The sequence below is a fragment of the Pseudonocardia parietis genome, from assembly GCF_017876315.1.
Lineage (GTDB): Bacteria > Actinomycetota > Actinomycetes > Mycobacteriales > Pseudonocardiaceae > Pseudonocardia > Pseudonocardia parietis.
The window spans coordinates 1019341-1075565 of sequence record NZ_JAGINU010000001.1; the positions used below are offsets into that span (position 1 = coordinate 1019341).

Below are 56225 nucleotides of genomic sequence, written 5' to 3' on the forward strand. Positions count from 1 at the left end.
CCGGGCGCTCGTCGAGGGCGGCGCGAAGCTCGTCGCGGCGGGTGTACTGGGCGACCAGGTCGGCGATCAGCGGTTCCCACCCGGGCGGCGGCAGGCCGGCCGGCTGCTCGAGCTGCGTGGCGGGGATCTGGAGTTCGACGGTGCCGCCGTGGGCCTGCCGGAACAGCGGGTGCGCGGGCGCGGTGGGTGGACGTCGACGGGTGGTGCCGGCCAGAACGAGACGGCCGTCGGGATCGGTGATCGCGAAGCGCCACTCGGCATGCTGCTGACGCGCCGCACAGGCCCTGGCGGTCGGGGCCAGGACCGGGCCGATGCCGGGGATCTCGCCGGGGTGGTCGTCGTGGCCGAGCAGGGTCGAGAGGCGTAGGCGGATCTCGATGCCCGTCCGGGCGGGCTCCGGCGTGCGGCCGTCGCCGCCGTCGCCGCCGTCGTCGCCGTCGTCGCCGTCGTCGCCGCCGCCGCCACCGTCGCCGTTGCTGCCGCTGTCCGGGCTGTCCGCGTCGCTCGAGTCCCTGGCGTCATGGCGGCTGAGGCCGTCACCGGTTGCGGGCACGGTCCCGGTGCCGGCCTCGGGATCGGGTGCGGTGGCGCGGGCCAGCATGACGGCGACGATGTCGTCGTGGCTCAGCGTGTGCAGGCTGCCGTCGAGCAGCGCGGTGGACAGATCGGCACGGATGGCGGGCAGCGGCTCCGGATGTCCGGCCGCGCGCAGGTCACGGGCGAGGCCGTCGAGGCGCTCACAGGCGGCCTGCGCCGCGGTCGGGTCCAGTCCGATGATCGACAGGGTGGCGGTGCCGTCCTCGTCGAGATAGCAGATCACCCGCCGCTGACCCAGGGCCTTCTGGTAGTGGCGCCGGGCCGCGTCCGGGTCGATCGCGATCACCATCCGCCGCAACCGCGCCCGTAGCTGCCCGGTGGTCAGGCCCGGTGCTTCGGCAGCAACGCAGCACAGATCCGGGCGTTCTGAGCATCGGTGAGCGGCTCGAGCAGGTCGGCGAACACCACTGCCTTGCCGCGGTCGATCTCACCCGCGGCGAGCGCGGCGTGCACGGTCGGCAACCGGTGCACGACCATCTCCGCCAGCGCGTGCTCGCGCCAGGCGGCCAGCTCGGTCAGTGTCAGCGCGGCGGCGATCTCGAACCCGCAGTCCGGGTCGGGAGCCTCCAGCCGGGCCACCCGCTCCGGTGGAGTGTCCCGGCGGCAGCGGCCCACCTGGGCCAGCACGGTGAGTTCCCCCGCATCGGTGTGGGAGCGTTGACGGCGCCAGGCCTGCAGCACGGTGACGGTGTCGCCGTTCGCGACCCGGGCGGGGTCGATCCCGGTCAGCAACGCACCCAGTGCCGGGCCGGGCGGGGTGTCCGCCAGCCCGTCGGGTAGCACCGTCGGCTGCATTTTTCGAACATACCGTCGACCACCGACAGTTTCGGCCGGGCGAAGGTCCGGGCCCGGCCGGTATTCCTGCCCCGGCCGGTGCGGATCCGCACGCGGCGGGCCGGGCCCCGAGCGCGTAGACGTGGACCCATGGGTAACGACATCAACCGTCAGGTCCGGCTCGCCGCGCGTCCTACCGGGACACCCGGACCGGAGGTCTGGGAGCACACCTCCGAAGCGGTGCCCGAGCCCGGCGAGGGCCGGCTGGTCGTGCGGGTCAGCCACGTCTCGCTGGACCCGGCGATGCGCGGCTGGATGAACGAGGGCAAGAGCTACGCCCCGCCGGTGGAGATCGGCGCCGTGATGCGCGCGCTCGGCCTCGGCGAGGTCGTCGCGTCGAACACCCCGGACTTCGCGGTCGGTGACACCGTCACCGGCGTGCTCGGCGTCCAGGAGTACGTCGAGACCGGACCGCAGGGTCTGCAGAAGGTGCAGCCCACCGCCGAGGTGCCGCCCGAGCGCTACCTCGCGCTGCTCGGCATGACCGGCATGACCGCCTACTTCGGACTGTTCGACGTCGGCGCGCTGGCCGAGGGCGAGACGGTCGTGGTCTCCGGCGCGGCGGGCGCGGTCGGCTCCGTCGTGGGGCAGCTCGCGAAGATCAGGGGCGCCCGTGTGATCGGCATCGCGGGCGGCCCGGAGAAGTGCTCCTGGATCGTCGACGAGCTCGGCTTCGACGCCGCGATCGACTACCGCACCGAGAAGGTCTCCCAGCGGCTCAAGGAGCTCGCCCCGGACGGCGTGGACGTCTACTTCGACAACGTCGGCGGCGAGATCCTCGACGCCGTCCTCGCCCGGCTCGCGATGCACGCCCGCGTGGTGATCTGCGGCGCGATCAGCCAGTACAACGCCGAGGCCGGCATGGCGGGCCCGAAGAACTACATGAACCTGCTGGTCTACCGGGCCCGGATGGAGGGTTTCCTGGTCGGCGACTACGTCTCCCGCTGGGGCGAGGCCGGTGCGGAGCTCGCCGGCTGGCTGGCCGAGGGCCGCATCCACAGCCGGGAGGACGTCGTCGACGGCACCGTGGACGACTTCCCCGACGTGCTGCTGCGGCTGTTCCGCGGGGAGAACACCGGCAAGCTGGTGCTGCGCCTGCAGCAGGCCTGACGGCGGGGTGTCCGGCCGGCCGGGGCACGATGACACCGTGCGCCTCGCCCTCGCCCGGACCGCCGTCGTCGTCTCCGGTGCGGCGATCCTGGTGGTCGAGACCCTCGCGACCCGGCTCGTCGCCCCCTACGTCGGACTCACCCTGGAGTCCACCACCGCCGTGATCGGGGTGGCGCTGGCCGGGATCGCGGCCGGCGCGGCGCTCGGCGGGAAGTGGGCGGACCAGCGTGACCCGGTGGCCGTCGCCGCGCTGATGCTCGTGATCGGCGGCCTCGGCACGCTCGCCGTACGCCCGGTCGTCCGGCTCCTCGGGCCGCTGCTCGGCGCCGGGCCGTCGGCCGCGGTGCTGCTCGTCGCGGCGTCCACACTGGTCTCGGTGACGGCGCTGGCCGCGGTCACCCCGGCGGTCACGAAGGCCCGGCTCACCGGGCTGGACCGGTCCGGCGAGGTCGTCGGCGGGTTGTCCGCGGCCGGGACGCTCGGCTCGCTGGCCGGCACCTTCCTCACCGGCTTCGTGCTGGTCGCGCTGCTCCCGGTCAGCGCGATCCTGCTGGTCACCGCGGCCGCGTGCCTGGTACTCGGGCTGGTTCTCGCGCCGCGGCGGCGGCGCAGCGACGTGCTGCGCGGCGGGACGGCGGCCGTGCTGCTGGCCGTCGCACTGGTCGCGATCCCGGGCCGGTGCGACGCCGACACGACCTACTACTGCGCCGCCGTGCAGCCCGACCCGGACGACCCGGCCGGGCGCTACCTGGTGCTCGACGACCTGCGGCACTCCTACGTCCGGTCCGGCGACCCCGCGCACCTGGAGTTCGCCTACACGAAGCGGTTCGCCGCCGCGATCGACACCGCCTACCCGCCGGGGGAGCCGCTCGACACCGTGCACGTCGGCGGCGGGGCGCTCACCATGCCGCGCTGGCTGGCCGCGACCCGGCCGGGGAGCACCTCCACGGTGCTGGAGCTCGACCGGGGCGTGGTCGAACTGGCCGTGCGCGAGCTGGGCGCCGGCGCGATCCCCGGGACGACCGTGCAGACCGGCGACGCCCGGGTGAACCTGGCCGGGCTGCCGGACGACTCCGCCGACGTCGTGCTCGGCGACGCCTTCGGGGCCCGCTCGGTGCCCTGGCACCTGTCCACCGCCGAGTTCCTCGACCAGGTGCAGCGGGTGCTGCGCCCGGGCGGCCTCTACGTGCTCAACGTGATCGACCGGGACCCGATGGACCTGGTGCGTGCGGCGACAGCCACCGTGGACTCCCGGTTCGCCGCGACGATGCTCGTGGCCCGGCCCGAGGAGTTCGCGCCGGGCGGCGGCGGGAACGTCGTGGTCGTCGCGTCCGACCGGTCGATCGACCCGGGTGGGCTGCGCGCCGCGCTGGGCCGTGCCGGCGAGGCAGGGACGGTGCTCGACCCGGCCCGGACGGCCGCGTTCACCGGGGATGCCGCCGTGCTCACCGACGACCGTGCCCCGGTCGACCAGCTGATCACCACCGGGCTGCAGGGCTGACGCCGCCCGGCTCCGGTGGAGGGTGCACCCGCTAGGGTCGCGGCGGCGGGATCACTGATCGAGGGGGAGACGGCGTGGCGACCTGGGAGGACCTGCAGTCCTACGTGGTGGTGCGGTACGAGATCGTCCGGCAGAGCGCGAACGAGCTCCGGTTCCGGTTGCCGACCACCGGTGACCGGACCCAGCTCGTCGTCGTGAAGCGGGTGACCGAGGACGCCGCGCAGCCCGGCGTCGAGGTGACCGACGCGGCCGCGGCCGTCGCGGACCCGGAGCAGGAGTGGGTGCAGATCGAGTCCCCGGTCGCCCGGCTCGGTGACGTGGACCTGACGAAGGCGCTCGAGCTGGCCGGGCCCTCGGTGGTGGGCGGACTCGCGGCCGAGGAGGGTGTCCTCGTCTATCGGCACTCGATCCCGCTGCGTCCGACCTCGCTCGACGGTTTCGAGTTCCCGTTCCGCCAGGTCGTGCACCTGGCTGACGAGCTGGAACACGAGCTGACCGGCCGCGACGAGCACTAGTGTCGCGCTGAGCGGTAGGTGAGCCTGCGCAGCAGCGTCTCCGCAGGCCCGCGGACGCCCGCCCGGTCCATCCGGTGGGCGACGACGACGGTCAGCAGCCACGTACCGATCCCGACGAGCAGCGCCGACCAGCTCGACAGGTGGGCGCCGACCGCGAGCCCGGACGCGGCGAGCACCAGGGCCCAGACCAGGGACTGGGCCACGTACCCGCTCATCGAACGCCGCCCCAGCGCCACCAGGGCCCGGACGGGGAGCGGCGGGGTCGTGCCGCGCGCCGTGATCCGGTGCGCGACCAGGGCGAACACCGCCGCGTAGCCGATGCCGGCGAAGAAGCCGGAGTAGATGTGCAGCTCGGAGAGGCCGGTCGGGGCGGGGGCCGCGAACGCTCCGAGGTGCACCATGGCCTGCACGGCGCCGACACCCCAGCCGACGGTGAGCCCGACGATCGCGGTGCGCCGCAACAGACGCAGGTGCCGCGCGGGCTCCTCGAGCACGCGGTGCCGTGACGCCAGCAGGCCGAGCAGGAACGCGGCGGGCAGCGTGAGGGTGAGGAACCCCGCGAGCAGCCCGGGTGCCCACATGAGGAGCCGGAACGGGATCGAGAGCAGGTAGCTGTCCTGCTCGATCGGCAGCCGCTGCACCGCCGTCGCGGCAGGGCCGGCGGCCGAGGTGACACCGGCGAGCGCCGTCATGAGGCCGGCGTACCCGGCGCCGGCGGCGAGCAGCACGCCGATCCAGATCTTCAGGACGCGGTCGCTGCGGTTCAGGAACAGCGGCACGAGCACCAGCCCCATCAGGCCGTACGTGCCGAGGATGTCGCCCTGCCACAGCAGCGCGGCGTGCAGCAGCCCGAACCCGAGCAGCCACAGGTGCCGGGTGCGCAGCAGCCGGCGCGCGTCACCCGCGGAGGTGCCGCCCGCGATCTGCCGGGTGTACAGCTGACCGATGCCGTAGGCGAACAGCAGCGCGAACAGCGGGTAGGCGCGGGCGTCGACCGTGATGATCGTGAACGCCTGCGCGACCCGGTCGGCGACGCTGCCGCCGGCCGGGTGCAGCAGCGTGACGCCGACGTCCGAGGTGTAGAGGAACCACGGCACGTGCGCCAGCGCGATGAGCAGCAGCATCATCCCGCGGGCGAGGTCCGGGGCGAGCGCGCGGCGGGACACCGGTGTCGGGCTGGGCGACGCGGCCTCGCCGGGGCTGGTCGGATCGGTCGTGGTGGACACGGGGCGGGACTCCTCTCGGGCGGACGCCGCCATCACAGACCATGCCCTCGGGGCACACTCAAGCCTGAGAGCCGGGGAGAGTCCCGCGCCGCGGACGCCGACCTACGCTCCGTCCCATGACGTGGGTTCCGGGAACGGCACGACCGGCGTGGCACCCCCGGGCGACCGACGCCCTGCTGGTCGTGCTCCCGGCCGTGGTCGGACTGCTCGGCGTCCGCATCCGCCTGCAGATCTCGGAGGCGGTACCGCCCTGGCTGGCGTACCTGGACATCGTCGCCGGTGTGGTCGGCTGCCTCGCGTTGTGGTGGCGGCGCCGGTACCCCCTGCCCGTCGCGTCGGGCCTGGTCGTGCTGTCCACGTTCGCCGAGTCGGCCGCTCCGGCGGCACTCGTGGCGCTGTTCACCGTGGCCGTCCACTGCTCGACCCGGGCGACGACGGCGACGGCCGTGGCGAACCTGCTCGCCCTCGGGGTCTACTACACGCTGCGCCCGGACCCCGCCGTACCGCTGTGGCTGCTGGTCCCGTTCGTCCTCTCCGGACCCGGCATCGCGGTGGCGTGGGGCCTGCTGGTCCGCAGCCGGCGCCAGCTCATCGCCTCCCTGCGGGAACGGGCGTCGATGGCCGAGGTCGAGGCCGGGCTGCGCGCCGAGCGCGCCCAGCACGAGGCGCGCGAGACCCTCGCCCGGGAGATGCACGACGCCCTCGGCCATCGGCTGTCGCTGCTCAGCGTCCACGCGGGTGCGCTGGCCTACCACCGGGGCGCGACGGCCGAGGAGGCCGCGCGGGCCGCCGAGGTGATCCGGGAGAACGCGCACCGCGCCCTGCAGGACCTCCGCGAGGTCATCGGCGTGCTCCGCGCCCCGGTGGGCGAGCTCCCGCTGCCCGGCGTCACGGACATCGGCGAGCTGATCGACGAGACGAGACGGGCCGGAACACCGGTCGAGCTGGACGACGGCCACGGCGTGACGACCGGTGGACGCCCGGTCACCGAGACCGTCGGACGCACCCTCTACCGGTTCCTCCAGGAGAGTTTCACCAACGCCCGCAAGCACGCACCCGGTGCACCGATCGCCGTGCGCATCGCAGACGAGTCCGGGGACCACCTGGTCGCCGAGGTCGAGAACCTGCCGCCGGCCGTCCCCGCGCAGGCCGCCGCCCGCCCGCCCGGATCCGGGGAGGGGCTGCGCGGGCTGGCCGAGCGGGCGACGCTGGTCGGCGGCCGGCTCGAGTACGGCCCGACCGCGCCCGACGGGTGGCGGGTCAGCATGCGGTTACCGTGGCCGGCGTGAGCCCCCAGCCCGAGCCGACCGTGGACGTGCTGGTCGTCGACGACGACCCGGTCGTCCGCTTCGGTCTCGCCATGATGCTGCGCGGTGCCACCGACCTGCGGGTGGTCGCCGAGGCGGGCGACGGCGCGGAAGCGGTGGAACTGGCCGATCGCCACGCACCGGACGTGGTGCTGATGGACATCCGCATGCCCGGCACGGACGGTCTCACTGCGACCGAGACCCTGCGCCGCCGCCCGCGGTCACCCCAGGTCGTCGTGCTCACCACCTTCGACGCCGACGCCCACGTGCTCCGCGCGCTGCGGGCCGGAGCGGCCGGGTTCCTGCTGAAGGACACCCCGCCCGACGAGCTGGTCCTCGCCATCCGGCACGCGGCGCAGGGCCGCCCGGTGCTCTCACCCGAGGTGACCCGCCGGCTCATCGACCGCGTCGCCGGATCCGAACAGGACACGATCCGGGACGCGGCGCGCCGCCGCCTCGGGCTGCTCGCCGACCGGGAACGCACCATCGCCGTCGAGCTCGGCGCCGGCCGGTCCAACGCCGAGATCGCCTCCCGGCAGCACCTGAGCGTCGCCACGGTCAAGACCCACGTCTCGGCCATCCTCACCAAGCTCGACCTCAACAACCGGGTGCAGGTGGCGCTGCTGGTGCACGACGCGGGCCTCGACCCACCCGGCTGAGCCGGAAGACGACGTTCAGCCGTCACAGCGCGCACCGTCGACCGGCGTCTCCAGGCTGATCAGGTAGTCGGCGACCGCGGTGTCGATGCAGCTGTTGCCGAGCAGCACCGAGCCGTGCGTGTCGGCGTTCACGGTCAGCAGGTGGCCGCCGAGGTCCTCGGTCAGGTTGATCCCGTCCTGGTACGGCGTGGCCGGGTCGCCGGTCGCCGCCACGACCAGGGTGGCGGGCAGGCCCTCGATGTCCTGGGCGAAGGGGATGTCCAGTGTCGGCTCGACCGGCCAGTGCTCGCACCGGTCACGGGTCTCGACGACCGGGCGGCCCGGGTCCATGAACGGGGCGAGCCGGAGGAACTCGCGCTTGGCCGCGGTCTCCTCGGCCGGCGTACGGCGCTGGGCGTCGAGACAGTTGATGGCCAGGTTGGCCTCCAGGAACTCGCCGTAGCTGCCGTCGGGCCGGCGTTCGACGAAGGCGTCCAGCAGGGCGAGCAGCATGTCGCCCCGCCCGGTCGCGAGCTGTTGCAGGCCCTGCACGATCACCGGGTGGGCCGCGTCGCTGTAGAGGCCGTTCATCACGGCGTCGACGGCGTCCTCGTAGGTCAACGTCCGCCCGCCCAGCGCCGGAGCCGTGGCCGGGGTGTCCTGCAGGGGGCGTACCAGCTGGTGGAACCGCTCGGTCGCCCGCGCCGGGTCCGTGCCCAGCGGGCAGTCCGGGACGGTGGCGCAGGACGCGGCCAGCTTGTCGAAGCCCTGCTGGAACGACGCGGCCTGGGCCAGGTAGCGCTCGACGGTGCCCTTGGCCGGGTCCAGCGGGCCGTCCAGGACCATGGTCCGCACGTTCTGCGGGAACATCTCGGCGTAGACCGCACCGAGGCGGGTGCCGTAGCTGCCGCCGAAGTAGTTCAGTCCCTCGTCGCCGAGCACGTGCCGCACGACGTCCATGTCGCGGGCCGCGTCGCGGGACCCGGAGTGCGCGAGCACGTCCATCCCGCCCGAGCCCTCGGCACACCGCTCGACCAGCTCGCGGTTCTGCGCCTCGGTCCGGTCCGGGCCGAACCGCAACGGCCAGGTGACCGCGTCGTCCTCGCGTTCGGCGTCGGTGAAGCAGTTCAGCGCCGGGGTCGACGCGCCGGTGCCGCGCTGGTCGACCGCGACGAAGTCGAACCGCTCCCCGATCGGGTCGACGGCCAGCCGGTCCGCGTAGGCCCGCACGGCCGTGCTCGTCGACGGGTTGCCGGGCCCGCCCGCGTTGAACACCAGCGATCCCGTCGGCTCGTCGCGGGCCGCGATACGCAGCATGGCCAGCGCAGCGGTCCGCCCGTCGGGCTGCTCGTAGTTCAGCGGTACCTCGACCCGGGCGCACTCGTACGCGGGGTCGGCGAACGCCGCCCGGTCGGGCTCGCCGGTGGCGAAGTCCGTGCACGGACCCCAGGTGGGCTCCTGGTCGTAGAAGCGGGCGAGCTCCGCGGGCGGCGGCGCCGGGGCGTCCGCCCGCGCCTGCGGTGCGGGCCCGGCACAGCCGCTGACGAGGATCAGGCCCGCCACGGCCGTGGCGAGGAGTGCCGGGCACGCACGAGCGCCGTCGGGTCGCCGACGTCGTGGAACGGGCGTGCCGGGTGGCGAGGGTGGGCGCATGCCGTGGAAGCTAGGTCGGCCACCCGGCGGCCCGCCTCGGCCGACGGTCTGCGTTCCCCCGACCGAAGTCGGAGCGCGCCCGCCGTCGGGGGGAGCCGGCCGCGCGCGGGCCGGTCATCGCGCGTGCGCGACACCCTGGTCGTGCGCGGGGTAGCCGGTCACCCCGGGCCGTGAGGTGAGGGTGGCCAGTTCGGTCACCGTCGGGTGGCCTGCGGCGAGCAGCGCGACGTCGGTCCCGGGCTCCGCCTCGGAGTGCTCCTCGGAGACCAGTGTCCGCAGTCCGCCCGGGCGCACCCCGTCCGGCCCGCGTTCGGGGGCGCGGTGCACCACCCGCACCCGGACCGCGCCGGTCGCGCACAGCGCGGCCTCCCGCAGCGGTGGGAGCTCCGCCGCGGCGACGTCCGGCACGTTCACCGTCCACGGCGTCCCGGCGGGCCGGGCGGCGAGCCGGTCCAGCAGCTCCGGCAGCAGCCCGGTCACCGTCTCCCAGTGCGGCGCGGTCGGGCTCGAGAGCCCGCAGGCCAGCGACAGCGCGATCCCGGACCAGCCGTGCAGGGCCCCGGTCAGCACCGCGCCGACCGTGCCCGAGTGCAGCACCTGGCCGCCGGTGTTCGCGCCGACGTTGATCCCGGACAGCACGACGTCGGGGCGGCGGGTGAACCAGCCCTGTCCTGCCGCGTGCACGATGTAGGCGGGGTCGCCGGCGACCGACCAGGCCTCGATCCCGTCCAGCTCGGCGATGTCGTCGTGGGCGTGCACGGCGGTGTGGCCGTCGTCGACCACCGCGCGGACCGACCCGCCCGCACCGCTCGCGTCGCCGGCCGGAGCGGCGACCACGACGTCGTAGCCGGCGTCGCGGGCACCTCTGGCCAGGGCGTACAGGCCCGGGGAGTCGATACCGTCGTCGTTGGTGATCAGCGCGAGGGGCACTCGGACCACCCTAGGCTGCCGGGGTGCCGACCGACGGCCCGACCGGCGTAGGCGACGATGAGCCGGGTTACGGAATCGATACACAGGGAGAGAACGCGTGACGTCCTGGGAGTACAGCAGCATCACACCGGACGACCTCGCCATCGACACCCTCGGGCCGGCCCGGATCACCTCCCCGCTGGCCCCGCTGCTGGACGCCCGCCGCACCACCGAGCACTACGTCGACGCCGGCGACCGCGTCCTGCTCGACGACACCTCGGCCAGGATCAAGTCCCGCGGAGTCGACGTCGAGGAGCTCCCCGGGTTCGAGCCGTGCGGCCCGCGCCGGCAGATCTACTTCGACCCGTCGAAGACCCGCGCCGGGATCGTCACCTGCGGCGGACTGTGCCCCGGCCTCAACGACGTCATCGCCGGCCTGGTCCGCACCCTGACCTACCACTACGGGGTCCGCCGGGTGGTCGGGTTCCGCAACGGCTACCGCGGCTTCGTCTCCGCCTACGGCCACGACGTCGTCGAGCTCACCCCGGAGTCGGTCCGTGACATCTCGGTCGACGGCGGCACCTTCCTCGGGACCTCGCGCGGCCCGCAGGACCCCGAGGAGATCGTGGACTGCCTTGAGCAGATGCACCTCAACGTGCTGTTCGTGATCGGTGGTGACGGCACGCTGCGCGGCGCGATGGACATCGCCAGGGTGGTGTCCGAGCGGGGACTGCGGATCGCCGTCGTCGGGATCCCGAAGACGATCGACAACGACATCCCGTTCATCGACCAGTCCTTCGGCTTCCAGACGGCGTTCTCCCAGGCCAGCGAGGCCATCCGGTCGGTGACGGTGGAGGCGAAGTCCACCCCGGGCGGGGTCGGGCTGGTCAAGCTCATGGGCCGGCACTCCGGCTTCATCGCCTGCTACGCCTCACTGGTCCGGTCCGACGCCGACGCCGTCCTCATCCCGGAGGTCCCGTTCGAGCTCGACGGGGAGACCGGCCTGCTGAACCACCTGCGACGACGGGTGTCGCAGCGCGGCCACGCGGTCGTCGTCGTCGCGGAGGGGGTGGGTCAGGAGATGCTGCCGCCGGTCGGCCGGACCGACGCGTCGGGCAACGCGAAGCTCGCCGACATCGGGCCGTGGCTGCGGGAGCGGATCGCCGGCTCGTTCACCGACGCCGGGATGGAGACGACGGTGCGCTACGTCGATCCCAGCTACCTCATCCGCAGCGTCCCGGCGAACCCGTACGACAGCGTCTACACCGTCCGGCTGTCCCAGGCCGCCGTGCACGCGGCGATGTCCGGGCGCACCGCGATGGTGGTCGGACGGGTGCGGCGCCGGTTCGTGCACATGCCGATGAACCTCGCGGTGAGCCGGCGCAACCAGGTCGACCCGCACGGCGACCTGTGGATGGCGGTGCTGGAGTCGACCGGGCAGCCGTGGCGGTTCGGGGAGGACTCCGGCGCGCCGACCCGGGCGCCGCACACCTGATCTCAGTTGAGGTGTGCCCGGTGCATGCGGGCCTCCAGGCGGACCTGTTCGAGCACGTCGGCACCGGAGCGCGACCCGCGGCCCGGACCGTCCGTCCAGGACTCCAGGAGCCGGGCCGCCTCGTCCCAGCGCGCCTGCGCCGCCAGCACCTCGCCGAGCTCACGGATCAGCTCCGGGCCCTGGTGCCGCAACCCGAGCCGCATCCGCAGGACCCACTCCAGGGCCGTGTGGTCCTTCGCCCGCCCGTAGCTCGCGCGCAGGTTCTCGAGCATCCGGGCGAGGATCTTCCGGGTCGTGGTCCGCGGCAGCATCCCGGCCCCGAACGGGACGTCCGGGCCGGCACCGGTGGCCGTCCGGAACAGCGCCTCGCACCCCGCGAGATCCAGCCGCCGCCCCCGGTCGAACACGTCGAGATGCCGTTGCGTGCCGGGGACGCGCACCAGGAAGTGCCCGGGCATCCCGACGCCCTCCAGCGGCACCCCGGCCCGGCGGCCGACCTCGATCGTCACCACCGCCAGGGTGATCGGGATGCCGGTACGGCGCTCCAGCACGTCCGGCAGCAGGGAGTTGCGCGGATCGCGGTACCGGCGTGTGTTGCCGGTGAACCCGGCCTCGGTGAACAGCCGGTGCAGCAGCGACTCCAGCCCTGTCACGCCCTCGGCCAGCTCGTCGAGGGTGGCGCGGGCCCGCCGGGCGGCCTCGGCCGCGGCCTGCGGGTCGCGGTGGGCGCCCGCGGCGATCGCGAGCGCGCCCTCGTCGAGCTCGGGTTCCGGGCCGGTGACCAGGCGGAGAAAGCGTGTCACCGGGTCGACGGCACGGCCGGGGCGGTTCACGTCGTCGGGCGTCACGGGGCGCTCATCGTGACCCGCACGACGGTGTCGTGCACCCGCCCGGGGTCGTCCTCGGCCGTCCAGACCTGAAGCACGTCGGTCAGCTCGGACGCCAGCCACATGCCCCGCCCGCGGGGCCCGCACAGCGGCGGCGCGGTGAGGCCGGGGAACGCGAGATGACAGGGCGCCGGGTCGGTCATCTCCGCGACGAGCCCGGCCGGCGTCCGCCACATCCGCAGGACCGGAGAACCGGAACCGTGCTCGATGCCGTTGCTGACCAGCTCGTTCACCGCGAGGACCAGGTCGGCGACCCGGCCCCGGGTGAGGCCGCTCTGCTCGGCGTGTCGCTGCACGAGCCGGCGCATCCCGGCCAGCTCGGACAGCTCGACCGGCACGGTGACCAGCGGCGCACCGAGGTCCGACGGTGGCGGCTGCGGATGCTCCCGCAGCAGCTCGTGGTCACCGCGGCGGTGCGTGCTCGCGACCGGGGCACCGTCGAGGAGGAACTCGTCGTGCAGCGCACCGACGGCCTCCCGGGCATCGTCGCCGTCCGCGAAGCAGCACAGCATCTCGACCGGCAGCTCGCGCATGGCGTGGCCGAGTGCCAGGTCCAGCCGGGTCCAGTAGGCCGCGTCGGTGCCGGGCAGATCCAGCGGCTGGCCGACGGTGCAGACCCCGGTGGCGCCGTCGGCGATCGCGCCCCGGACCGCGCGGCTCCAGCGGCCGGCGACGGTGAACGGCGGGGCGGAGTGCACCCGCTCCGGCGGGCAGAACCGGACGTCGGCGTCGGGCCCCAGGGAACGTTCCAGCTCGGAGCGGCACCGCGGCTCGACGACGAGCAGGGCCCGCCTGCCGTGTTCGAGTGCCCCGGCGACCGGTCCGGCGAGCACCTCGGCCTGGTGCTCGGGGTCGCGGTACGGGACCGCCCGGTGGACCAGCTCGCCGTCGGGTGCCGTGACGGGCGTCGTCGAGATGCTCATCGGTGGTCGCGGGCGGTCGGGGTCATCGGTCGTCGGCCTCTCACGTCGAGCTCGGCCCGTCCCTGCGCAGGTGGCTTCTCGCACGCCGACGATAGTCAAGCAAGCGTGATCGCGCGGGACGGGGCGTGTGGGTTACCCGACGTTCCCCGGCCCGCACTCGACGGGTGCGGTAAGGAATGGGTCCGGCGTCGGCGCACCGGTCGCCGTCGTCGTCGAGCGACGAACCGATGAACGGAAGTGGTAGGGGATGCGCGTCTTCAACGGGGTCGACGAGCTGCGAGCGGCCAAGGGCACCGAGGTCGGGACCTCGGAGTGGTTCACGGTGGAGCAGGAGCGGATCAACGGGTTCGCCGACGCCACCGAGGACCACCAGTGGATCCATGTGGACGCGGAGAGGGCGAAGACCGGACCGTTCGGCACCACCATCGCGCACGGCTTTCTTACGCTGTCCCTGCTGCCCACGCTGGTACAGGGCGTGTACCGGGTCGACGGCGTGAAGATGGGTGTCAACTACGGCATGAACAAGGTCCGGTTCACCAGCCCGGTCCCGGTCGGCAGCCGGGTCCGCGCGAAGGTCGATCTCACCGACGTCACCGACGTCAGCGGGGGCGTGCAGCTGACCCTGGGCGTGACGGTCGAGATCGAGGGCTCCGACAGGCCGGCGCTGGTCGCCGAGTGGCTCACCCGCCAGTACGTGTGAAGGGACGAACGATGCGTGATGCGGTGATCTGTGAGCCGTTGCGGACCCCGGTGGGTGGGTTCGGGGGAAGCCTGCGTGACGTGCCGGCGCACACGCTGGCTGCGACGGTGATCCGGGCGGTGATCGACCGCACCGGCCTGGACCCCGCCGTGGTGGAGGATGTGGTGCTGGGTCACTGCTATCCGACGATGGATGCCCCGGCGATCGGGCGGGTCGCGGCGCTGGACGCGGGGTTGCCGGTGAGTGTGAACGGCATCCAGCTCGACCGCCGCTGCGGTTCGGGTCTGCAGGCGGTGTTGTACGCGGCGATGCAGGTCCAGACCGGCGCCTCGGACGTGGTCCTCGCGGGTGGGGCGGAGTCGATGTCCTCGGCGTCGTTCTACTCGACGAGCATGCGCTGGGGGGTCAAGGGCGGCGGGGTGATGCTGAACGACTCGCTGGCCCGGGGCCGGGTCACCGCCGGGGGTAAGGATCATCCGGTGCCGGGTGGGATGTTGGAGACCGCGGAGAACCTGCGTCGCGAGTATGCGATTCCGCGTGCGGAGCAGGACGAGTTCGCGGTCCGTTCGCATCAGCGGGCCGCGGCGGCGCAGCAGGCGGGGAAGTTCGCCGACGAGCTGGTGCCGGTGACGGTGCCGGGCCGTAAGGGCGACACGGTCGTGGATGCGGATGAGCACATCCGCCCGGATTCGAACGTGGAGAAGCTGTCGACGCTGCGCCCGATCCTGGGCAAGGGCGACGATCAGGCCACGGTGACGGCGGGGAATGCGTCGGGGCAGAACGATGGTGCGTCGATCTGTGTGGTGACCAGCCCGGAGAAGGCTGCGGAGCTGGGGCTGCGGCCCTTGGCCCGGGTCGTGTCCTGGGGCTTGGGTGGGGTGCCGCCCAAGACCATGGGCATCGGCCCGGTCCCGGCGACGGCCAAGGCTCTGGGTGCGGCCGGCCTCAGCCTCGCCGACATCGACTTGATCGAGTTGAACGAGGCGTTCGCGGCGCAGGTACTGGCGTGTACCCGTGAGTGGAAGTTCTCTGACGCCGATTTCGAGCGGATGAACGTCAACGGCTCGGGGATCTCACTGGGGCACCCGGTCGGTGCGACGGGTGGCCGGATCCTGGCCACTCTGACGCGGGAGATGCAGCGTCGGGATGCCCGGTACGGGTTGGAGACGATGTGCATCGGTGGCGGGCAGGGCCTGGCCGCGATCTTCGAGAAGGCCTGACGGTCCCGGTGGGTGGTCGTCGCGACTGCGGCCGCGACGACCACCCTCCCGCGGTGGCTCAGTGGCCCTCGGTCTTGGCCCGCTCGTAGGACGCCTTGATCTCGCGCTCGGCGTCGGCGCGCCCGACCCAGGCGGCGCCCTCGACGCTCTTGCCGGGCTCCAGGGTCTTGTAGATCTCGAAGAAGTGCTGGATCTCCGCCCGGTCGAACTCGGCCAGGTGGTGGATGTCGCGCAGGTGCTCCTGGCGCGGGTCGTCGCTGGGGACGCAGAGGACCTTGTCGTCGCCGCCCTTCTCGTCCTTCATCCGGAACATGCCGATCGCGCGGGACCGGATGACGCAGCCGGGGAACGTGGGCTCCTGCACCAGGACCAGCGCGTCCAGCGGGTCCCCGTCCTCGCCCAGGGTGTCCTCGATGAACCCGTAGTCGGCGGGGTACTGGGTGGCGGTGAACAGGGTTCGGTCGAGCCGGATGCGCCCGGTCTCGTGATCGACCTCGTACTTGTTCCGGCCGCCCTTGGGGATCTCGATGGTGACGTCGAAGTCCACGGTTCGTTGCTCCTTGAAGAGGGTCACTGACCACCGGAGCTCCGGGCCGGCCGTGAGGGCCGCCCACTCCGGCGGTGTCGGTGCTGCCCCCTAGTGTGAGGGACCGGGGGTGTGCCGGTGCAGGCCGGTGACCTTCTCCGGGCGCGATGTGGCAGGTGTCGCACCGCCGCCCGGACAGGTCGGCCGGTCCGGGAGCGCCCGGGCCGGGCGCAGCGAGCAGGAGGCGGAGTGGGACGCAGGCATCGCCGCACGGAGCGCAACACGCGGCGGCTCGCGGTCGTCGCCGTCGCGGTCATGGCGCTGGCCTCGCTGTTCGGTGCCGTCGCGCTCGCCGGGCCGGACGCGCGGGACCGGCTCGGGATCGGGGCCACGGCCGCCCGGTTCCCCCCGGTGCCGATGCCGGCCCTGAAACCGCTCACCCCGACCGCGCCCGTCCCGACCGCCGCCGGGATCACCCAGGCGCTGGCGGGGCAGCTCGACTCCCCGGAGCTCGGCGAGGTCACCGGGGTCGTGATGGACTCCTCCGCCCCGCGGGGCGTCGCACCGCTGTGGGGACGCGACGGCGCCCGGGCGATGGTCCCCGGCTCCACCACGAAGCTGCTCACCGCGGCCTCCGCCCTGCTGTCGATGAACCCGACCGACCGGCTCGCCACCCGGGTCGTGCCGGGCCCGACCGAGGACTCGGTCGTGCTCGTCGGCGGCGGCGACCCGTCGCTGACGGCGCTGCCCGCCGGACAGGACGGCCTCTACCCCGAGCCGGCCCGCATCGACGACCTCGCCGCCGAGGTGAAGCAGGCGCACGGCAGGCCGGTGAACACCGTCTACGTCGACACCACCCTGTGGAGCGGCCCGGCACAGGCACCGGGCTGGGGACCGACCGACGTCGCCGACGGGTACGTCGCCCCGATGTCGCCGCTGATGCTCGACGGCGGCCGCACCGACCCGTCCGCGCAGGACGGGCCGCGTTCGGACGATCCCGCCCAGGCCGCAGGCCGGGCGCTGGCGGATGCGCTGGGCGCCTCCGAGGTGCGGGAGGGCACCGCCGCGGCGGACGCGCCGCTGCTGGGCAGCGTCTCCTCCCCGCCGATCGCCAGCCTCGTCGAGTACATGCTCACCGCGTCGGACAACGTGGCCGCCGAGGCCCTCGCCCGCCAGGTCGCCGTCACCCGGGACACCGAGGCGTCGTTCGACGGGGCCGGCCGCGCCGTCACCGAGTCCCTGGTCCAGGCCGGGTACGACGTCAGCGGCCTGCAGGTCGCCGACGGCAGCGGCCTGTCCCGGGACAACCGGGTCCCGGCCCGGCTGCTCGGCGCGGTGCTCGCCTCCGCCGCGGCCCAGTCCGACAGCCCGAGCGACGTCCAGTTCCTGCGCCCGATCCTGACCGGGCTGCCGGTGGCGGGCGGCGCCGGGACGCTCACCGACCGGTTCTCCGACGGCCCGTCGGTCGCCGGCCGGGGCGTGGTCCGGGCCAAGACCGGCACGCTGAGCGGGGCCTCCAGCCTGGCCGGTGTGGTGACCGACGTCGACGGCAGGCTGCTCGTGTTCGCGCTGCTGTCCAACGGCACCTCACCCGCCGACGCCCGCCCGGCGCTCGACCGGATCGCCGCCACCCTCAGCCGTTGCGGCTGCCGGGGCTGACCCCGCGCCGCGGGTAGCGTGGTCCCCATGCATCCCGACGCGACCGGCCCGGCCACGGTGACCGACCACGCACCCGCGGCCACGCGGCGGGACGGGGGCGGTCTGCCCGTCAACTGGTCCCTGGCCGCGACGACGGCGACCAGGCTCATGCCCGCGGGCCCCCGGACCTCCCCGGCCGCGGCCCGGGAGCTGGTGGAACGGCTGCGGGTCGACTCCGCGCGCGCCGAGGAACACGTCCGCGAGGTCACCGGCCTCGGCACCGGCCTGCCGCTGCTTCCCGCCGACGTGCTGGACCGGTCGGCCTGGGCGCGGGCGGCCGTCGAGGGCATGGACGTGCTGACCTCCGGTGCGGACCTGCCCGCGTCCCCGTGGCCGGTGCGGACCGCCACCGCGGCCGGATCCGGCGTCCAGCTCGGGGCGCTGCTCGCCTACATGGGTGCCCGGGTGCTCGGCCAGTACGACCCGTTCGGCGGTCCGGGCGGCGCCGGACGGCTGATGGTCGTCGCGCCGAACGTGCACGCCGCGACCGCCGCGCTCGACGTCGACGGGGAGCAGTTCGGGCTGTGGGTGTGCCTGCACGAGGCGACCCACCGCCTGCAGTTCACCGCCGTGCCGTGGCTGCGCGACCACTTCGCCGGGCTGGTCACGAGCCTGCTGTCGCTGCAGGAGCCGGACACCGAGAAGCTCGGCCGGCTGCCGGACGCGATCCGCGCGCTGCGCGGCGAGGACGGCCACAAGGCCGACGTCCTCGCGCTGGTCGAGCTGCTGCAGGGGCCCGAGCAGCGCGCGGTACTCGACCGGCTGCTCGCCCTCTCGACACTGTTGGAGGGGCACGCCGACCACGTGATGGACGCCGTCGGCCCGGACGTCGTGCCGGACGTCGCCGTGATCCGCCGCCGGTTCACCGAGCGCCGCCGTGGTGGCGGCGTCGTCGACCGGCTGCTGCGGGCGCTGCTGGGCGTCGAGGCGAAGATGCGCCAGTACGCCGTCGGCGCCGCGTTCTGCCGAGAGGTCGAGCGCGAGGCGGGGATGGCCGGGCTCAACCGTGCCTGGGAGTCGCCGGAGACCCTGCCGACCCGGACCGAGCTGACCGACGCACAGGCGTGGTTGCGCCGCGTCGGCTGAGCCGCCCGGTGTCGCGCGTACGGGATGCCGTGCGCGAGGCACTGGCGGTGCTGCCCCGGCAGGTGCGCTCGGCACCGCCGGTCGTGGGCTGCTCGGGCGGGGCCGACTCGACCGCACTGGTGCTCGCGGTACGGGCGGTGCTCGACGGCCCGGTGCACGCCGCCGTCGTCGACCACGGTCTGCAGGACGGTTCGGCCCGGCGCTCCGCCGCACTCGCCACCCGGCTCCGTGCGTCCGGCGTGGACGCCTCGGTGCACGCGGTCGAGGTGGGCGGCGCGGGCGGGGTCGAGGCCGCGGCCCGCCGGGCCCGCCGGGCCGCGCTGCTCGCCGCGCGGCCGCACCCGTGTTCACCGGTTCTGCTCGGCCACACCCTCGACGACCAGGCCGAGACCGTGCTGCTCGGCCTCGCCCGCGGGTCCGGGGCCCGCTCGCTGGCCGGGATGCGGGTCTGGGCCGAGCCGTGGCTCCGCCCGCTGCTCGGCCTGCACCGGGCCGACACCCTGGAGTTCTGCGCCCGGGCCGGCGTCGAGGTCTGGGACGACCCGCACAACGCCGATCCCCGCTTCACCCGCGCCCGGGTGCGGCACGAGGTGCTGCCGCTGCTGGAGGACGTCCTCGGCGGCGGTGTCGCCGAGGCGCTCGCCCGGACCGCGGGCCAGCTCCGCGACGACGACGACGCACTCGCGGAGCGGGCCGCCCGGCTCCGCACGGACGCCGGGGCCGCCGCAGCCGGGCCCGGCCCGGACGGCGGTACCGCACCGGGTGCGACGACGGACACGGAGAGTGAGCATGATGCACACGGCGGGCCTGCGGGACGAGGTGATTCCGGTGACAGCCGCTCGGGTGACCGACCGGCCCCCGGCGCGGCCGAACGCTCTGCGGGCACCGCGGGCGAGGCCGTCGCCGCACCGCTCGACGCCGCGGTCCTCGCCACGGCACCGGCCGCCGTCCGGCGCCGGGTCCTGCGGGAATGGCTCTCCGAGCACGGTGTCCGGGCCCTCACCGACGCGCAGCTGCGAGCCGCCGACGACCTCGTCGGGCGGTGGCGCGGCCAGGGCGGGCCCACGCTCGGAGGCGGCTTGGAGCTGACCCGCGCGCGTGGGAGGCTCGTCCTGCGCCACCGCTGCTGGGGGCGTGACCGGGCGTGACGGGTTGCCGGGTCGGAGTCGATAGGACCGCCGTCGGGCGGTCCGCACGAGGGGGTCGGGTGTACGACGGGGACATCTCGTCGGTGCTGGTCACCGAGGAGCAGGTGCGGGAGAAGACCGAGGAGCTGGCCCAGCGGGTCGCCGAGGACTACTCCGACGTCGTACAGGGCGGGGGGGAGACCGATCTGCTGCTGATCGGTGTGCTGAAGGGCGCGGTCATGTTCATGACCGACTTCGCCCGTGCGCTCCCGGTGCCGACCCAGCTCGAGTTCATGGCGGTGAGCTCCTACGGCTCGTCCACCTCGTCCTCCGGGGTGGTGCGGATCCTCAAGGACCTCGACCGCGACATCGCGGGCCGGCACGTGCTGATCGTCGAGGACATCATCGACTCGGGCCTCACGCTGAACTGGCTCCGCGGCAACCTGCAGACGCGGAACCCGGCGTCGCTGGAGGTCGTCACCCTGCTCCGCAAGCCGGACGCGGTGAAGATCGACGTCCCGGTCCGCTACATCGGGTTCGACATCCCGAACGAGTTCGTCGTCGGGTACGGCCTCGACTACGGCGAGCGGTACCGGGACCTGCCCTACATCGGCACCCTCGACCCGAAGGTCTACGCCTGACCGGTCGGTGGCGTCAGCCGGCGATGCCGGGGCCCGCGGGGGTCGTGAGCTCCCGCGGGTCCACCCCGGCCGGGGTGGAGGTGAACGCCGGGCCCGCCACCGGGGTCAGGCCGGGCGGGCCGTCGGTGCGCGCCGCGTAGTCCAGCGCCCGGCCCAGGTCGGTGTACTCGATGCTCGGCCGGTCCGCCGTCGTCGACAGGCTGGACAGGATGCCCACGGCCCGGCCCTCGCCGTCCAGCAGCGGGCTCCCGGACTCACCGGCGACGCCCGGTTCCATCGTGTACACCGAGTGGCCCCAGCCGCCGCCGACGTCGCCCGCGATCGCTCCGGCGCGTGGCGTGACGGTCCGCGTCCCGTCGGCGCCGGGCGGGTTGGCCAGCCCGAACACCGGGGTCCCGGGGGACAGCGGGGTGCTGCGGACCGGCCCCGGCCCGCCGAAGAACGGCACCGCGGCGCCGGCCGAGGACTCGGCCCCGGGCGGCAGTCCGACCAGCGCCAGGTCGTTGTACGCGCAGGTGTCCGGGTCCGTCTCGCCGCGAGCCTGCATGGTGTTCCAGGAGCTCCAGGCGAGCGTGCCGGTGACGGTGCGGCCCGCGCCGCGCACGGTCACCGGGGTGCCGAGCGGCACGGCGGCCGAGGTGCAGCCGTCGGTCTCGGTCTCGTCGCCGGTCCCGCCGCAGTGCGCCGCCTGTGCCAGGAACGTACGGTCGCCCGCGGTGAGGACGAATCCGGCGGTGCACAGGCCCGCGCCCGCGGTCTCCGTGACGGCCCCCGGACCGAACGCCCCCGGCTCCGCGGTGACGGCGGGCCGGACGGGTGCGGCGGGCGCCGGGGCTGCGGGCATCGCCCGCGCGGTGGTCGTCACGTCCGAGCCGACGTCCGACGCCGGTACGGGTGGGCCGAGCGGCGCGGTGAGCAGCGTCAGGGCGGCCGATGCGGCCAGCCCGATCGCCAGGGCAGACACGGTCCGACGGGGCCCGACCCCCGCGCGCAGCGCCATCCGATCCGCCCCTCCCGACACGCAGACCAGCACGACTCGGCCGGACGGCGGAGTCCGTGCGCGTACCGGCACCGGCCCGCCACCGAGCGTGCAGCACAGTTGTCCCACATCCGCTCCGGACGGTGTGCGGCGGGACACCCCTGTGGGGGAACCGGGCAGGTCGCCCATACGTTGGGAAGGTGGACGGTCGCGCACGACCGTTCCGGTCCCGGTCCGCCCGGCGCGCCCGCTGATGCGGGCGGCTATCCTGGCGGGTCAGGGCCGTCCGGCGGGGCCTTGTTCCGTCCGCCGTTGCTGCCGTGAACCACTCTCGGGAAGGTGAAGGCCGCCCAGGCCGACGTTGCATGGACCGCAAGCGCCTGCTCCGCAACCCGCTGATCTGGATCCTCGTCGCGCTCCTGATCTATCTCGGGTTCAGCTCGTTGTTCGACGACACCCGGGGCTATACCGAGGTGCCGACGTCGGTCGCGCTGTCCCAGATCCAGTCCGGCAACGTGCAGGGCGCCCTGATCGAGGACCGGGAACAGCAGCTCCGGCTGACCCTGAACACCCCGGTCGACGGTGAGACCCAGCTGATCACCCAGTACCCGGCCCAGCTGTCGGGGCAGATCTTCGACTCGCTGGGGCAGGTCGAGGGCATCGGCCAGTACGACACGGTCGTCCGGCAGGACTCGTTCCTGTCCTCGCTGCTCATCATGATGATCCCGCTGGCGCTGGTGCTGATCATCCTGTTCTGGTTCCTGAACAACTCCCAGGGCGGCGGGAACCGCGTGATGAGCTTCGGCAAGTCCAAGGCGAAGCAGCTGAACAAGGACATGCCGAAGAACACGTTCGTCGACGTGGCGGGGGCCGACGAGGCCGTCGAAGAGCTGTACGAGATCAAGGACTTCCTGCAGAACCCGGGCCGTTACCAGGCGCTGGGCGCGAAGATCCCGAAGGGCGTGCTGCTCTACGGCCCGCCGGGCACCGGCAAGACGCTGCTGGCCCGCGCCGTCGCCGGCGAGGCCGCGGTGCCCTTCTACACGATCTCCGGTTCGGACTTCGTCGAGATGTTCGTCGGTGTCGGCGCCTCCCGGGTGCGCGACCTGTTCGAGCAGGCGAAGCAGAACGCGCCCTGCATCATCTTCGTGGACGAGATCGACGCGGTCGGCCGCCAGCGCGGCGCAGGCCTGGGTGGCGGCCACGACGAGCGCGAGCAGACGCTGAACCAGCTGCTGGTCGAGATGGACGGCTTCGACGCCCGCGGCGGGATCATCCTGATCGCGGCCACCAACCGGCCGGACATCCTGGACCCGGCGCTGCTGCGCCCGGGCCGGTTCGACCGCCAGATCCCGGTCGGTGCCCCCGACCTGGCCGGCCGGCGCGCGATCCTCCAGGTGCACTCCAAGGGCAAGCCGTTCGCCGAGGACGCCGACTTCGAGTCGCTGGCCAAGCGCACGGTCGGCATGTCCGGTGCGGACCTGGCGAACGTGATCAACGAGGCGGCGCTGCTGACCGCCCGCGAGCACGGCACGCTGATCACCGCGGCGGCGATGGAGGAGTCGGTCGACCGGGTCGTCGGCGGTCCGAGGCGCAAGTCGAAGATCGTCTCCGAGCGCGAGAAGAAGATCACCGCGTACCACGAGGGCGGGCACGCGCTGGCCGCGTGGGCGATGCCGGACCTCGAGCCGGTCTACAAGCTCACGATCCTGCCGCGCGGCCGTACCGGCGGGCACGCACTCGTCGTCCCGGAGGACGACAAGGGCCTGATGACCCGCGCCGAGATGATCGCCCGGCTGGTCTTCGCGATGGGTGGGCGCTCGGCCGAGGAGTTGGTGTTCCACGAGCCGACCACGGGCGCGTCGTCGGACATCGACCAGGCCACCAAGATCGCCCGCGCGATGGTCACCGAGTACGGCATGAGCGCCAAGCTCGGTGCCGTGAAGTACGGCCGGGAACAGGGCGACCCGTTCCTGGGCCGCTCGATGGGCAACCAGGCGGACTACTCGCTGGAGGTCGCCCACGAGATCGACGAGGAGGTGCGCAAGCTCATCGAGGCCGCGCACACCGAGGCGTGGGAGATCCTCAACACCTACCGGGACGTGCTCGACGACCTCGTGCTGGAGCTCCTGGACGCCGAGACCCTCAACCGCAAGGACCTCGAGCGGATCTTCGGGTCGGTGGAGAAGCGGCCGCGGATCACCGCGTTCAACGACTTCGGTGAGCGCACGCCGTCGGAGAAGCCGCCGATCAAGACACCGCGCGAGGCAGCTCACGAGCGTGGCGAGCCGTGGCCCGCGGACGACGAGCGCACCCCGGCGCAGGTCGGGTCCGGCTCGGCCAACGGCCACGGGGAGGCCCCCGGTCTGCCCGGCGCCTCGCCGTTCCCGGCCGGCGGCGCCGCCCCGGCCCGCCCCGACGCACCGAACGAGGGCGGGTACGGCCCCGGGACCGGCCCGGCGCCGGTTTCGGCAGGCAACGGGAACATCCCGAACAGCGGTGCTCCGAACGGTGGCGCTCCGAACGGAGACGCCCCGAACGGCCACGGCAACGGCGCGCCCGGGAACGGGGCACCGGCCGGCAACGGACGGCCCGGTGCGCCGGCCGGGCAGCCGCAGGGCGGCCGGGGCGGCTACCCCGCGCCACCTTCCGCGGTGGCCCCGAACTACGGTGCGCCGCCGGACTGGCGGCCGGCGACGACCCCGCACGGCCAGGGCTGGCCGCCCGCCGGCTGGGCCGGGCAACAGGCACCGGGCCGGCAGGCTCCGCAGCAGGGCGGGCAGGAGCCCCCCGACCGGAACGGTCCGGAGGCCGGTCCGTCCGGCAGCACGGGCCCTACCGGCGGTGGTGACTCCGGCGGCAGTACGACCGGTGGTGAGCCGCAGGAGCGGCCGGACGGCCGGCGCAGCAGCGACTCGGAGGCAGGACACTGAGTACGTCGAAGACGGACGGAGTTCTGCGTACGGTGCGCTCGGCCGCGGTGTCGGCCGGGGTCACCCAGGCCGTACCCGAGGGGGTCGACCTGGAGCGCGCCGAGGCAGCGGTCCGCGAGCTGCTGATCGCGGTCGGCGAGGACCCGGACCGCGAGGGGCTCAAGGAGACACCGGCACGGGTCGCGCGGGCCTACGGCGAGATCTTCGCCGGGCTGTTCGTGAACCCGGACCAGGTGCTGGAGAAGACCTTCGACGAGGGGCACGGCGAGCTCGTGCTGGTCAAGGACATCCCGATGTTCTCGACCTGCGAGCACCACCTGGTGCCGTTCCACGGGGTCGCGCACGTCGGCTACATCCCGGCGGTGGACGGTCATGTGACCGGACTGTCCAAGATCGCCCGGGTGGTCGACCTGTACGCCAAGCGCCCGCAGGTGCAGGAGCGGCTGACCGCCCAGATCGCGGACGCGCTGGTGCGCAAGCTGGGCCCGCGCGCGGTGATCGTCGTGCTGGAGGCCGAGCACCTGTGCATGTCTATGCGCGGTATCCGGAAGCCGGGCTCGCGGACGACCACCTCGGCGGTCCGCGGGCTGTTCAAGAGTTCCGCCTCCTCGCGTGCGGAGGCGCTCTCGCTGATCAGGGGGTCGTAGCGGTGGTCTCCCCGGCCGGTGGCCTGCCGGACCCGGGTCGGTGTGCGGTGATGGGCATCCTGAACGTCACCCCCGACTCGTTCTCCGACGGTGGCCGCTACCTGGACCGCTCGCACGCCATCGCGCACGGCGTCGCCATGCGGGACGCCGGTGCCGATCTCGTCGACATCGGCGGCGAGTCGACCCGCCCCGGCGCACAGCGGATCGACGCGGACACCGAGTGCGAGCGGGTGCTCCCGGTCGTGCGGGAACTGACCGCCGAAGGCGTGCGGGTCAGCGTGGACACCACGCGCTCCGAGGTGGCCGCGGCTTCCGTCGAGGCCGGCGCGGTCATGGTCAACGACGTCTCCGGAGGGCTCGCCGACCCGCGGATGGCGGCGGTGGTCGCCGAGTCCCGGGTGCCGTGGGTGCTCATGCACTGGCGCGGGCACAGCGACACCATGCAGCAGCTGGCCGGGTACTCCGACGTCGTCGGCGAGGTCCGCGCGGAGCTCGTCGCCCGGGTGGACGACGCCGTCATGGCCGGGGTCGACCCGGGCCGGATCGTGCTGGACCCGGGGCTGGGCTTCGCGAAGACCGCCGCGCACAACTGGGCGCTGCTGCGCCGGCTCGACGTGCTGGTCGGGCTAGGTTTCCCGGTCCTGGTCGGTGCCTCGCGCAAGCGGTTCCTCGGCGAGCTGCTGGCGTCGGCGGACGGCTCCCCGCGCCGGCCGGCCGGGCGGGACGTCGCGACCGCGGCGGTCAGCGCGCTCGCTGCCAATGCCGGCGCCTGGGGCGTCCGGGTGCACGACGTCGAGTCCACGATGGATGCCGTCGCGGTGAGTGCGGCCTGCCGGCTCGGGGCGTCGCGGGCCGGTTCCTCGCCGGAGGCCGACCGGTGAGCGGCGACCGGATCGAGCTGCGCGGGCTGCGGGTCCGCGGCCACCACGGCGTGTTCGACCACGAGAAACGCGACGGGCAGGAGTTCGTGCTCGATCTCGTCGTGCACGCCGACCTGTCCGCGGCGGCCGCGTCCGACGACCTGGCCGACACCCTGGACTACGGCTCGCTGGCGCAACGGGCCGCGGCGGTCCTCGCCGGCCCGCCGCACGACCTGATCGAGTCGGTGGCCGGTGCCGTCGCCGAGGACGTGCTCGCCTCCGACGCCCGGATCGACGAGGTCGAGGTGACACTGCACAAGCCCACCGCGCCGATCCCGCTGACCTTCGACGACGTCGCCGTCGTCCTGCGGCGGGGCCGGTCGTGACCCGCGCGGTGCTGTCCCTGGGATCCAACCTGGGGGACCGGATCGGGCACCTGCGTGCGGTCGTCACCGACCTCGCAGGCGCGCTCGTCGCCGTGTCACCGGTGTTCGAGACGGCGCCGTGGGGCGTGACCGACCAGCCGGACTTCCTCAACGCCGTCGTGATCGCCGACGACCCGGCCCTCGACGCGTGGGGCTGGCTGCGCCGGGGACAGGCCCTGGAGGACGCGTCGGGCCGCGTGCGCGAGCAACACTGGGGCCCCCGGACGCTGGACGTCGACGTGGTCCAGGTCGACGGTCCGGCCGGCCCGGTCCTGTCCGACGACCTGGAACTGCTGCTCCCGCATCCCGGCACGCCCGAGCGCGGCACCGTACTGCTGCCCTGGCTGATCGCGGACCCGGACGCCGTCCTGCACGGGCACGGCCCGGTCGGCGAGCTTCTGGAACGGCTCGGCCCGCAGGGGCGGGCGGGTGTCCACCGCCGCGACGACCTGCCGCTGGTGACGGCGTGAGCACGCCGGAACCCGGCGGCCGCCGGCCCGGGTCGGGCGAGGATCCGCGACCCACGGTCACCCCGACCCGGTACCGCGATCTCGCCGGGATCGCGGTGGTCGTGGCACTGCTCGGCAACATTCTCGTCGAGCTGACCTATTCGACGCTGCCGCCGCTGCCGGTCGCCGCGGGCGTGACGGCCGGGGTGCTCGGCATCGCCGAGCTCGGCGGCGGGTTCGTGCTGCGCCGCCGGATCGAGCGCCGCGGCGGAGCGCTCCCGGTCCCGGCCCTGGTGGCCGCGCGGGCGGTGCTGCTGGCCAAGGCCTCGTCGATCGGTGGGGCGGTGATCGCCGGCCTGTGGGCCGCGGTGTTGCTGCACACGGTCCCCCGGGCCCCGGTCGTGGTCGCGGCGTTCTCCGACAGCATCGCCGCCGGCATCGGGCTGGCCTGCGCGCTGCTGCTGGTCGGCGGCGCGTTGTGGCTGGAGTACTGCTGCCGCGCGCCGGAGGATCCCGACGACACCGGCGGGGGTGTCCGGCCCACCTGAGGGGTCCGGCCGGGTGTGGGTCTCGCCTCGCACGGCGCGGGTGATCTGTGGACGGTGCCGGAGTTCTCTACGCTGCCGGGCCATGGCCTCTCCCGCCGTCCCGACCGGCCGCTACCCGAAGGCCCCGGTGCCGGCCCCGTCGGCGAAGCGGCGCGGCGTCCTGCTGCCGGTCGTCGGGCTCGTCGTACTCGCCCTGCTGGCCGTCATCACCGTCGGGATCCTGCAGCAGGCGGTCGGGACCGGCGGGGTGGTCGTCGGGACGCTCGCGGCGCTGCTGCCCGTCGTGCCCGTGGTGGCGGCGTTCCTGTGGGTGGACCGCTGGGAGCCCGAACCGCCACGGATGCTGATGGGCGCGTTCCTGTGGGGCGCCGGGTTCGCCGCACTGGTCTCGCTGCTGATCAACACCAGTGCCTCCGCGGTACTCGACGCGGCGGCCGGCCGCGGGGCCGGCGAGCTGTTCGGCCCGATCGTGGTCGCGCCGGTCGTCGAGGAGTTCGCCAAGGGGCTGTTCCTGGTCGGTCTGCTGGCCCTGCGGCGCCGCGAGTTCGACGGGATCGTCGACGGCATCGTCTACGCCGGCATCATCGCCGCCGGGTTCGCCTTCAGCGAGAACATCCTCTACCTGGGGCGCGCCGTCTCCGACCCGGAGACGGCCGGGGTGATCGCCACGCTGTTCGTGCGCGGGATCGCTTCGCCGTTCGCGCACCCGCTGTTCACCTGCATGATCGGCATCGCGGCCGGTGTGGCGGCGACCAGCCGCAGCACCGGTGCCCGCGTGCTGGCCCTGGCCGTCGGCTACCTCGCCGCCGTGGTGCTGCACGCGCTGTGGAACGGCGCCTCGGTGCTGGCCGCCTCGCCGGGCGCGTTCTACCAGATCTACCTGTTCGTGATGGTCCCGATCTTCGCCGGGATGACCATGCTGGTGGTGTTCGCCCGCCGCCGCGAGGCGCGGATCGTCGCCGCCGAGCTGCCCGGGTTCGCGGCCGCCGGCTGGATCGCGCCGAGCGAGGTCCCGCTGCTGGCCCGGATGTCCCGGCGCAGGGGCTGGCGGACCCTGGTCCGCAGGCGGTCAGGGAAGGCCGCGGCGAAGGCCGTCGCCGACTACCAGGCGGCCGTCACCGAGCTCGCCTTCATGCGGAACCGGATCGACCGCGGCGCCGTCCAGGACAGCGCGCACGTGCTGCACGACGAGAAGCTCGCGGCCGTGCTGCGGACCCGGGCGGTCGCCGTCGGGGTCCCGGAGGCGCTGGTGGCGGCCTGGGCGCAGCAACGCCCGTCGGGCTGGGAGCCCCCGCCCCCGGCGGCCCCGGACGGCAGCTTCTCCGGCGCGCACCGCATCCCGACCTTCCCGGACGGCCCGGCAGCGCCCGGTGGCGCCGGTGGTGCGGGTGGCGCCGGTGGTGCGGGGGGCCCGGTCATGCCCGGGCCGGCGGGCCCACCCGCCGCGCCGACCGTGCCCGGCGTGCCCAAGCCGGGTGCCGGCCCGGCGGGGCCCGGAGCACCCGGTGCCGGCTACCGTCCTGCGCCGTCGTCCGCGGAGCCCGGTGAGGGCGTGACCCGGCCGGTCGCGCGCCCGAACGGTCCCGGCCCCACCGACCCGTCGCACCGCGGCAGGCACCACGACGACCCGCGGAACCCCGGCCCGACCCGCCCCCTGCGACGCCCGGAGCGCGATCCGCGCGGGAACCACGGGCAGGACCGCTGACTCACACACCTCGGTGAGGCCGGTCATACGACGCTCACGTGGACCCGGCGCCCGTCTACCCTCGCCTCCGGCACACGGCCGTCGGAGGTCGTGCGCACACCGCGGATTGCCCGACCGGTACCGAGCGGACCGGAGCGGGAGGAAACGGACCTGACTGTGATCGATGCCGACCGCCCTGCGCGGCTCGCCGTCGGCGTGGTCTCCGCCGGACGTGTCGGTTCGGTACTCGGAGCCGCGCTGGCACGCGCGGGCCACCACGTCGTCGCCGCCTCGGGAGTCTCGCGCGCCTCGGTGAAGCGGGCCGCCGAGCTGCTCCCCGACGTACCCCTGCTGCCGCCCGACGAGGTCTGCACGCGCGCGAACCTGGTGCTGCTCGCCGTCCCCGACGACGTCCTGCCCGGCCTGGTCCGCGGCCTCGCGGCCGCCGGGTGTTTCCGGCCCGGCCAGATCGTCGTCCACACCGCGGGTTCCCAGGGCACGTCCGTGCTGGGCCCCGCCGTGGAGCACGGCGTGCTGCCACTCGCGCTGCACCCGGCGATGACCTTCACCGGCCGTCCCGAGGACGTCGAGCGGCTCGCCTCCTGCTGTGTCGGCGTGACCGCCCCCGGTGATGCCGAGGACGGCGACCCCCGCGACGCCGTGGGCTGGAGCGTCGCCGAGGCACTGGTCCTGGAGATGTCCGCCGAGCCGGTGCGCGTGCCCGAGGCCGTGCGCCCGCTCTACCACGCCGCACTCGCGCACGGCGCCAACCACCTGATGACCCTGGTCGGGGACTGCGTCGAACTGCTGGAGACGGCCGGGATCCGGCCCGCAGGCCGGTTGGTCGCCCCGCTGCTGTCCGCCGCGCTGGACAACGCGCTGCGGCACGGCGACCGGGCCCTGACCGGCCCGGTCGCCCGCGGCGACTCCGGCACCCTGCGCACCCACCTGGACCACATCACCGCCGCGGACCCCGACCTGGCCGACGCCTACCGCGCGCTGGCCGGACGCACCGCCCGCCGCGCCGCAGCGGCGGGCCTGCTCGACCAGGCCGCGCTGGACGACGTCGAGAAGACCCTGGAGGAGAAGTGACCCCCGGCTCCACCCGGAACGGCTACGCACCCGGCAGGCTGACCGTCCACTCCGAACCGGCGAAGCTGGCCCCGGTGACCCGCGCCCTGCGCGGCGCCGGGCGCAAGATCGTCCTGATCCCGACGATGGGTGCGCTGCACGAGGGGCACCGGGAGCTGATCCGGCACGCCCGGCGGATCCCGGGCTCCGTCGTCCCGGTCGTGTCGATCTTCGTGAACCCGCTGCAGTTCGCCGCGGGTGAGGACCTCGACCGCTACCCGCGGCCCCTGGAGGACGACCTCCAGGTCTGCCGGGAGGAGGGCGTCGACCTCGTGTTCACCCCGCAGGTCGAGCACATGTACCCGCCGGGCTCCGAGACCCGCATCGCCGCGGGCCCGCTGGGCGACGAGCTGGAGGGCGCGGCCCGCAAGGGGCACTTCGACGGCATGCTGACCGTCGTCGCCAAGCTCCTGCACATCGTCGGACCGGACGTCGCGGTGTTCGGCGAGAAGGACTACCAGCAGCTCACGCTGGTCCGCCGGATGGTCCGCGACCTGGACTTCCCGCTGCGGATCGTCGGCGTGCCGACCGTGCGCGAGGACGACGGCATGGCCCTGTCGTCGCGCAACGCCTACCTCGACCCGGAGCAGCGCAGGGCCGCCGGAGTGCTGTCGCGGGCGCTGGTCGCCGGGACGTCGGTGTCCGCCCGCGGCCACGACGAGGTCCTCGCCGCGGCCCGCGGTGAGCTCGCGTCCGAACCGGACGTCGAGGTCGACTACCTCGAGCTGCGCGACGCCGACCTCGGCCCCGCCCCGGCCTCCGGTGCGGGGCGCCTGCTCGTCGCCGCCCGCGTCGGCAGCACCCGTCTGATCGACAACGTCCCCGTCGCGTTCTGACCAGGAGACCGCCGTGTACCGCACGATGATGAAGTCCAAGATCCACCGCGCGACCGTCACGCAGGCCGATCTGCACTACGTCGGCTCGGTGACGATCGACGCCGACCTGATGGCGGCCGCCGACCTGCTCGAGGGTGAGCAGGTCACGATCGTCGACATCACCAACGGCGCCCGCCTGGAGACCTACGCGATCACCGGCGAACCGGGTTCCGGCGTCATCGGGATCAACGGTGCCGCCGCCCACCTGGTGCACCCCGGGGACCTCGTCATCCTGATCTCCTACGGGTCCTTCGACGAGGCCGAGCTGCGCGAGTACACCCCGCGCGTGGTGTTCGTCGACGCCGACAACCGGGTCGCCGAGCTCGGCGACGACCCCGGCCACGCGCCGGCGGGATCGGGGCTCCTGACCAGCGCCGCACGGTAGTGCTGCTCTGCATCGACGTCGGGAACACCCACGTCTCGCTCGGCCTCTACCCCGAGCCCGACCCGGGTGTCGACCCGTCGTCGCTGACGCCCGAGCCGGTGCACCGCTGGCGGCTGCGCACCGACACCCGGGCCACCGCCGACGAGCTCGACCTGACGATCACCGGGCTGCTCGGCAAGCACTTCGCCGAGGTCGGTGCCGTGGCCGCGCTGTCCACCGTCCCCGGCCCGTCCCGCGAGCTGCGCACCCTGCTCACCCGCTGGTCGGACCGGATGCGGACGCTCGTCGTCGGACCCGGGGTGCGTACCGGCGTCCCGCTGCTCGTCGACCACCCGCGCGAGGTCGGCGCCGACCGGGTGGTGAACTGCCTCGCCGCGCACCACCTGTTCGGTACCACCGGCGTCTGCGTCGATCTGGGAACCTGCACGAACGTCGACGTGGTCTCCGCCCGCGGCGAGTTCCTCGGCGGCGCGCTCGCACCGGGGATCGACATCGCGATGCAGGCACTGGCCGAGCACGCGTCCTCGCTGCGTCCGGTGGACCTGGTCGAACCGCGCTCGGTGATCGGCCGCACGACCGTCGAGGCGGTCCAGGCCGGCGTGCTCTACGGCGCCGCAGGCCAGGTCGACGGGCTCGTGCGGCGGATCGTCGCCGAGCTGGGCCCGGCTGCGGCGCCGGTCACCGTCGTGGTCACCGGGGGCCTCGCCGACCTGGTCCACGGCCGCGCCGACACGATCACCCACCACGTCCCGGACCTGACCCTGCACGGTCTGCGGCTGACCCACCTGCGTCACCACCGGCCGCGCTGACGGGCGTAGAGCGCCCTTGATCCTGCACGAACCGGCGATCACGGGTCGTGGCAGCGACCGCGGTCGGCCGGTTGCTGGGAATCTGCTGGTAACGTCTTCCCTGTGGAGGCGACCGTGGACAGTGTCGGCCGTATCGTCGTGCCGAAGCAGCTGAGAGACGCCCTCGGCCTCGTGCCCGGGGCGACGGTCGACGTCTCCCGGTACGGGGCCGGTCTGCAGCTGGTTCCGGTCGGCCGCACGGCCCGGCTGGTCGAGGAGGACGGTGTCCTCGTCGCCGACGGTGACACCGGGATCGACGACGACGACGTGTTCGGCCTGATCGACGCCGGTCGCCGGTGACGGCGCTGGCGCTGGACACGAGCGTCGCCGTCCCGTTGCTGGTCCGGACGCACGGCGCGCACGCCGCCGTCGTCCGGTGGTGGCGGCGCCGTCCGGTGGTCCTGGCCGGCCACGCCCTCGCGGAGACCTACTCCGTGCTCACACGGCTGCCCGGCGACCTACGGCTCGCGCCGGCCGACGCCGCACGGCTGCTCGACGAACGCTTCGGGCCGCCACTGCTGCTCCCGGACGACGTGGCCGCCGAACTTCCTGCAGTGCTCGCCCGCAGCGGTATCGCCGGCGGTGCCGTGTACGACGCGATGATCGGTCTGTGCGCGGCGGCCCACGACGCGGTTCTCGCGACCCGGGACGCCCGCGCCCGCGGGACCTACGACGCCGTGGGCACGCGGTCGGTCGTCGTCGGGGGGTGAGGCCCGGGCGCTCGGGGGTGCGCCGATAGCCTGACCTGCCGTGAACACTCCCGGCACCCCGACCGCCCCCGATCCCGAGGCAGACCTTCCCGAGCAGATGCGGGTGCGCCGGGCCAAGCGCGCGGAGCTGCTGGCCGCCGGCACCGAGGCCTATCCGGTCGAGGTCGCACGTACGCACACCCTGCGCCAGGTCCGTGACGCGCACCCGGACCTCCCCGCGGACACCGCGACCGGCGAGAAGGTCGCCGTCGCCGGCCGGGTGATCTTCGTGCGCAACACGGGGAAGCTCTGCTTCGCGACGCTGCGCGAGGGTGACGGCACCGAGCTGCAGGCGATGCTGTCCCTGGACCGGGTGGGCGCCGAGGAGCTGGCCCGCTGGAAGTCCGTCGTCGATCTCGGCGACTTCGTCCTCGTCCGGGGCGAGGTGATCACTTCCCGGCGCGGCGAGCTCTCGGTGCAGTCCGACGAGTGGTCGATCGTGTCGAAGTCGGTCCGCCCGCTGCCCACGGTGCACAAGGAGCTCTCGGAGGAGAACCGGGTCCGGCAGCGCTACGTCGACCTGATCCTGCGCCCGCAGGCCCGCGAGACCGTCCGTTCACGCTCCACGGTGCTGCGGACCGTGCGCGACGTGCTCACCGACCGCGATTTCATCGAGGTCGAGACGCCGATGCTGCAGCTGCTGCACGGCGGCGCGACCGCGCGCCCGTTCGTCACGCACGCGAACGCCCTGGGCTCCGATCTGTACCTGCGTATCGCTCCCGAGCTGTTCCTGAAGCGCTGCGTGGTCGGCGGTATCGAGAAGGTCTTCGAGCTGAACCGGGTGTTCCGTAACGAGGGTATCGACTCCACGCATTCGCCGGAGTTCGCGATGCTCGAGGCCTACCAGGCGTACGCCACCTACGACGACATGGCGGTCCTGACCCGCGAGCTGATCCAGTCCTCGGCGCGGGCGCTGTTCGGCTCGACGGTCGTGAAGCACCAGGACGGGACCGAGCACGATCTGGGCGGTGAGTGGCGCTCGGTCACGATCTACGGTTCGGTCTCCGAAGCCGTCGGCCGGGCTGTGACGCCGGACACGGAACTGTCCGAACTGCAGGAGATCGCGGCGCACCACGATGTCGACGTCACCGAATACCCGACGCCGGCGGAGATCGTGCTGGAGCTGTTCGAGAAGCTCGTCGAGCACACCCTGATCGAGCCGACGTTCGTGCGGGACTTCCCGGTCGAGGTACGGCCGCTGACCCGGGCGCACCGGGACGACCCGCGGCTCTCGGAATCCTGGGACCTGGTCGTGTTCGGCGTCGAGCTGGCGACCGCATACTCCGAGCTGGTGGACCCGGTCGAGCAGCGGGAACGTCTGCAGGCCCAGTCCCTGAAGGCCGCGGCGGGCGACCCGGAGGCCATGCAGCTCGACGAGGACTTCCTGCGGGCCATGGAGTACGGCATGCCGCCCACCGGCGGTATGGGCATGGGGGTCGACCGGCTGCTGATGACGCTGACCGGGCTCGGCATCCGGGAGACGATCCTGTTCCCGCTCGTGCGTGGTGAGTCCTAGACGTACGAATTCGTCACCTCCCCCGGCTGCGACACGTGGCCGGGGGACGTGGCATATCGCGGCCCGAACGAGTGGGATTCGGCTCGTTTTCCCAATGCTGCCGACCCTCGGTCGACGCGGCGAACATTTCTCGGCTAGTCTTCGAATCGAGTCGGTTCCGGTGATCCGCGTGGCCTCACCATTGCGTCCAGGTATTGCGGTTATACCGCAGGCGTACCTGCCGGGCCGGTTCGCCCGTGAACATGCACGGCCATTCCAAGGAGGCTGCGACGATGGCGCAGATCAAGGAGGTCCGGCTCGTCGACGATCTGACCGGTGACGCGGCGGACGAAACGATCGAGTTCGGGATCGACGGTCGGAACTACGAGATCGACCTGTCGAACGACAACGCGAAAAAGCTGCGCGACGTGCTCGCCGACTACGTCGCCGGAGCCCGCCGCGCGGCGGGCGGCCCCGCCCGGCGTCGTGGTGGTTCGTCGAACTCGGCGGCCCGCCGCCCGTCGGTGGACCGCGAGCAGAACCAGGCGATCCGCGAGTGGGCCCGCAAGCGCGGCATGAAGGTCTCGGACCGCGGCCGCATCCCGGCGGAGGTTCTCGAGGCCTACCACCAGGAGAACTAAGGCTGGCCTCACCCCGGGCGGCGGGTGAGGGGTAGCGTGGCGAAGGCCCCTTCCCCACCCGCTCCCGGGAGGCCGCCCTCATGGCACGTCGTGTCACCGAGCTCCAGGTGCTGCGCACCGTGAGCCTGAGCCCGCACATGGTCCGAGTCGTCGCCGGTGGTGACGGCCTCGCGGCCTTCCCGCGGACCGAACACACCGACCGTTACGTCAAGATCCTGTTCCCGCTGCCCGGTGTCGAGTACCCCGAGCCGCTGGACATGGACGTCGTGCACGCCGAGTACCCGCGCGAGCAGTGGCCGGCGCAGCGCACCTACACGGTGCGGTCGCTCGACCACGACGCAGGCGAGATGGTCATCGACTTCGTGCACCACGGCGACACCGGCCTCGCCGGGCCGTGGGCCGCCTCCGCGCAGCCCGGCGACCGGCTGCGGATGCTCGGCCCCGGCGGCGCCTACGTCCCCGATCCCGATGCGGACTGGCATCTGTTCGTCGGCGACGATGCCGCCCTGCCCGCGATCTGCGCCGCCCTCGAGCGCCTCCCGGCCGATCGGCCCGCGCTCGCGGTCCTGCAGGTCGACGGCCCCGGGGACGTGCTCGGGCTGCCGGCGCGGGCCGGGACGACCGTGCAGTGGCTGTACCGCTCGGAGGCCGGTGGCGACCCGGAGAGCACGCAGCTGCCCGACGCCGTGCGCGCCCTGACCTTTCCGACGGGTCGGGTGCACGCCTTCGTGCACGGTGAGGCGATCGCCGTCCGGGACCTGCGCCGCCACCTCACCCGCGAGCGCGGGATCGCCAAGGACGACCTGTCGATCTCCGGCTACTGGCGCCGTGGCCGCGACGAGGAGGGCTTCCGCGAGTTCAAGGCCGCCGAGCGAACCGAACAGGAAGCCGCCCGGCCGGTGGGGTGAACCCGGCCGGGAACACGCGGGACGGCACACGTGTTACGTCGGCATGCCTCCCGGTGCACGTCAGGTGGAGGCGCAGGCCCCCCTGCGACCGATACAGTGGTATGAGGCCTACCCGCGAGGGGCGGCCTGGCGCGGTGTCACGCGAGGGCGCAGTGTTTGACGAGGGCGCAGTGTCGGACCCGGTGCGCCGGGACTTCACGGAGATGCTGGTCGCGCCGTACGTGAGGCGCAGCAGGCAAGGAGTGCGAATTGTTCGAGAGGTTCACCGACCGAGCGCGACGTGTTGTCGTCCTGGCCCAGGAAGAGGCCCGGATGCTCAACCACAACTACATCGGGACCGAGCACATCCTCCTTGGCCTGATCCACGAGGGTGAGGGCGTCGCCGCGAAGGCGCTCGAGTCCCTCGGAATCGCTCTGGAGGGCGTGCGGCAGCAGGTCGAGGAGATCATCGGCCAGGGCCAGCAGGCCCCGTCCGGGCACATTCCCTTCACGCCCCGGGCGAAGAAGGTGCTCGAGCTGTCGCTGCGCGAGGCGCTGCAGCTCGGGCACAACTACATCGGCACCGAGCACATCCTGCTCGGCCTGATCCGCGAGGGCGAAGGCGTCGCGGCTCAGGTGCTGGTCAAGCTGGGAGCCGACCTCAACCGTGTCCGCCAGCAGGTGCTGCAGCTGCTGTCCGGCTACCAGGGCAAGGAGCCGACCGAGAGCGGCACCGGAGGCAGGGGCGAGGGCACGCCGTCGTCGTCGCTGGTGCTGGACCAGTTCGGTCGCAACCTCACCCAGCAGGCCCGCGAGGGCAAGCTGGACCCGGTCATCGGCCGGGAGAAGGAGATCGAGCGGATCATGCAGGTCCTCTCCCGGAGGACCAAGAACAACCCGGTGCTGATCGGCGAGGCCGGCGTCGGCAAGACCGCCGCCGTCGAGGGCCTGGGGCTGGCGATCGTCAAGGGCGAGGTCCCGGAGACGCTCAAGGACAAGCAGCTCTACACGCTCGACCTGGGCTCGCTGGTCGCCGGTTCCCGCTACCGCGGCGACTTCGAGGAGCGCCTCAAGAAGGTGCTCAAGGAGATCCGCACCCGCGGCGACATCATCCTGTTCATCGACGAGATCCACACCCTGGTGGGTGCGGGTGCCGCCGAGGGCGCGATCGACGCCGCCTCGATCCTCAAGCCGATGCTCGCCCGTGGTGAGCTGCAGACCATCGGCGCGACCACGCTCGACGAGTACCGCAAGTACGTCGAGAAGGACCCGGCTCTGGAGCGTCGTTTCCAGCCGATCCAGGTCGCCGAGCCGAGCGTCACGCACACCATCGAGATCCTCAAGGGTCTGCGTGACCGGTACGAGGCGCACCACCGCGTCACGATCACCGACGAGGCGCTGTCCTCGGCGGCGACCCTGGCCGACCGCTACATCAACGACCGCTTCCTGCCGGACAAGGCGATCGACCTGATCGACGAGGCCGGCGCCCGGATGCGCATCCGCCGGATGACCGCGCCGCCGGACCTGCGGGAGTTCGACGAGAAGATCGCGAACGTCCGCCGGGACAAGGAGTCGGCGATCGACGCGCAGGACTTCGAGCGGGCCGCGCACCTGCGCGACCAGGAGAAGACCCTGCTCGGCGAGAAGGCCGAGCGCGAGAAGCAGTGGAAGTCCGGTGACCTCGACGTGGTCGCCGAGGTCGACGGTGAGCAGATCGCCGAGGTGCTGGGCAACTGGACCGGCATCCCGGTGTTCAAGCTGACCGAGGAGGAGACCACCCGGCTGCTGCGCATGGAGGACGAGGTCCACAAGCGCATCATCGGCCAGGAGGACGCGGTCAAGTCGGTCTCGCAGGCCATCCGGCGTACCCGGGCCGGTCTGAAGGACCCGAAGCGCCCGTCCGGCTCGTTCATCTTCGCCGGTCCGTCCGGTGTCGGTAAGACCGAGCTGTCCAAGGCGCTGGCGAACTTCCTGTTCGGCGAGGACGACGCGCTCATCCAGATCGACATGGGCGAGTTCCACGACCGCTACACCGCCTCGCGGCTGTTCGGTGCCCCTCCCGGGTACGTCGGCTACGAGGAGGGCGGCCAGCTCACCGAGAAGGTGCGGCGCAAGCCGTTCTCGGTGGTGCTGTTCGACGAGATCGAGAAGGCGCACCAGGAGATCTACAACACACTCCTGCAGGTGCTCGAGGACGGCCGTCTCACCGACGGTCAGGGCCGCACGGTCGACTTCAAGAACACCGTGCTGATCTTCACCTCGAACCTGGGTACCCAGGACATCTCGAAGGCCGTGGGACTGGGCTTCTCGTCGGGCAACGACGAGGCGTCGAACTACGAGCGGATGAAGACCAAGGTCAACGACGAGCTGAAGAAGCACTTCCGCCCGGAGTTCCTCAACCGTATCGACGACATCATCGTCTTCCACCAGCTCAACCAGGACCAGATCATCGAGATGGTCGACCTGATGATCGGGCGGGTGGAGACGCAGCTGGCCAACAAGGACATGGCCATCGAGCTCACCGAGAAGGCCAAGCGACTGCTGGCCCGGCGTGGGTTCGACCCGGTCCTCGGTGCGCGGCCGCTGCGCCGGACGATCCAGCGCGAGATCGAGGACCAGCTGTCGGAGAAGATCCTCTTCGGCGAGCTGGAAGCCGGTCAGATCGTGCTGGTCGATGTCGAGGGACTCGACGAGGACGCTCCGGAGGACTCGAAGGCCCACGACGACAAGGCGCACTTCACCTTCCGCGGTGAGCGCAAGCCGTCGGAGCCGGTGCCGGACACTCCGCCGACCGCGCTGGCGGGCGGCGAGGAGTCCTGAGGTAGCCACAGGCTCGCGCAGGGCCCGTCCCGGATCCGTCCGGGGCGGGCCCTTTCGCATGTCAGGCCGGGAAGTCCGCGCAGGCGACGACGAGGTCCGCCCGGGCCCTCCCGGCCGCGACCAGCCGGGCGTTCGGCTCGTCGGTGGCCTCGACCCAGGCCCGCGCCCGCTCCGGGTTCTTGCCGAACCGGACGTGCCGGGCCACCAGCCGTTCGAGCCGCAACGCCTCGTCGGTCTCGTGGAACCACACCTCGTCGAACTCCGCGCGGACCGCGCGCCACCGGGGCGCGTCGACGAGCAGGTAGTTGCCCTCGCTGACGACCAGCCGGCACGCCGGGTGCACCGGGACCGACCCGGCGACCGGCTGTTCGATCTCCCGGTCGAAGGCCGGGGCGTACACCGGCGGGTCCCCGGCCCCCGGGGTGTGCCGGAGCCGCCGCAGGAACTCTGCGTACCCGGACGCGTCGAACGTGTCCGGGGCGCCCTTGCGGTCCCGGCGGCCGAGCCGATCCAGCTCGACGTCGGCCAGGTGGAAGCCGTCCATCGGGACGTGCGCGACCCAGTCCGCCGCCAGGCCGGCCGGGGGAGCGGCAGCCAGCGCCCGGACCAGGGCGTGCGCCAGCGTCGTCTTGCCGGCCCCCGGCGCGCCCGCGACGCCGAGCAGCCCGCGGCGCCGCCCGCCGGCGAGCGTCCGCGCGCGTCGCACCAGCTCGTCGAACCGCTCGATCCGCTCCGGGCCCGCTGTCACGCCGTCATCGTCGCAGGGGCACTAGGTTCGCCCTCATGAGCTCGGTGCGGCCGGTGCCGGAGACGCGGCTGATGTCCGGCGACCGGCTGTCCGCCGACGACGCCGCGCACACCCTGCGCCGCTACGGCCTGCGCCACCTGCTGGGCACCGGGTTCCTGCGCTTCCGTTACGGCGACGGCTTCTCGCACGCGCGGGCGTTCGGGATGCAGCTCGCCCTGGCTGCGGTGCCGCTGATCATCGCCGGGATCGGGCTCTCGGCCGCGGCCGGTGCCGTGGGTGCGTCCGAGGTGGTGGCCCGCACGGTGCTCGCGCTGTCCCCGGGCACCAGCGACGAGCTCGTCGCGCAGGCGGTGACCGGCAGCGACCCGGATCCCGCGGAGGCCGGGGAGGACCCGGAGCGCGACGACACCCCGGCCGGAGAGCGCGGTGAGATCGTGCTCGGGCTCGGCCTCGTGACCGCGTTCGCGGCCGCGACGTCGGCGTTCGCCCAGCTGGAGCGGGGTGCGAACCGGATCTACGGCACCGAGCGGGACCGGCCGGCCCTCGCCAAGTACGCCCGGGCGGCGCTGCTCACCGCGACCGCCGGGGTGGCGATGGCGAGCGGGCTGCTGCTGATCGTCGCGGGGGAGCCGTTCGGGGACGCGGTGCGCGAGGTCTACCGGTGGGGGCCGGGCGCCGAGACCGTGTGGGACGTGGTCCGCTGGCCGGTCGGGCTGACGTTGCTGGTCGTCGCCGTCACGGCGCTGCTGCGGTTCGCCCCGCGCCGCAACCAGCCGGGCCTGTCCTGGCTCGCCGTCGGCGCCACGGTCACGGTGCTGGCCTGGCTGGCCGGGTCCGGGCTGCTCGCGCTCTACGTCGCCGTCGCGGACACCTTCGGCGAGACCTACGGCCCGCTCACGGCCGTGATGGCGCTGCTGATCTGGGCGAACGTCACCGGGATCGCGTTGCTCGCCGGAGTCGCGCTGGCGGCCCAGCTGGAGGCCGTCCGGGCGGGGGAGGACGATCCGCGCCTGCTCGACTCCGACGACGACGGTATCCCCGACTCCACCGACCCGCGCTGAACCGGGCGCGGCCCGTGCGTCGCGTCAGCGCTCGACGGGGCACCAGCGCAGCTCGTCGCGGCGCGGATCGCCGGAAGGCAGTGTGTGCCGCAGCCGGCGCCGGAGCTCGTCGTCGGCCTCGCCGGCCCGGACGAGCGTCCACAGCGCGTCCGGGTCACCGGAGCGCAGCACCGCCGAACGGGTCGCGACGAGCAGGTGCTCCCGCTCGGCCCGGACCGCCGGTGACTCGGACACCGGCAGCAACGGGCCGCGGGCGGCCTCGGCGGCGGCGTCGCGCACCCGGCCGTCGCGCAGCGCCTCGCGCAGCCGCAGGAAGTCGGCGTCCACCCGGGCCGCCAGCCGGTACGGCTGGGTCCGCACGGTGTCCTCGCCGAGGTGCCGGCGCAGCCGGTGGATCTCGGCGCGGACGGTGATCGGACGGCCCCCGTCGCCGTAGAGGGCGACGGCGAGCTGGTCGGCGGTCATGCCCTCCGGGTGCAGCGCGAGCAGTGTGAGGACCTCGGCGTGGCGCAGCCCGAGTCGGACCGCCCGGCCGGCCCGGCGGGCCACCGCCGTCCGCGCGCCGAGGAACGGCAGGGTCAGGCCCGGCAGCACTGGCCCGTCCGGCGCCGGCAGCCGGAGCAGCCAGCCCTCGCCGAGCGGCTCGAGCAGGCCCTCCACCGGCGTCGACGTCCCGCCCTCGATCCCGTGGTCGACCAGCACCCGGTCGCCCCGCTCCGGCAGCGTCACCCGTTCCGGGAAGCGGCCGGCGGGGTGCGCGGCGAGCACCCGCCCGCGGGGCGACAGCAACGCGCCCGGGACGCCGCCCAGCCCGGCCAGGTGTGGCAGGTTCGTCGCCCGCAACCGCTCGTCGCGCTGGGCGGTCAGCGTGGCCAGCCGGTGCTCGGCGAGCCGGGCGGCCGCGGTGACCAGGGACAGCGTCATCGGGTGGAACGTCTCCTCCGGCCCGGTGACGTCGACGGTGCCGATCAGCCGTCCGGTCTCCGGGTCGTGCACGGGGGCGGCCGCGCAGGTCCACGGGTGGTACGCGCTGACCAGGTGCTCGGCCGAGTGGATCCGGACCGGGCGGTCGTCGGACAGGGCGGTGCCCATCGCGTTGGTCCCGATCGAGTCCTCGCTCCACCGGGTGCCCTCGACCAGCTCCACCCGCTCGGCCCGGCGCAGCACCTCGCGGGCGCCCTCGCGCCAGAGGATGCACCCGCGCTCGTCGGTCACGATCATCATGTGCCGGGCCTGCTCGGCCGCGTCGACGAGGGTGTCCCTCAGCACCGGCAGGGCCGCGGCCAGCGGGTGCCCCGCACGCAGCTCCGGCACGTCGTCCTGACGGTAGGTGTGGCGCGGCCGGGCCCGGTCCGGGTCGACGGCGGCGGCCAGCGACCGCTGCCAGGACGCCCGGATCTCCGGCCGCACCCCGGGATCGGGTGCGCCGGTGAGCACGGCGTCGCGGACGCGTTCCAGCCGGCCCCGGTCCCATGTCACGCAGCGACTATACGGTTAGCGCAGCCTTGCCTGAATCGAAACCGCGTCATCGGTACTGGCCATGGGGTGAGGTTCCGCATCTGCGTGCAACTCGACTGCAACTCCCGTCTTCCTAGTGTCCGTCGTCACGCGCACTCCCGACGGGAAGGACCAACGATGGCCATCTACGCAGCCCCGGGTCAGCCGGACAGCGTCGTCTCGTTCAAGCCCCGCTACGACCACTTCATCGGAGGCGAGTACGTCGCGCCGGCGAAGGGGCAGTACTTCGAGAACCCGACCCCGATCACCGGTGAGAACTTCACCGAGATCGCCCGGGGCACCGCCGAGGACGTCGAGAAGGCCCTCGACGCCGCGCACGCCGCCGCACCCGCCTGGGGTAGGACGTCCGTCGGCGAGCGGGCGAACATCCTGAACAAGATGGCCGACCGGATCGAGGCCAACCTCGAGGCCGTCGCCATCGCCGAGTCCTGGGAGAACGGCAAGGCCTGCCGGGAGACCCTCGCGGCGGACATTCCGCTGGCGATCGACCACCTGCGCTACTTCGCCGGCGCGATCCGGGCCCAGGAGGGCAACCTCTCCCAGATCGACGAGGACACCGTCGCCTACCACTTCCACGAGCCGCTCGGCGTCGTCGGACAGATCATCCCGTGGAACTTCCCGATCCTCATGGCGATCTGGAAGCTCGCCCCGGCCCTGGCGGCAGGCAACGCGGTCGTCCTCAAGCCGGCCGAGCAGACACCGGCCTCGATCCACGTACTGATGGACCTGGTCGCCGACCTGCTCCCGCCCGGTGTCGTGAACATCGTCAACGGCTTCGGGGTCGAGGCAGGCAAGCCGCTGGCGTCGAACAAGCGCATCTCGAAGATCGCCTTCACCGGTGAGACCACCACCGGCCGGCTGATCATGCAGTACGCCTCGGAGAACCTGATCCCGGTCACCCTGGAGCTCGGCGGCAAGAGCCCCAACGTCTTCTTCGACGACGTCGCCGCCAAGCAGGACGACTTCTACGACAAGTGCCTCGAGGGCTTCACGATGTTCGCCCTCAACCAGGGCGAGGTCTGCACCTGCCCGTCGCGTGCGCTCATCCAGGGCGGCATGTACCAGGAGTTCCTGGAGCAGGCCGTCAAGCGGACCGAGCAGATCAAGCAGGGGCACCCGCTCGACACCGACACGATGATCGGTGCGCAGGCCTCGAACGACCAGCTGGAGAAGATCCTCTCCTACATCGACATCGGCCGGCAGGAGGGCGCCAAGGTCCTCACCGGTGGTGAGCGGGCGGACCTGGGCGGCGAACTCTCCGGTGGCTACTACATGAAGCCGACCATCTTCGAGGGCGACAACTCGATGCGGATCTTCCAGGAGGAGATCTTCGGCCCGGTCGTCTCGGTCGCGAGGTTCACCGACTACGACGACGCCATGAAGATCGCCAACGACACGCTCTACGGCCTCGGCGCCGGCGTGTGGAGCCGCGACGGCGGCACTGCTTACCGGGCCGGCCGGGACATCCAGGCCGGTCGGGTGTGGGTGAACAACTACCACCAGTACCCGGCGCACGCCGCGTTCGGCGGGTACAAGCAGTCGGGCATCGGCCGCGAGAACCACAAGATGATGCTCGACCACTACCAGCAGACCAAGAACCTGCTGGTGAGCTACTCGCAGAAGGCGATGGGCTTCTTCTGATGCCGCAGCCGGACAGCGTCACCCCGGAACGGGTGGCGCTGACCCCGGCAGCCGCCGAGCTGCTCGTGAAGCTCACCGACCTGCACGGCCCGCTGATGTTCCACCAGTCCGGCGGTTGCTGCGACGGCAGCGCTCCGATGTGCTACCCGGACGGTGACTTCAAGCTGGGCGGCTCGGACGTCCACCTCGGTGATCTTCGGGTGGACGGGTTGGAGAAGCCGATCGGTTTCTGGATGTCGGAGTCGCAGTACCAGTACTGGAAGCACACCCATCTCACCGTCGACGTGGTGAAGGGCCGTGGCAGCGGGTTCTCGGTCGAGGCGCCGGAGGGCGTCCGGTTCCTGATCCGTTCCCGGCTGTTCTCCGACGACGAGTGGCGAGCGCTCGAACCGCGCGAGAACTGACCCACCACGGGCCCGGGCCCCGGGCCCGTGGTGGCCGCATCCGAGGAGGACGCCGATGTCCGAACCGCACACCCTGCGTGGCCTGATGGGGCTGCCGGCCGACCCGGCCCCGCTGTCCCGTTCCGCGCTGATCATGATCGATCTGCAGAACACCTACACCGAGGGCGTGATGCGCCTGGAGAACGTCGAGCCGGCGCTGGAGGAGGCCGCCACGCTGCTCGACCGGGCCCGCTCGGCCGGCGCCAAAGTGATCCACATCCGGCACGACGCCGGTGCGGGCAGCCCGTACGACGTCACCGCCCCGATCGGCGCGATCCACGCCTCGGTCGCCCCGCGCGACGACGAGGCGGTCGTGGACAAGAACTTCCCCAGCGCGTTCGTGCACACCGGCCTGGCCGACCTGCTGGAGGGCCACCAGGACCTCGTGCTCGCCGGGTTTATGACGCACATGTGCATCAACTCCACCGCGCGCAGCGCGTTCAGCAACGGGTACGTGCCGACGGTCGTCGCCGCCGCGACCGCGACCCGGGACCTGCCGGGCGTCGACGGCACCGTCCCCGCCGCGCAGGTCCACGCGGCCGCGCTGGCCGGACTCTCGGACCTGCCCGGCATCGTCGTCCCGGACCACAGGTCGGTCCCCGACTGAGCTGAGCCCCGGGCCGGCGCCCCGGACGCCCCCCGGTGTGCCCCTCGTGCCAACGGCCCGTGCGGACGGAGGCGGCCGGATTCGCCGCGGCCCCCTTCCAGCCGTAGCAACCCCGGTTCCTCGCCGGGCCGGCCCGCGGTCCGAACTGCTCCGGTGTGCCCGTGGATCGAACTACTCCGGTGTGCCCGTCGTGGACGCGCGGTCCGTGAGTACGCGGCACAAGCTGTGCCGGGGTGGCGGGCTGCTGCGAGGGGTACCTCAGCGCGCTCGTCACATGATCGAACAGTTCTGGCGTGCCCCTCGCGCCCGGGCGAGCGGTCCGGGGCACCGGTCGCCCCGGCGAGCGGTCGGGCTAGATGGCCGTGTCGATCGCCGAGTCGATCGCGGTCAGGGCGGCCGCGGCGGGGGCGGCGATGCCGATGCCGCGGCCGTGCCGGACCTCGGGCTCGCGCACGTTGATCCGCACCAGCGCGCCGGTCGCGGCCGCGGCCAGCTCCGAGCGGCGGCGCACGGTCGGGAGTGCGGTCCCCGCCCCGAGCTCGACGACGGCGACCCCGGACCGGTGCTCCGCCAGCCAGTCCACGTGCCGCTGCAGCGCGGATGCGGCGTGGGAGTCGTCCCACCCGAAGTCGCCGAACATCAGGATCGCCGGCCGGGCGAGCCCGTCGCAGCCGGGGCAGCGCGGCAGCGGGCCCACCGCCCGCATGGTGTCCTCGTCGACCGGCACCTCGACGTCGTCGGCCGGCCACACGCCGTACCCGCACAGCCGCAGGCACTGCAGGTGGTGGATGGAGCCGTGCACCTCGGCGACGTCGCCAGGGGCGAAACCGGCCCGCTGGAAATGACCGTCCACGTTGGAGGTGAAGACGGTCGTCGGGAGCCGCTCGGCCCAGCGCCGCAGTACCGCGAACCCGGGGTGCGGGACGGTCCGCCGGTACAGGTGCAGCCGGTGCCCGTAGAAGCCCCAGGCGAGCTCCGGGTCGTCGGCGAAGTGCTCCGGGTCCGCGAGCTCGGTGAACCGCATGCCGAGCCGGGCGTACGGCGGGTAGGCCCGCCAGAAGCCCTCGTCGCCGCGGAAGTCCGGCAGGCCCGAGTCGACGCCCATCCCGGCGCCCGCGGTGACCAGCAGCGCGTCCGCGGTACGCAGCAGGGCGGCCGCCGCGGTGATCTGTTCGGGGAACGCCGTGGCGACCTCGCGGGCCTCGATCAGGACTCCGCCGCGACCTGCTCGAGATCGACGACCTCGAACTCGAGCAGCGAGGCACCGGTCGCCACCGGCTTCGGCGAGCGCTGACCGGCGTGCGCCTCCGCGGCGGGCCCCTCGCGCCACGCCTGGAACGCCTCCTCGGTCTCCCAGTGGGTCACCACGAAGTACCGGTCGTCGCCGGACACCGGGCGCAGCAGCTGGAACGAGATGAACCCCGGCTGCCCGTCGACGGCGTGCAGGCGGTTGGCGAACCGCTTCTCCAGCTCAGGGCCAGCGTTCTCCGGAACCTCGATCGCATTGATCTTCACTACGGCCATGGCGGCCACATTAGTCCTGCCCCGCCTCGTCGACGCGCATGCGCCAGGCGTCACCGATGAGCTCGGCCAGCCGGTCGACGGCGACCCGCTCCAGCCGGACCAGGACCAGCGGCCACCGCTCGTAGCCGGGGGCGCCGAAGAACAGATCGGGCTCGCCGAGCAGCAGCGCCTGCTTCTCTGCCTCGTCGCCGACGTACAGGACGGCCACGTCGGTACGGATCACCCGCCGCGAGCCGGGCACCCGCTCCGGGTACGACCACACGAACCCCTTGCCGCGCACCCGGAAGTCGAACCCGTCGCTGGGGATCTCCACGACGCCGTCCAGCCCGAGGGCGATCCGGCGCAGGTCGTCGGAGTCGGCCATGCGTGCAGCCTAGGGTCGGGTGCCGAGCACCTCGGTCTCCCCGGTCCGCGAGTCGTGCAGCTCGACCGCCATGATCCGTGCCCGGACCGGCGCCACCGGATGCAGCAGCGCGAACGCCTGCGCGGGGCACCCGGTCGCCAGGACCACGTGCGGCAGCCACGAGCCGGGCAGGTGCGCCGCGTGCGCGCCCCGGACCCGGCCCGCCAGCGCGTCGTGCACCGCGGTGTGCACGGCGAGGACCTCCGGGTCGGTGACGGCGGCGAGCACCAGCGCGTCGTCGTCGCCGGTGACGGAGCCGAGCGTGGCCAGCCACAACGCCGGCAGCGCCACCAGCCGCAGCTCCGCGACCAGGGCGTCGTGCCCCGGCCGGCCGACGGTCCCCGCGGCGGCGACGGTCACGTGCGGGGTGCCGGTGGGTGTGGGGATCCCGGCGTCGCGGAGCCGGGCACGCAGCGACTCCAGGCCGGCCAGGGCCTGCGGGTCGAGCCGGAACCGGACGGTGCTCGGCATCAGGCGGGCAGTGCGAAGCGGCCGTCGTCGGTCTGCTCGGCGAGGCCGTCCACCAGCAGCGAGTGCAGGCAACGGTCGCGCTGGCCCGCGTCGGACCAGACGGCGTCGAGCGCGATCCGCTCGACCGGGCCGGGCGCCGTGCGCAGCACGTCCATCAGCTTGCCGCGCACCTGACGGTCGGTCCCGGCGAATCCCTGGACCGGCTTGCGCGGGCCGTCGTAGGCAGGCTTGCCGGCGGCGACCCAGGCGCACCGGTCGAGCGCGGGACAGGATCCGCAGCGTGGGGTACGGGCGGTGCACACCACCGCGCCCAGCTCCATCAGGCCTGCGGAGACGACGGCGGCCTCGGCGTCGTCGCGGGGGAGCAGCGCATCGACGTCGGCGAGATCGGCCCTGGTCCGGGCGGGCCCGGCGTCGCCCTGGCCGTGCACGGCCCTGGCCACCACGCGGCGCACGTTGGTGTCGACGACGGGTGCGCGCAGCCCGAACCCGAACGCGGCCACCGCCCGCGCGGTGTAGGAGCCGACACCGGGCAACGCCTCGAGGGCGTCGACGTCGGACGGGACGGCGTCGCCGTGCTGCTCGGCGATGGCGGCGGCGGCGTCGTGCAGGCGGATCGCGCGCCGCGGGTAACCCAGCTTGCCCCAGGCGCGCAGCACGTCCGCCCGCGGTGCGGCGGCCAGGTCCGACGGCACCGGCCAGCGCCCCATCCAGTCCTGCCAGACCGGCTCGACCCGAGCGACCGGCGTCTGCTGGAGCATGAACTCGCTGACGAGGACGCCCCACGGGGTGGTCCCCGGGCGTCGCCACGGCAGGTCCCGGGCCTGGGCCCGGAACCACGGGAAGATCAGCTCGGCCAGCACCCGACCAGTGTCGCGCCGGGGCGTCTGCGGCCCACCGAGGGGGCAGCGGTGGCGCACACGAGCCGACCCGCGGTGGCCGATCGAGCTGCGCACGCGGCCGTTCGGCCGGCGTGGTCGTCGTCTGTGGAGTGTGGCGTTCGCGTCGCGTGTGCCCCGCGCCGGAACGGGTGATCATGACGGGGCCTGGGCCCTGGTTCCGAGGAAGATCACCGCGGGTGGGTCGGAGACCTGTCCGGGTGGTCCGGACGGCGCCCCGATCAGGGACGACCGGCAACCGCTGGTGCGCGGGAACCACGCGACCGCGGGACGTCGTCGTCCGTCCGGGACCCACCCTTCCCTCGCCCGGGTGGACCTGGGGCGACCTGCCCGGCCCCGGCGCGGCGGTGGCGACTTCGAGTAACCGCCGATCTACCGTGAGTGACGTGTTGGACCCGGTGGGACCCCTGCCGGCGTCGGTGTACTGGCGTCGGCGCGCAGTCGCGGTCGGCGGCGCCCTGCTGGCGTTCCTCGTGATGCTGTGGCTGACCACGTGGCTGCTGATCCCCAGCGGCTCCGACCTGCCCACCGACACCGCAGCGCACTCCGCACCGGACACCGCGGTGGCGGCTCCCCAGCCACCGGCGGCCCCGGCCCCGCCCGCCCCGGCTTCCCCCGCTCCGGCCGCCCCGGGCGCCCCGAACACGCCGCTCCCCGGCCCCACCGATCCCGGTGCTCCCCCCGGGACGGCGGGAGCGCCCCCCGGGCCCGCGGCCCCGACCGCGGGCCCGGGGGACGAGACGGTCCGTCCCGACGACACACCGCGGCCGTCGGTACTGGTCCCGGAGGCCGCACCGTCGCCGCCGACGGGCCCGGTCCCGTGCGCCGACGGGATGATCGAGGTGCGCGCGGAGACCGGCGCGCCCACGTACCCGGCGGGTGCCCGGCCGGAGCTGCGGCTCGTCGTCACGAACACGTCCGGGCAGCCCTGTGTGCGGGACCTGGACGGTGCCGAGCAGGAGATCGCCGTGTGGAGCGGGGACGGCGCGGAGAAGCTCTGGTCGTCCAACGACTGCGTCAACCCGGCCACCGAGGACCTGCGCACGCTGGTCCCGGGTCAGCCGGTGGCGTTCGCGGTGACCTGGAGCGGGCTCGGCTCCGAGGCGGGCTGCGCCGCCGAGCGGGACCGGGTGGCGCCGGGCGGGTACCGGGTCCTCGCCCGGCTCGGCACGGTCGTCAGTGAGCCGGTGCCCCTGCTGATGAGCTGAGCCGAGGCGTCGTCAGCGCAGCCGCTTCATGATCTCCATCAGCGTCGAGGCCTCGGTGATCTTCATTCCGGTCGCGCCGGTCTCGGCGCCGGCCGGGACGATCGCCCTGGTGAAGCCCAGCCGGGCGGCCTCGGCGAGGCGCCGTCCGACGCCGTGCACCCGGCGCAGCTCCCCGGCCAGCCCGAGCTCGCCGAGGACGATCAGATCGGCCGGCAGCCGGACGTCGCGTTTCGCCGAGACGACGGCGAGCGCGACCGCCAGGTCCGCGGCCGGTTCGCTGATCTTCATACCGCCGACGGTCGCGGTGTAGACCTCGGCGTCGTGCAGCTTCAGCCCGCCGCGGCGCTCGATGACGGCGAGCAGCATCGGCACCCGGGACGCGTCCAACCCGGTCACCGCGCGCCGTGGACTGGGGATGTTCGCCCCGGCCACCAGGGCCTGCACCTCGGCCAGCAGCGGCCGCCTGCCGTCCATCACGACGGTGACCGCGGTGCCCGGCTGCACGCCGTCGGTGCCCTGCCCGAAGCGGTCCACGAAGAGACCGGAGGGATCGGGCAGCCCGACGATGCCGGAGTCGCGCAGCTCGAAGCAACCGACCTCGTCGGCCGGGCCGAACCGGTTCTTGACCCCGCGCACCATCCGCAGCGCGGAGTGCTTGTCGCCCTCGAAGTGCAGGACCACGTCGACCAGGTGCTCCAGCACCCGGGGACCGGCGATGCCGCCGTCCTTCGTCACGTGGCCGACCAGCAGCACGGACAGGCCCTGCTGCTTGGCGAGCGCGGTCAGCCCGACGGTCACCGCGCGGGTCTGGGTGACCCCGCCCGGGCTCCCGTCGACCGTGGCGGTCGACATGGTCTGGATCGAGTCGACGATCAGCAGCGACGGTCGCAGCTGTTCGATGTGGCCGAGCACGGACTCCAGATCGGACTCGGCGGCGAGGTAGAGCTCGTCGTGCACGCCCCCGGTCCGCTCGGCACGCAACCGCACCTGGCCCGCGGACTCCTCACCGGAGACGTAGAGCACCCGGGCGCGGGACGCGGCGCGCGCGGCGACCTCGAGCAGGAGCGTGGACTTCCCGACGCCGGGCTCACCGGCGAGCAGCACGACCGCGCCCGGGACGAGCCCGCCGCCGAGCACCCGGTCGAGCTCGTCGACACCCGTCGGCCGGGCCCGGGACGAGTCCAGCTCGACATCGGCGATCCGCTGCGCCGGCGTGCTCGGAGCCCCCGCGACGACGGTCCGGGACCCTGCCGCGCGCGGGATCTCGACCTGTTCGAGGGAGCCCCATGCCTGGCAGCCCGGACACCGCCCGACCCACTGCGCGGTGCGCTGGTCGCACTCGGTGCAGCGGTAGCCGCCCGAGCGGGCCGAGCGGCTGCGCGGGGTCAGTTGCCGGCGGCGCCGCCCGAGCCGCTGCCCTCGTTGCCCGGAGCCGGCTCGACGCCGGCGGGCTGCTGGCCGGGCTGCTCGACCGGCGGCACGTCGGCCTCCCCGCCGGTCTCGGCGCCGACACCGGTCTCCGCGCTGTTGGCTCCGGCGTGCTCGCCGGCCTCGGCCGCGACGCGCTCCGGCTCCGCGCCGGGGGCACCCTCGGCCGGGACGGCGGCCGGCACGTCGATGGTGACCGACCCCGCACGCTCGAACACGAAGGTCATCGGGACGGTCTTGCCCGCCGCGATCGGCTGGGTCAGCCCCTCGGCGACGAGCTGCAGCTCGCGGGAGGCGGTCGGGGTCAGCTGCGAGTTGCCCGCCGACACCAGCGCGAGGTCCTGCGGCATGGTCGCGTCGCCCTGCACCCGCACGCTGGTGGCGGCCGGGCTGCTGACCGAGACCAGCCGGTCCGCGACGGTGCTGGTGTTGATCAGGGTGGCGCGGACCGGCGCGGTGGTGCCGCGGGCGTACAGCGCGGCCGGGCTGGCGGGCGAGGCGGGGTAGGCGATCTGCACGTCACGCAGGTCGACCTGGCCGACCGAGGCGTTCAGGCCGTTGGTCGCCGGGACCTGCTCGGCGGTCTGCGAGATCTGGCCGGCCCCGCAGCCGCTCAGCAGCAGGCCGGAGAGTGCGACGGCTCCGGCGACCCCGGCCAGGGTGCGGAGGGGACGGCGGTTGCGGCTCACGGTCGGCGTGTCCTTCCTGCCGGCCGGGAACTGCTCCCGGCTCGCGTACTACGGAACGTGGTGGAGGCGCGGTTCCCCTCCGGCACACCGGCAGAGCCGGTCCGTCCGGGCGCGGGGAGCGCGCGTTCCTCCGCCGGAGCCTAGTCTCGTGGGGTCGGCAGGTGCGCGGTCGGTCGCCCACCTCACGGCGGCCCGGTGCCCGTGCGGTCCGGCGGTGTGTGGGCGCCACGTGGCACCCGCACCTGCGGGGAACACGTTTTTTCGGCGTTGTCAACCCCCTGACCTGCGACGACGGTGAAAGCCGGTGTCCGGCCCGGGGGAACGACGTGATAATCTGGAACCAGCGAAAGGGGCCAGAGGACACATGGTTTTCAAGGTCGGAGAGACCGTCGTCTACCCGCACCACGGTGCCGCTCTCATCGAGGCGATCGAGACTCGGACGATCAAGGGCGAGGAAGTTCAGTACCTCGTCCTGAAAGTCCAACAGGGAGATCTGACGGTCCGCATTCCCGCTGACAACGTCGAGATCGTAGGCGTCCGGGACGTCGTGGGCCAGGAGGGCCTGGATCGGGTTTTCGAGGTGTTGCGCGCGCCGCACACCGAGGAACCCACCAACTGGTCGCGCCGGTACAAGGCCAACTGGGAGAAGTTGACCTCCGGTGACGTGAACAAGGTGGCCGAGGTCGTCCGCGACCTGTGGCGCCGTGAGAAGGACCGTGGTCTGTCCGCAGGCGAGAAGCGGATGCTGGCCAAGGCCCGGCAGATACTGGTCAGCGAGCTCGCGCTGGCCGAGGGCACCGATGAGGAGCGGGCCGAGGTCCTGCTCGACGAGGTGCTCGCCACCGCGATCGCCTGAGAGGGCGCCGGTGAATCGACCGGCCTCGGGGGCGGCCGTCGTCGCCGTGGTCCCCGCGGCCGGGTCGGGTCTGCGCCTGGGCGCCGGTGTGCCCAAGGCGTTCGTGGAGTTGGTCGGCGTGCCGATGCTGGTCCGCGCCGTGGACGGGCTACTGGCGTCCACGGCGGTCGATCACGTCGTCGTCGTGGTCCAGGGCGACCAGGTCGGGGATGCGTCCGCGCTGCTGCCCGGGCGGCCGGTGACGGTCGTCGAGGGCGGAGCCGACCGGACGGCGTCGGTCGCGGCCGGGCTGGCCGCCATCGGGCCGGACGCCGACGTGGTGCTGGTGCACGACGCGGCGCGTCCGCTGACCCCGGCGGGTGTGGTGGAACGGGTGGTCGGCGCGGTTCGCGCGGGCGCGCCCGCGGTGATCCCCGTGCTGCCGGTCGCGGACACGATCAAGCAGGTGGACGACGCCGGAGTGGTGGTGTCCACCGTGAACCGCTCGGCGTTGCGTGCGGTGCAGACCCCTCAGGGCTTCCGGATCGCCGACCTGCGCCGGGCCTACGCCGGCACGCCGGATCCGCGGACCGACGACGCCGGGCTGGTCGAGGCGATCGGTGATCCGGTCGCCACCGTGCCGGGCGACCCGCTGGCCTTCAAGGTCACGACGGCGTGGGACCTGCGGATCGCCGAGCTGCTGATCGCCGGGGCCACCGTGGGAGCTGCGGAACCCGTGGAGAGGATCGGATGAGGGTCGGGATCGGCACCGATGTCCACCCCGTCGAACCGGGCCGCGAGTGCTGGGTCGCCGGCTTGCGCTGGGACGATGCCGACGGCTGCGCCGGGCACTCCGACGGCGATGTCGCCGCCCACGCGCTGTGCGACGCGCTGCTGTCCGCCGCCGGGCTGGGTGATCTCGGTGCGGTGTTCGGCACCGGACGCCCGGAGTGGTCGGGCGCGTCCGGCGCCGTGTTGCTGACCGAGGTCCGGCGGCTGCTCGAGCGGGACGGCTGGACCGTCGGGAACGCCGCCGTCCAGGTCGTCGGGAACGACCCCAAGATCGGCAAGCGGCGGGACGAGGCCGAGAAGGTGCTGTCCGGGGTCGTCGGCGGCCCGGTCTCGGTCTCCGGGACGACCACCGACGGCCTGGGCCTCACCGGCCGTGGTGAGGGCCGTGCCGCCGTCGCCACGGCACTGCTGCTGTCGGCCGCTCAGGGCTGATCCCGCGTTCCGCACGCCTGGTCCAGGATCAGGGATAGGCCTCGGCGGTCCGCTGCTGGATCTCCTCCGGGGACAGGTCGGCGCTGCGGTAGCTGATCATCCAGCTGTGGCCGAACGGGTCCGCGAGCCGCCCGCCGCGCTCGCCGTAGGGCTGGTCGGACACCTCGAAGATCACCGTGCCGCCGCCGGCCAGCATCGCCGCGGCGGTCGCGTCGGGGTCGTCGACGTACAGGGCGAGGATCACCGGCCCGGGTGCTGCCGGCGGCGGGTCGACCGCGTCGCCGTCCTTCACCGCCCAGACCGCGCTGCCGGCGCGGAGCAGGGCGTGCACGACGTTGCCGGAACCGTCGGTGTACCGCTCGACGAGCTCGGCGCCGAAGGCCGCCCGGTAGAAGGTGATCGCGGCGTCGGCGTCCGTGACGACCAGCTTCGGGTACAGCTGCTGAACACTCATGACGGGGACCTTGCCGCAGGAGCACCGCCGGTGTAGTGGACGAATCGGAGCGCCGTACCCTGGTGATGTGAGCCTCAGACTTCTCGACTCAGCGACCAGGGAGCAGCGCGACTTCACGCCGCTGCGGGCCGGAGCCGTGTCGATGTACGTCTGTGGCGCGACGGTGCAGGGTCTGCCGCACATCGGTCACGTCCGCTCCGGCCTGGACTACGACGTGCTCCGCCGCTGGCTCGCGCACAGCGGCTACGACGTCACGCTGGTCCGCAACGTCACCGACATCGACGACAAGATCCTCCGCAAGTCGGAGGCCGCCGGGCGTCCGTGGTGGGAGTGGGCGGCCACGCACGAGCGGGCCTTCTCGGCCGCGTACGACGCGCTGGGCTGCCTGCCGCCGTCGATCGAGCCGCGCGCGACCGGTCACATCACGCAGATGACCGAGCTCATCGAGCGGCTGCTCGAGGGCGGGCACGCCTACGCCGCCGGCGGCGACGTGTACTTCGCCGTCCGGACCTTCCCCGGGTACGGGACCCTGTCCGGCCAGAAGGTCGACGACGTCCACCAGGGCGAGGGCGAGGCCGGGGGCAAGCGGGACCCGCTGGACTTCACGCTGTGGAAGGCGGCGAAGCCCGGTGAGCCGAGCTGGCCGACCCCCTGGGGGGACGGCCGCCCCGGGTGGCACCTGGAGTGCTCGGCGATGGCGACGGCCTACCTCGGCCCGGAGTTCGACATCCACGGCGGTGGGCTGGATCTGGTGTTCCCGCACCACGAGAACGAGCGGGCCCAGTCGCACGCCGCCGGTGACCCGTTCGCCCGGTTCTGGCTGCACAACGCCTGGGTGACCATGGGCGGCGAGAAGATGTCGAAGTCGCTGGGCAACACGCTGCAGATCGAGGCGTTGCTGCAGCGGGTCCGCCCGGTGGAGCTCCGGTACTACCTGGTCGGGCCGCACTACCGGTCGGCGATCGAGTACTCCGACGCCGCGCTGGACGAGGCCGTGGCCGCGTACCGGCGTGTCGAGTCGTTCGTGAACCGGGTGCGGGAGCGGCACGGGCTGCCGGAGCCGTCGGCCCGCGTCCCGGCCGAGTTCGCCGCCGCGCTGGACGACGACCTCGGTACCCCGATCGCGCTCGGGGTCGTGCACGGGCTGGTGCGGGAGGGCAACACCGCTCTCGACGCCGGTGACGCGCAGGCCGCGTCGGAGGCGGCGTCCTGCGTGCGCGCGACGACGGGCGTGCTCGGCCTGGACCCGCTGGCCGCCGGGGGCGCGGCCGACCAGTCGGGCGACGCCGCCCGGCAGGCGCTCGGCACGCTGGTCGAATCGATGCTGGAACGCCGGCAGGCGGCCCGCGCCGGGCGTGACTTCGCCACCGCGGATCGCCTCCGCGACGAGCTGCTGGCCGCCGGGATCGCCGTCGAGGACGGCGCCGGCGGCTCCACCTGGACTCTCAAAGACGCTTAGGACGCTCGATAACGATGGCTGGAAATTCCAAGCGGCGTGGTGCCATCCGCAAGGACGGTACGAAGAAGGGGATGGTCGTCGGTTCCGGCGGCCAGGTCCGGCGCGCCCTGCGCGGCAAGGGACCGACCCCGCCCGGCGACCTGCGTCCCGGGCACCCGAAGCAGAAGGCGGCCAACCGCCGCGCCGCTCAACAGGAGCAGCAGCAGCGGCGCCGTCCGGTCGCAGGGCGGCGCGGTGACGGCGAGGGGCCGGAGACCGTGCTCGGTCGGAACCCGGTCGTGGAGTGCCTCCGGGCAGGCGTTCCGGCGACGGCGCTGCACGTCGCCACCGGGATGCCCGCCGACGATCGGGTCACCGAGGCCGTCGCGCTGGCGGCCGAGGCCGGGATCTCGATCCTGGAGGTGCCGCGCAACGACCTGGACCGGATCACCGGCGGGGCGTTGCACCAGGGCCTCGCGCTGCAGGTGCCGCCGTACGCCTACGCGCACCCCGACGACCTGCTCGAGGCGGCCGCCGACTCCCGGCGGCCCGCGCTGGCGGTCGCCCTGGACGGGGTGACCGACCCGCGCAACCTGGGCGCGATCGTCCGGTCGGTGGGTGCGTTCGGCGGGCACGGTGTCGTCGTCCCGCAGCGGCGCTCGGCCGGGATGACGGCCGTGGCCTG

General features: G+C 73.5%; 58 protein-coding genes (2 of these 58 only partly in view). 39 read left to right on the top strand and 19 right to left on the bottom strand.

The features are described from left to right. Positions 1 to 886, bottom strand: the 5' portion of a protein-coding gene (locus tag JOF36_RS04925) for an HNH endonuclease (protein ID WP_210025228.1). 476 nt of this gene lie to the left of the window's left edge; only the first 886 of its 1362 coding nucleotides appear in the window; it begins with the start codon at positions 884 to 886; its stop codon lies beyond the left edge, outside the window. Between the two features lie 32 nt (positions 887 to 918). Next, complete coding sequence (locus tag JOF36_RS04930) at positions 919 to 1392, bottom strand: DUF222 domain-containing protein (RefSeq protein WP_210025229.1); 474 nt, start codon at positions 1390 to 1392, stop codon at positions 919 to 921. A gap of 129 nt (positions 1393 to 1521) precedes the next feature. On the opposite strand from JOF36_RS04930, the gene JOF36_RS04935 reads away from it, so the two are divergent. From JOF36_RS04935 to JOF36_RS04945, 3 genes are all read left to right on the top strand, one after another. Beyond that, on the top strand, positions 1522 to 2541 hold the full coding sequence (locus JOF36_RS04935) for an NADP-dependent oxidoreductase (RefSeq protein WP_210025230.1): 1020 nt from the start codon (positions 1522 to 1524) through the stop codon (positions 2539 to 2541). Between the two features lie 37 nt (positions 2542 to 2578). Continuing rightward, positions 2579 to 4042 carry a fused MFS/spermidine synthase gene (locus tag JOF36_RS04940; protein WP_210025231.1) on the top strand — a complete coding sequence of 488 codons (1464 nt, stop codon included), beginning with the start codon at positions 2579 to 2581 and terminating at the stop codon, positions 4040 to 4042. A gap of 74 nt (positions 4043 to 4116) precedes the next feature. Next, positions 4117 to 4557: a hypothetical protein gene (locus tag JOF36_RS04945; protein WP_210025232.1), complete on the top strand. Its 441-nt coding sequence runs from the start codon at positions 4117 to 4119 to the stop codon at positions 4555 to 4557. On the opposite strand, the gene JOF36_RS40710 is transcribed toward JOF36_RS04945, so the two are convergent. Next, complete coding sequence (locus tag JOF36_RS40710) at positions 4554 to 5783, bottom strand: DUF418 domain-containing protein (protein ID WP_307862216.1); 1230 nt, start codon at positions 5781 to 5783, stop codon at positions 4554 to 4556. The two genes, JOF36_RS04945 and JOF36_RS40710, sit on opposite strands and share 4 nt — an antisense overlap. Before the next feature lie 116 nt (positions 5784 to 5899). Here JOF36_RS40710 and JOF36_RS04955 point away from each other — a divergent pair, with 116 nt between their 5' ends. Next, complete coding sequence (locus JOF36_RS04955) at positions 5900 to 7072, top strand: sensor histidine kinase (RefSeq protein WP_210025234.1); 1173 nt, start codon at positions 5900 to 5902, stop codon at positions 7070 to 7072. Beyond that, positions 7060 to 7749, top strand: a complete 690-nt coding sequence (locus JOF36_RS04960; RefSeq protein WP_210025235.1) for a response regulator — start codon at positions 7060 to 7062, stop codon at positions 7747 to 7749. The genes JOF36_RS04955 and JOF36_RS04960 overlap by 13 nt, the downstream gene beginning before the upstream one ends. Positions 7750 to 7764: 15 nt before the next feature. Here JOF36_RS04960 and JOF36_RS04965 read toward each other — a convergent pair whose 3' ends face one another. Beyond that, on the bottom strand, positions 7765 to 9291 hold the full coding sequence (locus JOF36_RS04965) for an alpha/beta hydrolase (protein ID WP_210025236.1): 1527 nt from the start codon (positions 9289 to 9291) through the stop codon (positions 7765 to 7767). Between the two features lie 204 nt (positions 9292 to 9495). Further along, positions 9496 to 10311 (bottom strand): 5'/3'-nucleotidase SurE, encoded by an 816-nt coding sequence (gene surE, locus JOF36_RS04970; protein WP_307862217.1) that lies wholly within the window; start codon positions 10309 to 10311, stop codon positions 9496 to 9498. A 97-nt stretch (positions 10312 to 10408) separates the two neighbouring features. On the opposite strand from surE, the gene JOF36_RS04975 reads away from it, so the two are divergent. Beyond that, positions 10409 to 11785, top strand: coding sequence for an ATP-dependent 6-phosphofructokinase (locus tag JOF36_RS04975; RefSeq protein ID WP_210025238.1), 1377 nt, complete (start codon positions 10409 to 10411; stop codon positions 11783 to 11785). A 2-nt stretch (positions 11786 to 11787) separates the two neighbouring features. Here JOF36_RS04975 and JOF36_RS04980 read toward each other — a convergent pair whose 3' ends face one another. Both JOF36_RS04980 and JOF36_RS04985 read right to left on the bottom strand, forming a co-directional pair. Next, entirely contained in the window at positions 11788 to 12633 is an 846-nt protein-coding gene (locus tag JOF36_RS04980) for a transglutaminase family protein (protein WP_210025239.1), read from the bottom strand. Beyond that, complete coding sequence (locus JOF36_RS04985; protein ID WP_210025240.1) at positions 12630 to 13595, bottom strand: ATP-binding protein; 966 nt, start codon at positions 13593 to 13595, stop codon at positions 12630 to 12632. Before JOF36_RS04985 ends, JOF36_RS04980 begins: the two co-directional genes overlap by 4 nt. Positions 13596 to 13842: 247 nt before the next feature. Here JOF36_RS04985 and JOF36_RS04990 point away from each other — a divergent pair, with 247 nt between their 5' ends. Together JOF36_RS04990 and JOF36_RS04995 are read left to right on the top strand one after the other, a co-directional pair. Beyond that, positions 13843 to 14295, top strand: coding sequence for a MaoC family dehydratase (locus tag JOF36_RS04990; RefSeq protein WP_210025241.1), 453 nt, complete (start codon positions 13843 to 13845; stop codon positions 14293 to 14295). 11 nt (positions 14296 to 14306) lie between these two features. Continuing rightward, positions 14307 to 15515 carry an acetyl-CoA C-acetyltransferase gene (locus tag JOF36_RS04995; RefSeq protein ID WP_210025242.1) on the top strand — a complete coding sequence of 403 codons (1209 nt, stop codon included), beginning with the start codon at positions 14307 to 14309 and terminating at the stop codon, positions 15513 to 15515. Between the two features lie 58 nt (positions 15516 to 15573). Here JOF36_RS04995 and JOF36_RS05000 read toward each other — a convergent pair whose 3' ends face one another. Next, a complete protein-coding gene (locus JOF36_RS05000; protein WP_210025243.1) occupies positions 15574 to 16062 on the bottom strand; it encodes an inorganic diphosphatase in 489 nt (162 codons plus the stop codon). A gap of 228 nt (positions 16063 to 16290) precedes the next feature. Between JOF36_RS05000 and dacB the strand changes: the two genes are divergently transcribed. Genes dacB through hpt form a run of 4 tightly spaced genes read left to right on the top strand, consistent with a single transcriptional unit; the run spans position 16291 to position 20593 of the window. Then, positions 16291 to 17700, top strand: coding sequence for a D-alanyl-D-alanine carboxypeptidase/D-alanyl-D-alanine endopeptidase (gene dacB / locus JOF36_RS05005; protein ID WP_210025244.1), 1410 nt, complete (start codon positions 16291 to 16293; stop codon positions 17698 to 17700). A gap of 27 nt (positions 17701 to 17727) precedes the next feature. After that, positions 17728 to 18825, top strand: a complete 1098-nt coding sequence (locus tag JOF36_RS05010; protein ID WP_210025245.1) for an Rv3626c family coenzyme F420 biosynthesis-associated protein — start codon at positions 17728 to 17730, stop codon at positions 18823 to 18825. A gap of 29 nt (positions 18826 to 18854) precedes the next feature. Beyond that, positions 18855 to 19973 carry a tRNA lysidine(34) synthetase TilS gene (tilS, locus tag JOF36_RS38630; RefSeq protein WP_307862218.1) on the top strand — a complete coding sequence of 373 codons (1119 nt, stop codon included), beginning with the start codon at positions 18855 to 18857 and terminating at the stop codon, positions 19971 to 19973. A gap of 59 nt (positions 19974 to 20032) precedes the next feature. Beyond that, positions 20033 to 20593 carry a hypoxanthine phosphoribosyltransferase gene (gene hpt, locus JOF36_RS05025; protein ID WP_210025246.1) on the top strand — a complete coding sequence of 187 codons (561 nt, stop codon included), beginning with the start codon at positions 20033 to 20035 and terminating at the stop codon, positions 20591 to 20593. 13 nt (positions 20594 to 20606) lie between these two features. On the opposite strand, the gene JOF36_RS05030 is transcribed toward hpt, so the two are convergent. Further along, positions 20607 to 21557: a S1 family serine peptidase gene (locus tag JOF36_RS05030; protein ID WP_210025247.1), complete on the bottom strand. Its 951-nt coding sequence runs from the start codon at positions 21555 to 21557 to the stop codon at positions 20607 to 20609. Positions 21558 to 21937: 380 nt separating this feature from the next. Between JOF36_RS05030 and ftsH the strand changes: the two genes are divergently transcribed. The 17 genes from ftsH to JOF36_RS05115 all read left to right on the top strand — a co-directional run bounded on the left by ftsH (position 21938) and on the right by JOF36_RS05115 (position 38949). Beyond that, positions 21938 to 24505 carry an ATP-dependent zinc metalloprotease FtsH gene (gene ftsH, locus JOF36_RS05035; protein WP_210025248.1) on the top strand — a complete coding sequence of 856 codons (2568 nt, stop codon included), beginning with the start codon at positions 21938 to 21940 and terminating at the stop codon, positions 24503 to 24505. Positions 24506 to 24537: 32 nt separating this feature from the next. Further along, the gene (gene folE, locus JOF36_RS05040; RefSeq protein ID WP_307862219.1) at positions 24538 to 25152 is read left to right on the top strand and encodes a GTP cyclohydrolase I FolE; all 615 of its coding nucleotides are present in this window, start codon (positions 24538 to 24540) and stop codon (positions 25150 to 25152) included. Positions 25153 to 25202: 50 nt separating this feature from the next. Continuing rightward, positions 25203 to 26033, top strand: a complete 831-nt coding sequence (gene folP / locus JOF36_RS05045; RefSeq protein WP_210025249.1) for a dihydropteroate synthase — start codon at positions 25203 to 25205, stop codon at positions 26031 to 26033. Next, positions 26030 to 26398, top strand: a complete 369-nt coding sequence (gene folB, locus JOF36_RS05050; RefSeq protein WP_210025250.1) for a dihydroneopterin aldolase — start codon at positions 26030 to 26032, stop codon at positions 26396 to 26398. Before folP ends, folB begins: the two co-directional genes overlap by 4 nt. Beyond that, a complete protein-coding gene (gene folK / locus JOF36_RS05055) occupies positions 26395 to 26907 on the top strand; it encodes a 2-amino-4-hydroxy-6-hydroxymethyldihydropteridine diphosphokinase (RefSeq protein WP_210025251.1) in 513 nt (170 codons plus the stop codon). Before folB ends, folK begins: the two co-directional genes overlap by 4 nt. Beyond that, entirely contained in the window at positions 26904 to 27434 is a 531-nt protein-coding gene (locus JOF36_RS05060) for a DUF3180 domain-containing protein (RefSeq protein ID WP_210025252.1), read from the top strand. Before folK ends, JOF36_RS05060 begins: the two co-directional genes overlap by 4 nt. An 82-nt stretch (positions 27435 to 27516) precedes the next feature. Then, positions 27517 to 29139 carry a PrsW family intramembrane metalloprotease gene (locus JOF36_RS05065; protein WP_210025253.1) on the top strand — a complete coding sequence of 541 codons (1623 nt, stop codon included), beginning with the start codon at positions 27517 to 27519 and terminating at the stop codon, positions 29137 to 29139. Positions 29140 to 29298: 159 nt separating this feature from the next. Continuing rightward, positions 29299 to 30210, top strand: coding sequence for a Rossmann-like and DUF2520 domain-containing protein (locus tag JOF36_RS05070; RefSeq protein ID WP_210035140.1), 912 nt, complete (start codon positions 29299 to 29301; stop codon positions 30208 to 30210). Then, positions 30207 to 31085: a pantoate--beta-alanine ligase gene (panC, locus tag JOF36_RS05075; protein ID WP_210025254.1), complete on the top strand. Its 879-nt coding sequence runs from the start codon at positions 30207 to 30209 to the stop codon at positions 31083 to 31085. Before JOF36_RS05070 ends, panC begins: the two co-directional genes overlap by 4 nt. A 13-nt stretch (positions 31086 to 31098) precedes the next feature. Beyond that, positions 31099 to 31509: an aspartate 1-decarboxylase gene (gene panD, locus JOF36_RS05080; RefSeq protein WP_210025255.1), complete on the top strand. Its 411-nt coding sequence runs from the start codon at positions 31099 to 31101 to the stop codon at positions 31507 to 31509. Further along, positions 31509 to 32318 carry a type III pantothenate kinase gene (locus tag JOF36_RS05085; protein WP_210025256.1) on the top strand — a complete coding sequence of 270 codons (810 nt, stop codon included), beginning with the start codon at positions 31509 to 31511 and terminating at the stop codon, positions 32316 to 32318. The genes panD and JOF36_RS05085 overlap by 1 nt, the downstream gene beginning before the upstream one ends. 114 nt (positions 32319 to 32432) lie before the next feature. Further along, a complete protein-coding gene (locus tag JOF36_RS05090) occupies positions 32433 to 32657 on the top strand; it encodes an AbrB/MazE/SpoVT family DNA-binding domain-containing protein (protein WP_210025257.1) in 225 nt (74 codons plus the stop codon). Next, on the top strand, positions 32654 to 33067 hold the full coding sequence (locus JOF36_RS05095; RefSeq protein ID WP_210025258.1) for a type II toxin-antitoxin system VapC family toxin: 414 nt from the start codon (positions 32654 to 32656) through the stop codon (positions 33065 to 33067). Before JOF36_RS05090 ends, JOF36_RS05095 begins: the two co-directional genes overlap by 4 nt. Before the next feature lie 97 nt (positions 33068 to 33164). Beyond that, positions 33165 to 34622: a lysine--tRNA ligase gene (lysS, locus tag JOF36_RS05100; protein ID WP_210035148.1), complete on the top strand. Its 1458-nt coding sequence runs from the start codon at positions 33165 to 33167 to the stop codon at positions 34620 to 34622. A 272-nt stretch (positions 34623 to 34894) separates the two neighbouring features. After that, positions 34895 to 35242 carry a histone-like nucleoid-structuring protein Lsr2 gene (locus JOF36_RS05105; protein WP_210025259.1) on the top strand — a complete coding sequence of 116 codons (348 nt, stop codon included), beginning with the start codon at positions 34895 to 34897 and terminating at the stop codon, positions 35240 to 35242. Between the two features lie 80 nt (positions 35243 to 35322). Beyond that, positions 35323 to 36150, top strand: a complete 828-nt coding sequence (locus tag JOF36_RS05110) for a siderophore-interacting protein (RefSeq protein ID WP_210025260.1) — start codon at positions 35323 to 35325, stop codon at positions 36148 to 36150. 249 nt (positions 36151 to 36399) lie between these two features. Beyond that, positions 36400 to 38949, top strand: coding sequence for an ATP-dependent Clp protease ATP-binding subunit (locus JOF36_RS05115; protein ID WP_210025261.1), 2550 nt, complete (start codon positions 36400 to 36402; stop codon positions 38947 to 38949). A gap of 61 nt (positions 38950 to 39010) precedes the next feature. Here the strand turns inward: JOF36_RS05115 and JOF36_RS05120 are convergent, their stop codons facing one another. Beyond that, positions 39011 to 39676: a nucleoside/nucleotide kinase family protein gene (locus JOF36_RS05120; protein ID WP_210035150.1), complete on the bottom strand. Its 666-nt coding sequence runs from the start codon at positions 39674 to 39676 to the stop codon at positions 39011 to 39013. 56 nt (positions 39677 to 39732) lie between these two features. Between JOF36_RS05120 and JOF36_RS05125 the strand changes: the two genes are divergently transcribed. Next, positions 39733 to 40758, top strand: a complete 1026-nt coding sequence (locus tag JOF36_RS05125) for a YihY/virulence factor BrkB family protein (protein WP_210025262.1) — start codon at positions 39733 to 39735, stop codon at positions 40756 to 40758. 24 nt (positions 40759 to 40782) lie between these two features. Here the strand turns inward: JOF36_RS05125 and JOF36_RS05130 are convergent, their stop codons facing one another. Beyond that, positions 40783 to 42237, bottom strand: coding sequence for a GAF domain-containing protein (locus JOF36_RS05130; RefSeq protein ID WP_210025263.1), 1455 nt, complete (start codon positions 42235 to 42237; stop codon positions 40783 to 40785). Between the two features lie 156 nt (positions 42238 to 42393). Here JOF36_RS05130 and adh point away from each other — a divergent pair, with 156 nt between their 5' ends. The 3 genes from adh to JOF36_RS05145 are packed head-to-tail and all read left to right on the top strand — an operon-like array spanning position 42394 to position 44967. Continuing rightward, positions 42394 to 43917 carry an aldehyde dehydrogenase gene (gene adh, locus JOF36_RS05135; protein WP_210025264.1) on the top strand — a complete coding sequence of 508 codons (1524 nt, stop codon included), beginning with the start codon at positions 42394 to 42396 and terminating at the stop codon, positions 43915 to 43917. Next, on the top strand, positions 43917 to 44321 hold the full coding sequence (locus JOF36_RS05140) for a DUF779 domain-containing protein (RefSeq protein ID WP_210025265.1): 405 nt from the start codon (positions 43917 to 43919) through the stop codon (positions 44319 to 44321). The genes adh and JOF36_RS05140 overlap by 1 nt, the downstream gene beginning before the upstream one ends. Positions 44322 to 44376: 55 nt before the next feature. Further along, the gene (locus JOF36_RS05145; protein ID WP_210025266.1) at positions 44377 to 44967 is read left to right on the top strand and encodes a cysteine hydrolase family protein; all 591 of its coding nucleotides are present in this window, start codon (positions 44377 to 44379) and stop codon (positions 44965 to 44967) included. Positions 44968 to 45319: 352 nt separating this feature from the next. Here the strand turns inward: JOF36_RS05145 and JOF36_RS05150 are convergent, their stop codons facing one another. From JOF36_RS05150 to JOF36_RS05170, 5 genes are read right to left on the bottom strand one after another with little or no spacing between them, the layout of a single operon-like run. Continuing rightward, a complete protein-coding gene (locus tag JOF36_RS05150; RefSeq protein ID WP_372447444.1) occupies positions 45320 to 46135 on the bottom strand; it encodes an SIR2 family NAD-dependent protein deacylase in 816 nt (271 codons plus the stop codon). A gap of 38 nt (positions 46136 to 46173) precedes the next feature. After that, entirely contained in the window at positions 46174 to 46491 is a 318-nt protein-coding gene (locus JOF36_RS05155) for an antibiotic biosynthesis monooxygenase family protein (protein WP_210025267.1), read from the bottom strand. Between the two features lie 10 nt (positions 46492 to 46501). Beyond that, the gene (locus JOF36_RS05160) at positions 46502 to 46855 is read right to left on the bottom strand and encodes an MmcQ/YjbR family DNA-binding protein (protein WP_210025268.1); all 354 of its coding nucleotides are present in this window, start codon (positions 46853 to 46855) and stop codon (positions 46502 to 46504) included. A gap of 9 nt (positions 46856 to 46864) precedes the next feature. Beyond that, positions 46865 to 47365 carry a 2'-5' RNA ligase family protein gene (locus JOF36_RS05165; protein ID WP_210025269.1) on the bottom strand — a complete coding sequence of 167 codons (501 nt, stop codon included), beginning with the start codon at positions 47363 to 47365 and terminating at the stop codon, positions 46865 to 46867. Further along, the gene (locus tag JOF36_RS05170) at positions 47365 to 48228 is read right to left on the bottom strand and encodes an HhH-GPD family protein (protein WP_210025270.1); all 864 of its coding nucleotides are present in this window, start codon (positions 48226 to 48228) and stop codon (positions 47365 to 47367) included. Before JOF36_RS05170 ends, JOF36_RS05165 begins: the two co-directional genes overlap by 1 nt. A 422-nt stretch (positions 48229 to 48650) precedes the next feature. Between JOF36_RS05170 and JOF36_RS05175 the strand changes: the two genes are divergently transcribed. Then, positions 48651 to 49472 (top strand): hypothetical protein, encoded by an 822-nt coding sequence (locus tag JOF36_RS05175; RefSeq protein ID WP_210025271.1) that lies wholly within the window; start codon positions 48651 to 48653, stop codon positions 49470 to 49472. A 12-nt stretch (positions 49473 to 49484) separates the two neighbouring features. On the opposite strand, the gene radA is transcribed toward JOF36_RS05175, so the two are convergent. Then, complete coding sequence (gene radA, locus JOF36_RS05180) at positions 49485 to 50861, bottom strand: DNA repair protein RadA (RefSeq protein WP_210035155.1); 1377 nt, start codon at positions 50859 to 50861, stop codon at positions 49485 to 49487. Continuing rightward, the gene (locus JOF36_RS38635) at positions 50858 to 51589 is read right to left on the bottom strand and encodes a copper chaperone PCu(A)C domain-containing protein (RefSeq protein ID WP_210025272.1); all 732 of its coding nucleotides are present in this window, start codon (positions 51587 to 51589) and stop codon (positions 50858 to 50860) included. Before JOF36_RS38635 ends, radA begins: the two co-directional genes overlap by 4 nt. 364 nt (positions 51590 to 51953) lie before the next feature. On the opposite strand from JOF36_RS38635, the gene JOF36_RS05190 reads away from it, so the two are divergent. From JOF36_RS05190 to ispF, 3 genes are read left to right on the top strand one after another with little or no spacing between them, the layout of a single operon-like run. Continuing rightward, complete coding sequence (locus JOF36_RS05190) at positions 51954 to 52445, top strand: CarD family transcriptional regulator (protein WP_210025273.1); 492 nt, start codon at positions 51954 to 51956, stop codon at positions 52443 to 52445. 10 nt (positions 52446 to 52455) lie between these two features. Beyond that, on the top strand, positions 52456 to 53178 hold the full coding sequence (gene ispD / locus JOF36_RS05195) for a 2-C-methyl-D-erythritol 4-phosphate cytidylyltransferase (RefSeq protein ID WP_307862220.1): 723 nt from the start codon (positions 52456 to 52458) through the stop codon (positions 53176 to 53178). Next, positions 53175 to 53648 (top strand): 2-C-methyl-D-erythritol 2,4-cyclodiphosphate synthase, encoded by a 474-nt coding sequence (gene ispF, locus JOF36_RS05200; RefSeq protein WP_210025275.1) that lies wholly within the window; start codon positions 53175 to 53177, stop codon positions 53646 to 53648. Before ispD ends, ispF begins: the two co-directional genes overlap by 4 nt. Positions 53649 to 53676: 28 nt before the next feature. On the opposite strand, the gene JOF36_RS05205 is transcribed toward ispF, so the two are convergent. Further along, entirely contained in the window at positions 53677 to 54102 is a 426-nt protein-coding gene (locus JOF36_RS05205) for a VOC family protein (protein WP_210025276.1), read from the bottom strand. Positions 54103 to 54169: 67 nt separating this feature from the next. Between JOF36_RS05205 and cysS the strand changes: the two genes are divergently transcribed. After that, positions 54170 to 55561, top strand: a complete 1392-nt coding sequence (cysS, locus tag JOF36_RS05210) for a cysteine--tRNA ligase (RefSeq protein ID WP_210025277.1) — start codon at positions 54170 to 54172, stop codon at positions 55559 to 55561. A gap of 14 nt (positions 55562 to 55575) precedes the next feature. After that, positions 55576 to 56225 carry the 5' portion of a 23S rRNA (guanosine(2251)-2'-O)-methyltransferase RlmB gene (gene rlmB, locus JOF36_RS05215; protein ID WP_210025278.1) on the top strand. 328 nt of this gene lie beyond the right edge of the window, so 650 of the gene's 978 nt are visible here — the first part of the coding sequence; the start codon lies at positions 55576 to 55578; the stop codon falls past the right edge of the window.

Coding starts and splice junctions, on each gene's coding strand:
- JOF36_RS04985 (WP_210025240.1), bottom strand. CDS start 13,595: ATGAGCATCTCGACGACGCCCGTCACGGCACCCGACGGCGAGCTGGTC.
- JOF36_RS05110 (WP_210025260.1), top strand. CDS start 35,323: ATGGCACGTCGTGTCACCGAGCTCCAGGTGCTGCGCACCGTGAGCCTG.
- JOF36_RS05105 (WP_210025259.1), top strand. CDS start 34,895: ATGGCGCAGATCAAGGAGGTCCGGCTCGTCGACGATCTGACCGGTGAC.
- JOF36_RS05205 (WP_210025276.1), bottom strand. CDS start 54,102: ATGAGTGTTCAGCAGCTGTACCCGAAGCTGGTCGTCACGGACGCCGAC.
- ispF (WP_210025275.1), top strand. CDS start 53,175: ATGAGGGTCGGGATCGGCACCGATGTCCACCCCGTCGAACCGGGCCGC.
- JOF36_RS05125 (WP_210025262.1), top strand. CDS start 39,733: ATGAGCTCGGTGCGGCCGGTGCCGGAGACGCGGCTGATGTCCGGCGAC.
- JOF36_RS04990 (WP_210025241.1), top strand. CDS start 13,843: ATGCGCGTCTTCAACGGGGTCGACGAGCTGCGAGCGGCCAAGGGCACC.
- JOF36_RS04995 (WP_210025242.1), top strand. CDS start 14,307: ATGCGTGATGCGGTGATCTGTGAGCCGTTGCGGACCCCGGTGGGTGGG.
- JOF36_RS05010 (WP_210025245.1), top strand. CDS start 17,728: ATGCATCCCGACGCGACCGGCCCGGCCACGGTGACCGACCACGCACCC.
- JOF36_RS05140 (WP_210025265.1), top strand. CDS start 43,917: ATGCCGCAGCCGGACAGCGTCACCCCGGAACGGGTGGCGCTGACCCCG.
- lysS (WP_210035148.1), top strand. CDS start 33,165: ATGCGGGTGCGCCGGGCCAAGCGCGCGGAGCTGCTGGCCGCCGGCACC.
- JOF36_RS04930 (WP_210025229.1), bottom strand. CDS start 1,392: ATGCAGCCGACGGTGCTACCCGACGGGCTGGCGGACACCCCGCCCGGC.
- folP (WP_210025249.1), top strand. CDS start 25,203: ATGGGCATCCTGAACGTCACCCCCGACTCGTTCTCCGACGGTGGCCGC.
- JOF36_RS04935 (WP_210025230.1), top strand. CDS start 1,522: ATGGGTAACGACATCAACCGTCAGGTCCGGCTCGCCGCGCGTCCTACC.
- JOF36_RS05160 (WP_210025268.1), bottom strand. CDS start 46,855: ATGGCCGACTCCGACGACCTGCGCCGGATCGCCCTCGGGCTGGACGGC.
- JOF36_RS05190 (WP_210025273.1), top strand. CDS start 51,954: ATGGTTTTCAAGGTCGGAGAGACCGTCGTCTACCCGCACCACGGTGCC.
- JOF36_RS05155 (WP_210025267.1), bottom strand. CDS start 46,491: ATGGCCGTAGTGAAGATCAATGCGATCGAGGTTCCGGAGAACGCTGGC.
- JOF36_RS05065 (WP_210025253.1), top strand. CDS start 27,517: ATGGCCTCTCCCGCCGTCCCGACCGGCCGCTACCCGAAGGCCCCGGTG.
- adh (WP_210025264.1), top strand. CDS start 42,394: ATGGCCATCTACGCAGCCCCGGGTCAGCCGGACAGCGTCGTCTCGTTC.
- JOF36_RS05145 (WP_210025266.1), top strand. CDS start 44,377: ATGTCCGAACCGCACACCCTGCGTGGCCTGATGGGGCTGCCGGCCGAC.
- ftsH (WP_210025248.1), top strand. CDS start 21,938: ATGGACCGCAAGCGCCTGCTCCGCAACCCGCTGATCTGGATCCTCGTC.
- JOF36_RS05165 (WP_210025269.1), bottom strand. CDS start 47,365: ATGCCGAGCACCGTCCGGTTCCGGCTCGACCCGCAGGCCCTGGCCGGC.
- JOF36_RS04955 (WP_210025234.1), top strand. CDS start 5,900: ATGACGTGGGTTCCGGGAACGGCACGACCGGCGTGGCACCCCCGGGCG.